Source organism: Candidatus Eisenbacteria bacterium, assembly GCA_016867715.1.
Taxonomy (GTDB): domain Bacteria; phylum Orphanbacterota; class Orphanbacteria; order Orphanbacterales; family Orphanbacteraceae; genus VGIW01.
On the sequence record VGIW01000017.1, the window covers coordinates 1 to 50,034 of the forward strand.

The 50,034-nt window shown below is 67.1% G+C and carries 33 protein-coding genes; 23 read left to right on the top strand and 10 right to left on the bottom strand.

The window, feature by feature from the left end; all coding sequences use genetic code 11:
- From FJY73_05090 to FJY73_05150, 13 genes are all read left to right on the top strand, one after another.
- A partial coding sequence (locus FJY73_05090) for an SUMF1/EgtB/PvdO family nonheme iron enzyme (protein ID MBM3320033.1) occupies positions 1-2,925 on the top strand: 2,925 nt, incomplete at its 5' end.
- Positions 2,926-3,112: 187 nt separating this feature from the next.
- Positions 3,113-3,994 (top strand): RNA-directed DNA polymerase, encoded by an 882-nt coding sequence (locus FJY73_05095; protein MBM3320034.1) that lies wholly within the window; start codon positions 3,113-3,115, stop codon positions 3,992-3,994.
- Between the two features lie 95 nt (positions 3,995-4,089).
- A complete protein-coding gene (locus FJY73_05100) occupies positions 4,090-4,740 on the top strand; it encodes a hypothetical protein (GenBank protein MBM3320035.1) in 651 nt (216 codons plus the stop codon).
- Positions 4,737-8,471 carry a T9SS type A sorting domain-containing protein gene (locus tag FJY73_05105; GenBank protein ID MBM3320036.1) on the top strand — a complete coding sequence of 1,245 codons (3,735 nt, stop codon included), beginning with the start codon at positions 4,737-4,739 and terminating at the stop codon, positions 8,469-8,471. The genes FJY73_05100 and FJY73_05105 overlap by 4 nt, the downstream gene beginning before the upstream one ends.
- 93 nt (positions 8,472-8,564) lie before the next feature.
- Positions 8,565-9,551 (top strand): hypothetical protein, encoded by a 987-nt coding sequence (locus FJY73_05110; GenBank protein MBM3320037.1) that lies wholly within the window; start codon positions 8,565-8,567, stop codon positions 9,549-9,551.
- Positions 9,552-9,865: 314 nt separating this feature from the next.
- A complete protein-coding gene (locus FJY73_05115) occupies positions 9,866-10,417 on the top strand; it encodes a hypothetical protein (protein ID MBM3320038.1) in 552 nt (183 codons plus the stop codon).
- Between the two features lie 441 nt (positions 10,418-10,858).
- Entirely contained in the window at positions 10,859-12,799 is a 1,941-nt protein-coding gene (pepF, locus tag FJY73_05120; GenBank protein ID MBM3320039.1) for an oligoendopeptidase F, read from the top strand.
- A gap of 72 nt (positions 12,800-12,871) precedes the next feature.
- A complete protein-coding gene (locus FJY73_05125; GenBank protein ID MBM3320040.1) occupies positions 12,872-15,043 on the top strand; it encodes an ATP-dependent RecD-like DNA helicase in 2,172 nt (723 codons plus the stop codon).
- The gene (locus FJY73_05130; GenBank protein MBM3320041.1) at positions 15,040-16,686 is read left to right on the top strand and encodes a glycosyltransferase family 39 protein; all 1,647 of its coding nucleotides are present in this window, start codon (positions 15,040-15,042) and stop codon (positions 16,684-16,686) included. The genes FJY73_05125 and FJY73_05130 overlap by 4 nt, the downstream gene beginning before the upstream one ends.
- Entirely contained in the window at positions 16,683-17,681 is a 999-nt protein-coding gene (locus tag FJY73_05135; GenBank protein ID MBM3320042.1) for a phosphatase PAP2 family protein, read from the top strand. The genes FJY73_05130 and FJY73_05135 overlap by 4 nt, the downstream gene beginning before the upstream one ends.
- A 104-nt stretch (positions 17,682-17,785) precedes the next feature.
- The gene (gene trxA / locus FJY73_05140; protein ID MBM3320043.1) at positions 17,786-18,118 is read left to right on the top strand and encodes a thioredoxin; all 333 of its coding nucleotides are present in this window, start codon (positions 17,786-17,788) and stop codon (positions 18,116-18,118) included.
- A gap of 154 nt (positions 18,119-18,272) precedes the next feature.
- Positions 18,273-18,863, top strand: coding sequence for a uracil-DNA glycosylase (locus FJY73_05145; protein ID MBM3320044.1), 591 nt, complete (start codon positions 18,273-18,275; stop codon positions 18,861-18,863).
- A gap of 1 nt (position 18,864) precedes the next feature.
- Positions 18,865-19,632 carry a prepilin peptidase gene (locus tag FJY73_05150; GenBank protein MBM3320045.1) on the top strand — a complete coding sequence of 256 codons (768 nt, stop codon included), beginning with the start codon at positions 18,865-18,867 and terminating at the stop codon, positions 19,630-19,632.
- 87 nt (positions 19,633-19,719) lie between these two features.
- Here FJY73_05150 and FJY73_05155 read toward each other — a convergent pair whose 3' ends face one another.
- Positions 19,720-20,223: an RlmE family RNA methyltransferase gene (locus tag FJY73_05155; GenBank protein ID MBM3320046.1), complete on the bottom strand. Its 504-nt coding sequence runs from the start codon at positions 20,221-20,223 to the stop codon at positions 19,720-19,722.
- Positions 20,224-20,305: 82 nt separating this feature from the next.
- Positions 20,306-20,761 (bottom strand): PTS sugar transporter subunit IIA, encoded by a 456-nt coding sequence (locus FJY73_05160; GenBank protein ID MBM3320047.1) that lies wholly within the window; start codon positions 20,759-20,761, stop codon positions 20,306-20,308.
- Positions 20,762-20,888: 127 nt separating this feature from the next.
- Here FJY73_05160 and FJY73_05165 point away from each other — a divergent pair, with 127 nt between their 5' ends.
- Positions 20,889-24,071: a hypothetical protein gene (locus FJY73_05165; protein ID MBM3320048.1), complete on the top strand. Its 3,183-nt coding sequence runs from the start codon at positions 20,889-20,891 to the stop codon at positions 24,069-24,071.
- Here FJY73_05165 and FJY73_05170 read toward each other — a convergent pair.
- Positions 24,063-24,791, bottom strand: a complete 729-nt coding sequence (locus FJY73_05170) for a PIG-L family deacetylase (GenBank protein ID MBM3320049.1) — start codon at positions 24,789-24,791, stop codon at positions 24,063-24,065. The genes FJY73_05165 and FJY73_05170 overlap by 9 nt on opposite strands.
- A gap of 125 nt (positions 24,792-24,916) precedes the next feature.
- Between FJY73_05170 and FJY73_05175 the strand changes: the two genes are divergently transcribed.
- The 4 genes from FJY73_05175 to FJY73_05190 all read left to right on the top strand — a co-directional run bounded on the left by FJY73_05175 (position 24,917) and on the right by FJY73_05190 (position 33,026).
- The gene (locus tag FJY73_05175; protein ID MBM3320050.1) at positions 24,917-25,948 is read left to right on the top strand and encodes an HD domain-containing protein; all 1,032 of its coding nucleotides are present in this window, start codon (positions 24,917-24,919) and stop codon (positions 25,946-25,948) included.
- A complete protein-coding gene (locus FJY73_05180) occupies positions 25,932-28,922 on the top strand; it encodes a PD-(D/E)XK nuclease family protein (GenBank protein ID MBM3320051.1) in 2,991 nt (996 codons plus the stop codon). Before FJY73_05175 ends, FJY73_05180 begins: the two co-directional genes overlap by 17 nt.
- Positions 28,919-32,227 (top strand): UvrD-helicase domain-containing protein, encoded by a 3,309-nt coding sequence (locus tag FJY73_05185; protein MBM3320052.1) that lies wholly within the window; start codon positions 28,919-28,921, stop codon positions 32,225-32,227. Before FJY73_05180 ends, FJY73_05185 begins: the two co-directional genes overlap by 4 nt.
- Positions 32,228-32,408: 181 nt before the next feature.
- A complete protein-coding gene (locus tag FJY73_05190) occupies positions 32,409-33,026 on the top strand; it encodes a hypothetical protein (protein ID MBM3320053.1) in 618 nt (205 codons plus the stop codon).
- A 739-nt stretch (positions 33,027-33,765) separates the two neighbouring features.
- Here the strand turns inward: FJY73_05190 and FJY73_05195 are convergent.
- From FJY73_05195 to FJY73_05225, 7 genes are all read right to left on the bottom strand, one after another.
- The gene (locus FJY73_05195; GenBank protein ID MBM3320054.1) at positions 33,766-35,706 is read right to left on the bottom strand and encodes a tetratricopeptide repeat protein; all 1,941 of its coding nucleotides are present in this window, start codon (positions 35,704-35,706) and stop codon (positions 33,766-33,768) included.
- Between the two features lie 114 nt (positions 35,707-35,820).
- Positions 35,821-37,266 (bottom strand): hypothetical protein, encoded by a 1,446-nt coding sequence (locus FJY73_05200; protein ID MBM3320055.1) that lies wholly within the window; start codon positions 37,264-37,266, stop codon positions 35,821-35,823.
- 14 nt (positions 37,267-37,280) lie between these two features.
- On the bottom strand, positions 37,281-38,930 hold the full coding sequence (locus tag FJY73_05205; GenBank protein ID MBM3320056.1) for a T9SS type A sorting domain-containing protein: 1,650 nt from the start codon (positions 38,928-38,930) through the stop codon (positions 37,281-37,283).
- Positions 38,931-39,056: 126 nt separating this feature from the next.
- Positions 39,057-42,101: an Ig-like domain-containing protein gene (locus FJY73_05210; GenBank protein ID MBM3320057.1), complete on the bottom strand. Its 3,045-nt coding sequence runs from the start codon at positions 42,099-42,101 to the stop codon at positions 39,057-39,059.
- A 297-nt stretch (positions 42,102-42,398) separates the two neighbouring features.
- Positions 42,399-43,883 carry an oligosaccharide flippase family protein gene (locus tag FJY73_05215; protein ID MBM3320058.1) on the bottom strand — a complete coding sequence of 495 codons (1,485 nt, stop codon included), beginning with the start codon at positions 43,881-43,883 and terminating at the stop codon, positions 42,399-42,401.
- Positions 43,880-44,104: a 4Fe-4S binding protein gene (locus tag FJY73_05220; protein ID MBM3320059.1), complete on the bottom strand. Its 225-nt coding sequence runs from the start codon at positions 44,102-44,104 to the stop codon at positions 43,880-43,882. Before FJY73_05220 ends, FJY73_05215 begins: the two co-directional genes overlap by 4 nt.
- Entirely contained in the window at positions 44,101-45,318 is a 1,218-nt protein-coding gene (locus tag FJY73_05225) for an NAD(P)/FAD-dependent oxidoreductase (GenBank protein ID MBM3320060.1), read from the bottom strand. Before FJY73_05225 ends, FJY73_05220 begins: the two co-directional genes overlap by 4 nt.
- Positions 45,319-45,595: 277 nt before the next feature.
- On the opposite strand from FJY73_05225, the gene FJY73_05230 reads away from it, so the two are divergent.
- The 5 genes from FJY73_05230 to FJY73_05250 form a co-directional block, all read left to right on the top strand.
- Positions 45,596-46,540, top strand: coding sequence for an ATP-binding cassette domain-containing protein (locus tag FJY73_05230; protein MBM3320061.1), 945 nt, complete (start codon positions 45,596-45,598; stop codon positions 46,538-46,540).
- Complete coding sequence (locus FJY73_05235) at positions 46,537-47,253, top strand: ABC transporter permease subunit (protein MBM3320062.1); 717 nt, start codon at positions 46,537-46,539, stop codon at positions 47,251-47,253. Before FJY73_05230 ends, FJY73_05235 begins: the two co-directional genes overlap by 4 nt.
- Before the next feature lie 3 nt (positions 47,254-47,256).
- Positions 47,257-48,870, top strand: coding sequence for a GldG family protein (locus FJY73_05240; GenBank protein MBM3320063.1), 1,614 nt, complete (start codon positions 47,257-47,259; stop codon positions 48,868-48,870).
- Entirely contained in the window at positions 48,867-49,874 is a 1,008-nt protein-coding gene (locus FJY73_05245; protein MBM3320064.1) for a DUF4340 domain-containing protein, read from the top strand. The genes FJY73_05240 and FJY73_05245 overlap by 4 nt, the downstream gene beginning before the upstream one ends.
- Positions 49,867-50,034 (top strand): hypothetical protein (locus tag FJY73_05250; GenBank protein ID MBM3320065.1); only part of this gene is annotated, 168 nt, incomplete at its 3' end. The genes FJY73_05245 and FJY73_05250, both read left to right, overlap by 8 nt.

Consider the following 50,034-nt stretch of genomic DNA (forward strand, 5'->3'; position numbering starts at 1 on the left):
GAGGAGGCCGCAACGCTCCAGCAGGACTTCGTCCGCTCCATCCGTCAGAGCGGTGAGGATCGCAGTTCCTTCGGGTCGCGTCACGAGCTGCGCGCCCTGGTGCTTCGCGATGGGTTCCGGCTGCCGGAGACGCCCGAGGTTCCGGTGCCTCGCCTCAGCGATCGGAGGGCCGAGCGGCGATACCGCGAGCGCGTCATCGCCGAACACGCCGCGATCAGCATCCTGGGGCGCAGCAAGCCGCTCGACCTCGAGAGCATCTATATCGCGCTCCGGGTCGGCAAGTACGTACCTCCGGAGTTGTTGCCCGACCCCTCCTCGCCGCGCCCAAGCGGGGGTTCACCAGAGGCCTCAGGGGTCATCGACGCCGTCGAGGCCGTCCGTCGAAAACCCCATCGCCTCGTCGTCCTAGGCGATCCGGGCAGCGGCAAGACGACCCTCCTCAAGTACCTGGCCCTGCGCATCGCCCGGCGCGCAACGGCGTTCGGTGACTGGGCACGCGAGATCATCAACTCCGGCCCTGCCCTGGCCGCAGACGCGATGCAGCGCCGGATGGTCCGGCTGGGCGAGCAGTCACAACTCATCGGGTTCCTCGTTGGCGTGCTGGCTCTGCTCCTCTGGATCGCCGGCGGGCTTCTGTCTTCGCCCAAGTGGACCGTATCGTGGACTCTGGGACTCTTTGGGTCCTGGGTGGTGTTGGGCATTGCGCTGCTGCTAATCCTTGTCCGCTATTCGGGCGCGGTGAGGGGGTCGGCGATCGTAGGCATCGCCGTGCTGGCGGTCTCGGCCCACTTCGCCCTCGTGCCGTGGTACGCCGGCGCTCCAATGGGGATCGCGTTCCTGGTATTGCTCTACCCCTATTGGATCGTGCCGCCGGTGTCCTGGCTGAGACATCTGCGGGATCGGCTGACGCGCTTTCCACTGCCCTTGTACCTCACGCTGAACGATGTTGGCCGAAGCGGCGAGCCGCTGGAGGTTCATCTCGCCCGGACGCTGAGCGAGGCCGGGTTCGCGGACGCGGAAGGGTTCCTTCAGCGGAAGTTGTACGAGGGGCGCTGCCTGGTGTTGCTCGACGCCCTCGATGAGGTGATGGAGGAATCCGCCTACGATCATGTGGAGAAGGAGATCAGCGCCTTTGCCCGCCGTTACGAGCATGTGCCCGTGGTGGTGACCTGCCGCAGCGCCGGCTTTCGCGATCCCCGCGACTCGCTCCCCGGGTTTCTGAGGGTCGAGGTGCAGGAGTTCGCCGAGAAGGAGGTGGAGCGGTTCATCCGTAGCTGGTTCGACGAGCCGTCGAGCGCGCCCGCCGATCGTGTCGAGGGGTTGCGGCAAAGCCTGGGCCGCAACGCGCGGATGCGCCAACTAGCCACGAACCCGCTCCTCCTCTCGCTCATGTGCTTGAACTACGAGCTCGATCTGCGCCTCCCCGACAGACGAGTGGAGCTCTATCAGCGCTGTGCGGAGGAGCTGCTCGGGAAGCTCGCTAGGGAGGCGGAGTTCCCGCCGCGCGAGAAGCGGCGGGCGCTGCAGGCGATTGCCCGGACGTTCCACGCCAAAGGGGTTCGGGTGTTCGACGAAGAGCCCCTTCTCGACGTCATCGGGCAAGCGCTGAAGGACCTTGGGCGCCAGGACGACTGCCGTAATCGGTTTCTCCAAGAGCTGATGGCGCGGAGCGGGCTGATCCGCCGGCAGTCGCGCTCTTCGTACGGCCTGGCGCATTTGACGTGGCAGGAGTTCTTCACCGCCGAGGATTACCACGAGCGCCGGCAGACCGCGGACCTCTTCGCCCACGTCGGAGACCCGTGGTGGCGCGAGGTCGTTCTTCTGGCCGCCGGGTTGCAGCGCGATGCAACCGAGGTCGTGCGGCGTTTGCTTCAACACGATCTCCTGCTCGGCGCTGCGGCCCTCGCGGATGTCAACGATCCGGGCACACCGGCGTTCCACGCGCTCAGAGACGAGATTCTCGCCGGGCTGAAGACGCTTGTGGAGAACGAGAGTGATCGGCGCCAGGACGCGGCCGACGCGATGGCCGCTCTCGGACGATGGGGCGGGACCGAGTACCTTGTCGAGCGGGCACAGACCGAGGGGCACCCGGAGGCGTCGCTGGCGGCGGTGCTCGCCCTAAACCAAGCGGGAGACCGCGGCGCGCTCGCGCGCCTGTGCGAGCCGCTGGGACCCGTGCTGAAGCTTCTCACCGGGTTTCTCGGAAAGGTGAATGGGTCTGTGGACGCGCGCATCCTTTCCCTGCTCGACCGTCTCGGCTTCCCCCTGGTCCACGTCCCAAAGGGTGAGTTCGAGATGGGGGATGATGCCGGCGCGGGTGACGAGCGTCCGCAGCATCGGCTGGCGCTCGAGGCGTTCTGGATTGGCAAGTACCCGGTGACCCAAGCGCTCTATCGGCGATTCCGCGAGGAGACCGGATCGCCGGCGGCGGGGAGCTTGAAGACCGGTAGGGACGATCATCCCGTGGTTAATGTGAGCTGGCAGGATGCGGTGGCGCTCTGCCAATGGGCGGGGGTGCAGTTGCCGAGCGAGGCGGAGTGGGAAAAGGCGGCACGGGGAACCGACGGCCGCCGGTATCCCTGGGGCAACCAATGGGAATCGGGACGGTGCAACGTGGGGACCGCGGGAACCAGCCCGGTGGGGAACTACCCAGGCGATAAGAGCCCCTATGGCTGCTTCGACATGGCCGGCAATGTGAGCGAATGGACGAGGAGCCTGTATCGATCGTACCCCTATGTCGCGGCCGACGGCCGCGAGTCAGTGCGGGAAACGGCCCTCCGGGTGGTTCGCGGCGCCGCGTTCAACGACTACGAGAGGCTCGCGCGTTGTGCTTCCCGCTTCAGGGACAACCCCGTCTCCCGCATCGACGGCTTCGGTTTTCGGGTGGTGGTGTCCCCATCTTCTTCTCCGAACTCTGGTCTCTGATCTCTCTGGACTCTGGTATCCTCATCTCCGATCTTTCGATCACGTTTTTACGAAAGGGAGGTGCGGGGCCCATGCCTCAAGCGGAAATGCCGATCTTCACGCGCACGTTCGACTTCATCACCTCCTGTCCGAAACGTACCGGCCCGGGCCTTACACCCATTTCTGGATTCACGAGCCGAAGCGGCGCTTGATTTCCGCTGCGCCGTTCCGCGATCGCGTCGTGCACCATGCGTTGTGCAACGTCATCGAGCCGATCTTCGAGCGCACGTTCGTGTCCGACTCCTTCGCGAACCAGGTCGGAAAGGGAACCCACCGGGCGCTGACACGCGCGCAGCGCCTGGCTCGCCGTCACCGGTTCGTTCTGCAGTGCGACATCCGGCAGTTCTTCCCCAGCGTCGACCACGTCATCCTGCAGGCGCGACTCGCCGAGATGATCAGCGATCGCCGCGTCCTCCGTTTGACGGAAGTCATCCTCGCGAGCGGTTGCGGCGTCCTCGACGAGAGGTACGACATGGTGTACTTCCCTGGCGACGACCTGTTCGCCGTCCTGCGGCCGCGGGGGCTCCCGATCGGCAACCTGACGAGTCAGTTCTGGGCGAACGTGTATTTGAGTCCCTTCGATCATTTCGTGAAGCGGGAGCTGCGGTGCCGGGGATACGTGCGATACGTCGACGACATTCTGCTGTTCGGTGACGACAAGACAACACTGTCGACGTGGCACCAGACGGTTGTGCGACGGCTCGAACGGTTGCGGCTCAGCATCCATCCGGGAGCCCACCCGCGGCCGGTAACCGAGGGCATCCCGTTCCTCGGGTTCACGGTGTTCCCGGAGCGCCGCCGGCTCAAGCGCCGCAAGGGCGTGTCGTTCCAGCGGAAACTGAAGCGAATGGTCGAGGCATGCCGCGCCGGCAGACTCCCGATCGCCGCCGTCAGCGCCTCAGTCGGCGGGTGGGTGAACCACGCTCGCTTCGGAAACACGGTGGGCCTCCGCAGGGCGGTCCTACGGCGGGCGGCAATCGCAGGCTGCCGAGACCCATTGAACTCGATCACCCGGGCGAGGGTGGGGTAAGCCCTTCCAGAGGACGGCGCGATTCCCGGGGGCTTCCCTTCGACCGCGGATGTGCTAGACTTGTACGGTGTCTTCCCTTTGAGGAGGCGCGGACCGTGAAAAGTCCCTCTCTCGCGTGGGTTGCGCTCGCCGCGCTGCTCGCCGCCGGCTGTTCCGAGCGCGCCCCCGATGAGCCGAACGGAAATGGGAATGGGGGCGGAACGCGCGACGCCGCGTTCTGGACCGCCGAGGGGTGGAAGCGTTACGGGGATCGGAACTTCTCGGGCGCCGCCGCCGCCTTCTACAACGCGCTCACCAAGGACTCGGTCTACGTCCCCGCGATCGCGGGAAGGGCTTGGTCGAACCTCGAGCTCGGCTACATCGGTCTCTCCCTCTCGGAGTTCGAGAGCGCGCTCGCCCTCGACAGCTCTGCGGTCGACTGCTACTACGGCGCCGCGTACATGGCGCACGCGCAGGGTCTTCTCTTTCCGAATCAAGCGCGCACGCGGTTCGAGCAGGCGATCGGCTTCGCGCAGAAGGGTTTCCAGAGGGGAGGCGGTTCCTTCGTGTTCGCGCGGAACTCCTCCGTCAATTCGGTCAGCCTCCGCGTGCTCCTCGCGCGTTGCTACTACGGGATCGGCCAGTACCAGGAGGCGAGGGACATCGTGGATCTTCTCGATCCGAACAACGGTCTCTCCTCGTCGAGCCCGACGTATCTCCGGGATCTCCTTCTCGCGATCGAGGGGCTGGGGGATCTGGTCTCATGAGGCGGCGCGTCCTTTTCGCTTGGGGAGCAGTGCTCGCCGCGGCGCTCGCGGCGGCCGGGCCGGCGTTCGCCCGTTCGGCCGCGCCGGTCGGCGCGGATCTCTTCTCGAACCCGTACGAGATCGCGGAAAAGGAGGATGTCGCGTACGTTCTCTACCCTTCGGGCCTCGCGGTCCTCGACATCCGTTCGGCCCTGCGGCCGAGCCTCATCTCAAGCGTGTTTCTTCCCGGGGAGGCGGGCGGCCTTCTTTTACGCGAGAACTATCTCTACGTAAGCCGCGGAACGGGCGGGCTCTTCACGATGAGCCTCGACGACCCGTTCCGCCCGGCGGTCGTGGACACGCTTCCGGCCCCCTCGAGCTTCGGGCGGCTGGATCACGGGTGGAATCGGCTTCAGGTCGCGGACCGGGACAGCGGGCTCATCGTCATCGACATCCAGAACCCGGGGGCCCCGCAGCGTCTCTACAAGTATCCGATCGGCGAGCCGATCCAGGATATCCGGGTCCGCCGCGCGGTCGCCTCTCTCGCGTTGGAGCGGGGGGGTCTCCGCACGTTCGACATCTCCCACTACATTCCGGTTCCGCTCGCCCATCGGCCGGAGCTCGCGGGCGCGGCGCATCTCGACTTCTCGTTCGCGACCCTCTATGTCTCCCGCGGCGGCGACGGCATCTCCGCGGTCGATGTCTCCGACTCAACGAACCCGGTGATCCTCCCCGACGCCTATCGTCCGTCCGGCGCGACCGGCGACGTGGCGGCGGTCGACTCATTCCTCGTGGCGGTTCACGACGCGCGGGAGCTTCATCTCCTTCGGCGCGGGGGGCTCTCCGCGGGGGCGCTGGCCGTGAGCGCGGTGGACACGACGCTCGGGCGTGTTCTGGCGAAGGAAGGGCGGGTCTATTCGACCGGGCTCGACCGGGGGCTCCGTCTCGTGGAGCTCGTCATCCCCCAGAACGCGACCTATGTCGCCGGCTTCGCCGTCCCCGGCGCGGTCGTCTCCGACGTCGCCGTGGAGGGGGACACCGCCTTTCTCGCCGCCGGCGCGAAGGGCGTGGGCCTCGTCTCGCTCACGGACGAGCTGAACCCCGCCCTTCTGGGTTTTCTCCCCACGGTGGGGAGCGTCAATGCTTTGGAAGTGAATGATCGATACATCTATGCTGCGGAGACCGGCCAGGGTCTCCGCGTGTACGACGCCGCCTCGGGGGCCGCGGTCGGGTTCGCTTCGACCCCGGGGACGCAGGGGCTTCTGGTCGACGAGTCCCTCGCCTACATGTGCGGGGGATCGGCCGGGCTCTCCATCCTCGACGTCTCCAACCCGGCGGGGCCCGTCCCCGTCGGCTCGATCGGGACGGGAGGGGCGGCCGGACGCTCGACGCGTGCGGTCGCGGTCTTCGGAAACCTCGTCGCGCTCGCCGAGGGGGACGCCGGCATCCGTCTCGCGGACGCCGCGAACCCCGCGGCCCCCGCGGTTCTCGGTGCGTACGATCCGGCCGACTACGTGATCGACGTCGCCTTTTCGGAGACCGGGGTGCTCTACGCGCTTCTCCGATCGACCGGGCTTCTTGTTCTCGACGTCGCCGATCCCGCCCGCCCCGACTCGGTCGGTCTCGTGACGATCTCCGGTTCCCTTCTTCGAAACGTGAAGAAACTGGGGAGCGTTCTCTACGTGACCGAATCGCTCGGGGTTATCGATCCCGGCTTCGTCCACGTGATCTCGGTCGCCGACCCGCGCGTTCCAAGGGTTCTCCTCCGGATTCAATCGCAGGGGTTCCCGGGGAACCTCGCGACCGGAAGGGAGCGCGCGTACGTCGCCGCCGGGTCGGGCGGGTTCGAGATCTTCGGCACGTTCGAGGACTACGGGTTCCTCCCGATCGGTTCGTACGATCCCCACGCGCCGATCGACATCGCCTCCGCGTCCGAGACGCGTGTCCTCGCGACCGATCGCGAGGGGAAGATCTGGCCGTTCTACTTGCAGGAAGGGGAGGCGCTGAGCCGCGGCGAGCCGTACGACCTCGGCCGGGCCGCGGCGGACGTCGTGTTGCACGGCACGCGGGCGTTCGCCTCGATCGCCGGCGAAAGCCTTCTCGTGGAGCTGACCCTCCCGACGCCGGACATCGCCCTGCTCGCGCGGACCATCGAGCTTCCGGGAGAGGCATCGGGGCTCGCGATCCGGGATACGCTCCTCTGCGTCGCGATGAAGAACCACGGTTTCGGCGTCTACAGCATCGCGCGCCCGGAGGCGGTGGTCCCGCTCGGCTTCTTCCGGAGCGGCGGGACGGAGAACTCGGATCTCGCGGGGGCGGGGGCGGAGCGGATCGCCCTGGGGGGGAACCTCGCGTTCGTCGGGACGGCGGACAGGAGCCGCGGGCTCTTCATCCTCGATCTCGTGGACCCGTCTGCTCCCGTATTTCGGAGCATGTTTCCGACGACCCACCGCGTGCTCGACGTCGCCGCCTACGCGGGGCACGTCTATCTCGGGCAGCGCCAGATCGGGACGACCATCGTCAACGCCGAGAATCCGGACAACCCGACGCAATCCATCCTCCGGCCGGACCTCTCCTTCGTCCGGCGTATGCGCGTCGTGAACGACCATCTCTTCTGCGCGAGACGGACCGAGGGGATCGACGTCTACGATCTCGCGAACCCGGCGAACCCGGTGCGCGTCTGGCGGGGGAGAACACCGGAGACGGCGTTCGACCTCGCGGTGTTCGGCACGTATCTCGCCGAGGCGGACGGGAGCGCCTTCCGCATGTACCGCCAGGATTTCGTGAACGCGGATCAGACCGCGCCGAGCTACACGATCGGGATCCTCTCGAACCCCTTCGCGAACGCGTTTCTCGATTTCGTGATCGTCTCCTCCGAGGCCCTGATCGAAAAGCCGGAGGTCCGCTTCACGATGGGCGAGGTCGATACATCGCTCGCGGTCTTCCGCATCGACGTCGCCCGGAACGTCTACCGGGCCGTGTACCGGCTCGCCGAGACCGGCATCGGAACCGTGAGCGTCTCGGGCGAGGATCTCGCCGGAAACAAGTCGGACACGAGCAAGGAGTTCTCGGTCTCCTACGTCCGCGGATCAAAGGGGGGATCGATCTACTCCCCGTCCGGCAAGGTCGAAGTTCGGATTCCTCCGCGCGAGTCGGCGGGGGATTCCTACGTTCTCCTCACGAAGGTTGAGCGATCGGAGATTGAAAGCGAAACATCCTGCCCGCTTCCCGCTCCGGCCCTCGGTCCGTTCCGGCTCTCGCTCGGTGAGGCGGACGGGCCGGTCGCGGTGTTCGTCCGGGATGTCCCTCTCGATCCGGAGGGAAACGCGCCTTCCCTCTTCCGGATGGAGGGGGACGCGTGGATCCTCTCGGCGTCCGAGCACGACGCGGCGCGCGGCAGCCTGAGAGGCGCGCTCCCCGGCTCGTCGGTCTTTCTTCTCTCGCACGAGGCGTCCGCGCCGGCTCCGGCACTTCCCGCGCTTCGCCTCGAGCCGAACCGCCCGAACCCGTTCAACCCGAACACAACCCTCGTGTTCTTCCTCTCGAAAGAGGTCCGCGCGCGCCTCTCCATCTACGATCTCTCGGGGCGACTCGTGAGACACCTCGCGGACGGCGTCTTCCCGGCGGGGAGTCACGCGGTCGCGTGGAACGGCACCGACTCGTCCGGGCGCCGCGCGGCGAGCGGCGTCTACTTCGCGCGCGTCGAGGCGGCCGGCCTCTCCGAGACCCGCAAGATCGTGCTCTTGAAATAGAGTCCGCCGCCCTCCGAGCGGATGTGCGGGATGGAAGAGGAATGGATGGGGAGCGTTCCGACCCCCTCCATCCGTTCCGAAGGAAGATCTTCGATGGCGGTTCGCATGATCGTTCATGTTGCGATCTTCGCTGTGTCGGCTTCCTTCCTTCCGTTGCCGGTTCGCGCGAACATCTCCCTTGTCGCGAACCGAGACTCCAACGTGACCAACGCCCCGGACACCCTGCCGATCGGTTCGACGGATACGGTCGTCACCGGCGGGGAATATGAGAGTGCGCCGCCCAGCGGACCCACGAGCTTCTCGCGCGCGCTCGTGGTTCCCGACGAGGACGTTCTGTTCATTCATGGGGAGCGGAAAACAGGGGAGCTGGAGTGCACGTGGTCCATCGGGGGCCCCCTCGTCATCGATGGGCATCAGATACTCCCGGGCGAACCGGTGATCCTACCTGGATTCGAGGACTCCACTCTCGCACAGGAGTATGGGGGGGTCCCCTTCATCCGGGTCGAAAGGCAAGAGGGTGCGACCTGGCGCGAAGCCATCCTCGGCTGGATTCTCCGTACGGACCCTATTGTTGGACGGGTTGCGGAGGCCTACAGAATGACCTGGCACACCACCCGGTCGGAGAGTCTGTCGATGCGGGCGGCTCAGGACACGCTGGACGCGCTGAACGATACACTGATGGTGGAACCGGCCGGAAGGCTGGTATGGAGGAACGGGGACCTCTATTTTCCCTGGCGCGGACATCCGCCGGAGAGTGAAGGCCCCTTCGCCGAGTGGAGCCTGAAAGAGCCCCCGAAGGGTTTCCGTCCTGCCGAGTACAACCCGCCACCGTCGTACTCTCGCGCGGTCGGATATGTACGCACGCTCGCTGAGATCCTGGATCGATTCGGGCCCTCCCTCGTGATCGTGCCGCGCAACGCGGACCTCCAGGCCTTTGTGAGGCCCGGGATGACTGTGGAGGAATTCCGGGCGGCCTGCCTACAACAAATTCTCGACTCACGACCGGGCGATCTCCGAGAAGGTCGTATTCACGAGATTCCGCTCGCGGAAATCGTGGAGAAAGGAGGCATGGATCAATGACGACCGGCATGTTCCCCCTCCTTGTGGCCGCCATCCCGTGAGAAGCGGTGGCAAGCGCTCTCGGCCGCATCAACTCGCGGGTGAAGAGAGGAGACCCGCCGCGCGTGCCGGATCTCCACGAGACGGCTCTCCGCCCGAAAGACCTTGACGGAGAAGAGGTGGGCGCCTAAAATAAGCCTGCAGCTTGCCGCGCTCCGGGATCTCGACGGCGAACGATTCAACGCGCGTACGACAAGCGGCGGCGGGAATCGCGATCGCGTCCGCGGGCCTGCCTCGGTCTCCTTCATGGGTCCGCTCGCGCGGGAGGGATCGATATGTGGCTGGCGAAATGGATCGGCGTCTTGGCGATCGGGTCCTGGCTCTTCGTTCCGTGCGTCCACGGTGAGACCTATGTGGAGCTGGACGTGGACGGGATTCTCGGAAACGGACCGGATACGGTGGCCGCCGGCGTGGGCGACACGGTGCGGGTCGAGGTCTATGTGCATCACAACGTGCCGCAGGGTCGTCTCTGCCACGTGTGGGTGCCGCTGTGTGCAGAACAGGTCGTCCCGGATTCCATCGAGTTCTGGACGGAGCCGTGGGTGAACTACACAGCTCCCGCGGACACATGCCTGGGCTTGTACGGAAGCGATGTACCCAACTTCTGTGACAACCAGATCGATTCGCCCGTGCACCTTGCTTCCGCATGGTACGTGGTGGGGGGATGTCCGGGTACGGTACGGGTCGACGATCTCGATTCGTATTGGATCGATTCCGATTTCAACGCGGGGGCGTTCTCCGGTTCGATCCCCGTCTGGCTGTGCGCGGGGACTCCGACCGGGACTTCCGAGAGCTCCTGGGGGAGCATCAAAGTTCTCTTTCGGTAGACACTCGGTCTCGAACGCGAGTGCGTGGCAATCGGTGCCAGGCTCCGCAGTTCCGGCAGAATCGAGGAGATCCGTTGCACTGGATCGGTGCCATGGATCGGTGCCAGGCTACGCGAGTGGATCGGTGCCAGGCTACGGAACCCGAGTGAGATCCGTAGCCTGGCACCGAACCCGAGTGAGATCCGTAGCCTGGCACCGAAACCCAGGAGATCCGTAGCCTGGCACCGAAACCCTCTAAACCCTTGGCACCGAAACCCTGAGTGAGATCCGTAGCCTGGCACCGAAACCCTCCTGGCACCGAACCCCTCCTCACCGAAACCCTCCCGCTTGTCCTCTCCCGTGAGCCTCTGGTATGTTGATCCGGTCCGGCCGGCCGAGGTGCGGCCTGTTCCTTCCATCCATTCGGCGAGGGTTCCCGGCCCGACGCCGGTCGAGGGGGTCATGAATCGTCTTCGTTCGATCGTCCGAGTCGCTCCGCTCGTTCTTCTTGCGCTCGTGGCTCTTCTCGACGGTCCCTCCGGTCACGCGGCGGGAACGCTTCCGTCCTACGCTCCCGACGCGAACACGGAGAGGAGCGCGATCCCGGAAGCGTATCAATGGGATCTCCGCCTGCTTCTTCCGAGCGACGGAGCGTTCGACGCCGCGCTCGAGGAGGTGAACGCCGAGAGGGAGAAGCTCGGGCGCTTTCGCGGCCGGCTCGCCGATCCGCCCGCTCTTCGCGAGTGCCTCGACCTCTACTTCCGCGTGCGTCTCGCGACGAACAAGCTGACCCTCTACGCGAACCTCCGCTTCAACACGAGCCGCGGCTCGACCGAGGTTCAGGCGATGAACGACCGCGCGCTCCGAGCGATGAACGACCTGATGGCCGAGGCCTCGTTCATCCGGGGCGAGGTTCTCGCGCTGGACGACGGCGCGATCGCGCGCGCCTACACGAGGGAGCCGGGTCTCGGCGCGTACCGGACCTATCTCGAGGAGATCCGGAGGCGCCGCGCGCGCGTCCTCGGGCCGGAGGGGGAGCGCCTCCTCGCGCTCGCCGGCGACAACCTATGGGCGGAAATCGACCTGAACGAGCTTCCGTCGGATCACGAGAAGGCGTTCGACGCGATGCTCACCGACCTCCGGCTCCCCGCGATCCTCGACGAATCGGGGAAGGAGGTCCCGCTCACCTTCTCCAACTACCCGCTCTACCGGCGCTCGCCCGACCGCCGCGTGCGCCGCGACGCGGTCGAGGGGGTTTTCGGCGCCCTTCGTTCGTACGAGCACGTGCTCGCCGCCCTCCTCGCGGGGCAGGCGAACACCACGGTCTTCTTCGCCCGCGCCAGGGGCTACGAGCGCGCGCTCGACGCGTATCTTGACATGGAAAACATCGATCCCGCGGTCTACCACAACCTGATCGCGGCGGTTCGCGCGAACATCGGCCCGCTCCGCCGCTACGTCGAGCTCCGCAAGAAGGTGCTCGGCCTGGACGAGCTCCGCATCTACGATCTCTACACGCCGCTCGTCCCGGGGAAGGAGAGGGAGGTCCCCTACGAGGAGGCGATGCGCGTTCTTCCCGAGGCGCTCGCTCCTCTCGGCGAGGAGTACGGGAAGATCCTCGCCGCCGGCCTCGACCCCGCGAACGGTTGGCTCGATCTCTACCCGCACAAGGGGAAGGAGAGCGGCGCCTTCTCCGCGAGCGTCTACGGCGTGCACCCGTACGTGAAGATGAACTACCTGAACGGCTCGGACGATCTTTCCACGCTCGCGCACGAGTACGGCCACGCGCTTCACACGCATCTCTCGATGACGCACCAGCCCTATCCGACCGCGGACTACGCGAACTTCATCGCAGAGATCGCCTCGACGTGCAACGAGAAGCTCCTCTCCGACTACCTGCTCCGGAACACAACCGATAAAGAGGTAAAGCTCTCGATCCTGAACGATCTTCTCGAGAGCATTCGCACGACGATCTACCGGCAGACCCTCTTCGCGGAGTTCGAGCTCGCGGTGCACACGGCCGCCGAGAGCGGGATCCCGGTGACCGCGAGCCTGCTCGACGAGACCTACGCGCGGCTCGTCCGGGACTACTACGGGGAGGGCTTCACGCTCGGCGAGAACGACGGATTGGAGTGGGCCTACATCGGGCACTTCTACTATAAGTTTTATGTGTATACCTACGCGACCGGTCTCTCCTCCGGGATCGCGCTCGCCGAGAAGGTCCAGTCCGGCGATCCCGCGGCCCGCGAGGCCTACCTCGGCATGCTGAAGGCGGGGTCCTCGAAGCCCCCGCTCATGCTGCTGAAGGAGGCGGGCGTCGATCTCACGAAGCCGGAGGCGATCGAGGCGGCGGCCCGCCTGATGGACCGCACGATCACCGAGATGGAGAAGCTCCTCGGCCTCTGACGCGGCTCCGCTTCGCGAGGGGGGCGGCGCGGGGAGAACGCCTGGAACGTCCGGCGGAACGGCGGGATCCACATGGGAAAGCCGACGGAGATCGAGGGGACCCTCGAGCGGATCGTCTTCCAGAACCCCGAGAACGCGTGGACCGTGGGCCGGGTGCAGGACGAGGCGGACGGCCGCCTCGTCAGCGTCGTCGGGCGGCTCCCCGGCGTCTCGGTCGGCGAGTCGCTTCGACTCAAGGGGAAGTGGGTCTTCAACCCGCGGTTCGGCGAACAATTTGAGATTGAAACCTTCGAGGTTCGTCCGCCTGCGACGGCGGGAGGGATCGAGCGCTATCTCTCCTCGGGCCTCGTCAAGGGGATCGGCCCTGAGATGGCGAAGCGGATCGTCGAGCGCTTCGGGGCGGAGGCGCTCGGCGTCATCGACGAGGAACCGGAGCGCCTTCTCGAGGTGGATGGGATCGGTTCGAAGCGCCTCGCGATGATCCGCGAGGGGTGGGGAGAGCAGAAGAGCGTCCGCGAGGCGCTCGTCTTTCTCCATCAGCTTCCGATCGGCCCCGCGCTCGCCGCCCGCATCTACGAAACCTACCGGGAGCACACGGTGCGCCGCGTACGAAGCGATCCCTACGCGCTCGCGGACGAGGTGTGGGGCGTCGGCTTCCAGACGGCGGATCGGATCGCCGAGGCGCTCGGCATCGACAAGAACTCCCCGCGACGGGCGGAGGCCGGCGTTCTCTACACGCTCGGACAGCTCTCGCAGGCTGGGCACGTCTGCTATCCGAGGGAGGAGCTCGCGCGCGCCGCGGCCGGCTTTCTCGGTCAGGAGGAGGAGGTCGCCGAGGCGGCGATCCAGAGGCTTCTCGAGGCCGGCTCGGTCGTCTCCGAGGAGATCGACGACGGGCCCTCTCTCGTCTACCGAACGGAGATGCTCGACGCCGAGGAGGGGGTCGCGGCGGCGATCCGCGCGCTTCTCTCGGTTCCGGCCGTCCGGCGGATCGACTCGCGCGCGGCGCTCGCTTGGCTCGAGAAGGCGTTCGATTTTCCTCTCGGCGAGGAGCAGAAGGTCGCGGTCGAGGCGGGGGTCGAGGAACGGGTCGTCGTCGTCACCGGAGGACCCGGCACCGGAAAGACGACGCTCGTCCGTTCGCTTCTCTCGATCCTCGAGCGGGCGGGGGAGGAGGTCTCCCTCGCGGCGCCGACAGGACGCGCCGCGAAGAAGCTCGAGGAGGCGACCGCGCGCCCCGCCCGCACGATCCACCGTTTGCTCGAGTTCGATCCGCGCACCGGCCTCTTCGGGCGGAACGAGGAGAACTCCCTCACCTCGTCAACTGCGATCATCGATGAGGTCTCAATGGTCGATATCCTTCTCATGCGGCATCTCCTCGCGGCGCTCGCCCCCGGCTCGCGTCTCGTTCTCGTCGGCGACGTCGACCAGCTCCCCTCGGTCGGCCCGGGGAACGTCCTCCGCGATCTGATCGACTCGGGGCGCGTGCGCACCGTCCGCCTCACCGAGATCTACCGCCAAGCGCGCGAGAGCCGGATCGTCGTGAACGCCCACCGCGTGAACGAGGGGCGGATGCCCCTCTTCGAGGAGGACGCGTCCGATTTCCGCCTCGTCGAGATCGAGAGCGGCAAGGATGCGCTCGCGTGGATCAAGCGGTTCCTCGCCGAGGAGATCCGGGAGCGGCACGGCCTCGATCCGGTTCGCGACGTGCAGGTGATCGCCCCGATGCACAAGGGGATCGCCGGCGTGACGAACCTGAACCGCGAGCTTCAGGCGCTCCTGAACCCGCGGGGGGAGGAGATCCGGCGGGACGAGAGAATCCTCCGGATGGGGGACAAGGTGATTCAGCTTCGAAACAACTACGAGCTCGACGTGTTCAACGGAGACGTCGGGCGGATCACGGCGATCGATTCGGAGGAGGAGGAGCTCGAGGTCTTCTTCGGCAACCGGCGCGTTCGTTATCCGTTCAACCATCTCGACGAGCTGACGCTCGCCTACGCGGTCTCGGTTCACAAGTCGCAAGGGAGCGAGTACCGGGCGGTCGTGGCCCCCCTTCTCGGCGAACACTTCCCGATGCTCCAGAGGAACCTCCTCTACACGGCGATCACGCGTGGGCGGGAACTCGTCGTGCTCCTCGGATCGCAGCGGACGATCGGCGCGGCGGTCCGGAACAACCGGATCCGCCACCGCTACTCGTTCCTCGCGCATCGCCTCCGCGGCGCCGCGGGCCGGGGGGAGACGTGAGAGAAGCGGCGGGGAATGAGCGGGCGCGGCTTCGCGGTGGGGGGGACCGCGCGCTTCTCCTCCTCGTCTCGTGTTTCCTCCTTCTTCGCCTCGCGACGCTCGGCGTTCTCCCTCTCTTCGACGCGACCGAGAGCCGCTACGCGGAGATCGGGAGGGAGATGGCGGTCTCGGGGAACTGGGTCACGCCGACCCTTCACGGAGGCGAGCCGTTCTGGGCGAAGCCCCCGCTCCACTTCTGGATGACCGCGCTCGCGATGCGGATCTTCGGCGCGACCGAATGGGCGGCCCGCCTCCCGAGCTTCCTCGCGGCGCTCGGGACGCTACTTCTCACGGCTGCCCTCGGCCGCTCGCTCTTCGGCCGGAGCGCGTCGCTCCGTGCAGCCGTCCTTCTCGGATCGAGCGGCCTCTTCTTCCTTCTCGCCGGGACGGTCCTCCTGGACGTCACCTTCGCCTTCGCGACCACGGGAGCGCTCGGTGCGTACCTTTTGCACGTGAAGGAACCGGGCCGGAGGCGCTTCGGGCTTCTCGTCTTCTTCTTCCTCGCCCTCGGGCTTCTCGCGAAGGGACCGGTCGCGGCGGCGCTCGTTCTTCTCGCGATCGGAGCGGACGCGGCCTTCCGGCGGAGCGCACGCGCTCTCCGCGCGCTCCCTTGGCTCCCCGGGATCGGGATCCTGCTTCTCGTCGCCGGGCCGTGGTATCTTCTCGCCGAACGGGCGACCCCCGGCTTCTTGCGCTATTTCTTCATCCATGAACATTGGCTTCGTTATCTCCACAAGGAGTACGGGGATCTCTACGGCCACGGGCATGTCTCCCCTTACGGTCTCGTGTGGGGCCTCGCTTTTCTCGCGTTCCTGCCTTGGACGCCTGCGCTCTTCGGCGCGGCGCGCGGGGCGCTCCGCCGCCGGGGGAGCGGCGCGGGCGATCCTGCGGGCACGTGCCTTTGGATCGCGGCGCTCGCGCCTCTCGTCTTCTTCACCTTCTCGCGCTCCCTCTCGCTTCCGTACGTTCTCCCCTCGCTCCCCTTCCTCGCGCTCCTTCTCGCGAGGGAGGAGGCGGAGGGGAGGGGAGCGGTCCCGAGGAGGTCGCTCCTTCTCGCGCCCGTTCTCTTCCTCGGCGGGGTGATCTTCACGTTTCAAGAGTTTGGTGTCTCCGCGGGCGCGGGAGCGGCGCTCGTCGCGGCGGCGGCGGGGGTCTTTCTCCTCGCGCTCGGGGCCACGCGCTCGAAGAGGCCGATGGCGCGGCTCGCGGCCGGCGTCTCTCTCGTTCCGCTCTTTCTTCTCGCGGCCTCTCTCGGGCTTCCTGGGTCGATCGCGGAGACGAAGTCGACGCGGCACCTCGCGGAAACGATCGCGGGTCTCGGCGCGGACACGGGGGAAACGGTTCTCTTCCACGGGGGGATCCCGCTCTCGGCGGAGTTCTATCTTCGCGGAAGGGTCGCGCGGTTCGATCCGAGCGCGGACGGGACGGGAGGGGATGTCGGCCCGGCCCGCGACCGGATCCTCGTTCTCCGAGAGGGGAGGGAGAGAGACTTGCCTCTCGAGCTTCTCGAGAGGCTCCGGCCGGCCGGCGCGAGCGGCCGCCACCGGGTCTATCGGCTTCCCGCGCGATCCGCGCCGGAAGGCGGGGGGGAGGAGGCGCCGTGAGCACGATGAGCCGAGAGCGCGCGAGGGGAACCGCCCGAGCGCGCGGGTTTCTCGAACGACAGGCGAAGAGACTTCGTCTTGAGGAGGCGCTCTTCCTCTTTCTCTTCGTTCCCTCGACGATCGTGACCGTCTGGGCGAACGTCTCGCTCGCCCGCTCCGGGATGTCGTCGAGGCGCGTAGAAGGGGGGCTTCTTCGCCTCGCGATCGTGATCGCGGTAGGGTTCGCGCTCCTTCTTCTCGAGAAGGCGCGGCGGTCCGACGCGCGGCCCCGCTTCCTCGTCGGGATCGCCTCGTTCCTTCGCACGATGCTCCCCTTCGCTCTCTGCTCGGCGGTCTACACGAACCTCCACGACACGGTCCGCTTCATCAACCCGAACGACATTCATGACGTTCTCGTCGCGATCGAAGAGCGGATCTTCGGTCTTCAGCCGGTCGTGTGGGCGGAGCAGTTCATCACGCCGCTCCGGACCGAGTTCTTCAGCGCGTTCTACACGAACTTCTTTCTCGTCGCACCGTCGGTCGCGATCGTCCTCTGGTTCTCCCGGAAGAGGAGGGAGGCGCGCGAGTCGCTTCTCGGGGTCACGCTCTGCTTCTACACCGGCTATGTCCTCTACGTGATCTTCCCCGCGGCGCCGCCGAGGCTCTACCTCGAGTCGCTCGGCGCGTTCACGGTGACGCTCGAGGGGGGCGCGATCACCGACTTTCAGCGAGCGCTTCTCGACATGCTCCCGAACCACGCCTCGCGCGCGGCGTTTCCGAGCCTCCACACGGCGGTGAGCCTCGTGAGTCTCTATTACGCGTGGCGCCACGCGCGGCGGTTCTTCCCGATCCTCCTCTTCTTCGTCATCAGGCTTTTCGCCTCGACCGTCTATCTCCGGCACCACTACGTGGTCGATCTGATCGCGGGGGCGTTCCTTCTTCCGTGGACCGCGTGGGCGACGCCGCGGCTCGACCGGTGGTGGTCCCGCTGGACGGGGAGAGTTCCGGAGTTGTAGGAGCGTTGACATCGCGCGCCGGGCATTCTAGATTCATGGAGACGAGATCGCATCCTACCGGACGGATCCTCGGATCGCGAAACCAACGAAAGGAGACCGAGCGGATGGCTTCGGAGCACGTGATGGAGGTATCGGACAGCGAGTTCCAGGAGAAGGTCGTTTCTTCTGCGACGCCGGTGATCGTCGACTTCTGGGCGCCCTGGTGCGGGCCGTGCAAGAAGGTCGGTCCGGTCCTCGACGAGGTCGCCTCCGACTATCAGGGGAAGGTGAAGATCGCGAAGGTGAACGTGGACATGAACCCGAAGGTCGCGGGGAGCTTCGGCATTCGGAGCATCCCGACGATCCTCTTCTTCAAGGACGGCGAGGTCGTCGACCAGCTGATCGGCGCGTACCCGAAGAAGGACATCGTCGCGCGCGTCGACCGGATCCTCGGGTAGGACGGGTCTCGAAGGCTCGGCTTCCTTCGCGCCGCTTCGCGATCTCCGCGGGCTCGGCCGCTTCCGCCGGCCGGGCTTTTTTTGTCTGGACTTCGCCCGCCGGCCGTTCCTATCCTGGCGCGGAAGCCGCTTCGATCGGGAGGGAGGTTCGCTCGTGCGCACGCTCGCGGAGCTCGAACGGATCGCGTCCGCGTGCGTTCTCTGCCCTCTCGCGGAGACGCGGTCGCATGTCGTCTTCGGAACGGGGAACCCCGAGGCGGATCTGATGCTCATCGGGGAGGCGCCCGGGCAGAAGGAGGACGCGACCGGAATCCCCTTCGTCGGGCAGGCGGGGATGCTCCTCGACAAGACGCTCGAGAAGGTCGGGCTCCGGCGCGAGGAGATCTACATCGCGAACGTCCTCAAATGTCGCCCGCCGGAGAACCGCGACCCTCTCAAGGAGGAGATCGACCTCTGCCGGCCGTATCTCGACGAGCAGATCGCGATCCTCGCTCCCCGCGTGCTCGCCCCGATGGGGAACCACGCGGCGAATCTCTTCTCCTCGAAACGGCTCTCGATCACGAAGGCGCACGGCAAGATGTTTGCGTATAAAGGAATCGCGGTGATCCCGATCTACCATCCGGCGGCGATCCTCTACAACCGGACGCTGGAACCGGCTCTCGTCGAGGACTTCCAAGAGATCGTCCGGTTCCTCCGGAGCGGCGCGCGGGCCGCCCGGGAAGCGGACCAGCTCTCCCTCTTCTGAGATGGAAGGCCTTCCCGCACTCTTCGTCTTCTCCGCGGGGCTGATCGTCGGGAGCTTCCTCAACGTCTGTATCTCTCGGCTTCCAAGAAACCGCTCGATCATCCGTCCGCCCTCCGCGTGCCCCGCCTGCGGGGCGAGGATCCGGGCGCGCGACAACATCCCCGTCCTCGGGTGGCTCCTTCTCCGCGGGCGCTGCCGCGACTGCGGCGCTCGGATCTCGCCGCGCTATCCGATCGTCGAGCTCGGGACCGGGCTTCTCTTCCTCGTCGTGTGGAACCGCTTCCCGCACGACGCGACGATCGTCTTCCCGCTCTTCTACGCGTGCGCGCTCCTCGTGATCCTCTTCACCGATCTCGATCTCCAGATCATCCCGGATTCGATCTCGCTTCCGGGAATCCCGCTCGGCCTCCTCTACCGCGGTTGGATCGGGGGAGCGTGGCTCGACTCGCTGATCGGGCTCGCCGTCGGCGGAGGGAGCCTCTGGCTTCTCGGCGAGGGGTACTATCGGCTTCGAAAGCGCGAGGGGATGGGCGGGGGGGACGTCAAGCTCGCCGCGATGATGGGCGCGTTCCTCGGATGGAAGCTCGTCCTCGCGGTTCTCTTCCTCTCGTCGCTCGTCGGCGGCCTCTTCGGGATCGCTCTCATCGTTCTCCGCAAAGGGAAGGGGACGACGCCGATCCCCTTCGGCGTCTTCCTCGCTCCAGTCGGTTTCCTCGCGCTCCTCTGGGGCGAGGCTTGGATCGCTTGGTATCTCGGGCTGGGCTCCTGACCATCCACCCGTAGCGTCCTTCTTGCGCGCGCCCCGTCCGAGAAGACATAGGCGGGTCTCCGTCCGATGGAAACGAACCGTCGGCCCCTACGCGCGGAGCCCGATCCCGACGAAGAAGATCTCGACGCTTCTCTCGCGCGAGCTCTTCGGCTTCGACTCGACGAGGCGGTCGAACGAAGGGCGGGCTTCCGCGCGAAACGACTCGATCTCCTCCCCCTGGAAGACCTTGCAGACCCAGGAGCCGCTGGGCCGGACGGTCGCAAGAGCGAGCGCAAGCGACCGCCGGGCGAGCGCGACCGAGCGGGCGTGGTCGGCGAAGGGGACGCCGGTCGTCTTGGGCGCCGCGTCGGAAAGAAGAACATCGAACGAGGGAGCGATCGCGAGAAGCTCCTCGGGCCGGAGGGAGAGGATGTCCGCGCGGAGGACGCGCACGTGATCGGGGAGCGCGACCCGCACCTCGTCCCGATCGACGCCGACGACGAGCCCCCCCGGGCCGACCCGCTCCGCCGCGTACTGAAGCCAGGATCCCGGCGCGCATCCAAGATCGATGACGCGGAAGCCCGGACGGATCAGACGGTGCTTCCGGTCGATCTCCTCGAGCTTATAGAGGGAACGGGCGGCGTAACCTTCCCGCTTCGCGCGACGAAAAAAAAATCCTTTGGTTCGAAACGGTTCACACCTTAACCTCCGCGAGCGCCTTCGCCGCCTCCTCGGGCGTTTTCGCGCGGAGGAGGGCCGCCTGGACCTCGGGCTGTTTCAGGATGCGGACCATCGTCGCAAGCGCCTGGACATGAGCGGTCGTGGCGTTCTTCGGGGAGACCAACAGGAACACGAAACGGCTCGGGCGGCCGTCGAGCGCTCCGAAATCAATCCCGTCCTGCGCGAGGGCAAAGGCGGCGGCCGGCTTCTCGGTCCCCTCGCTCCGGCAATGGGGAACGGCCACTCCCTGCTCGAGCCCGGTCCCCTTCTCCTTCTCGCGGTCGATCACGTCGGCAAGGACCTTTTTCGGCGAGCGGAGGAGGTCCCTATCGGACAAGAGGGAGACCATCTCCCGGATCAGGTCGAACTTCTTCTTCGCCTTCGGGTTCAATAGGATCGTATGGGAATCGAGCAGCTCGTTGATCTTCAATCGGTTATTCTCGGGTTCCAGCGGTTGAGCGCGGGCCGACCGCCTGATACACTCCCCTGTCGGACACTCGGGTGATGGTAAGCGTCTCTTGCCCGGATGGCAAGGCGGATCTCTGAAGAGGAGCGCGGTGGGAAGGCGAACGGCAAGCGTTCTCTCGGCGGTTCTCTCCCCGCTTTCCCCGTTTCTCGCCGGAGCCGGCTGGGCGCTTCTTCTCCTCGCGGCGGTCCGGCTGAACCGCCCTCTCTACGGACCGTCGCTCTCCACCGCTCTCCTTCCGGCGGGGCTCTTCGCGGCCGGCGTTCTCGCCGGGCTTCTCCTCGGGCGCGGGAGCCTGCGAGGGGCCGGGCTCCGCCTCGCCCCCGCGGCGCTCGCCCTCCTTCTCGCGCTCTTCCCGTTCGTTTCCGGGCTCGCGGAGCCGTCCGGGCTCGCGGCGCGCGTTCTCTTCGCCGTTCTCGTCCTCGCTGCGGGGTTCTTCATCGGCCGGGAAGCCGCCCCTGGGGCGCCTCGAGCCGTCTCGATCGCGCTCTTCGGCGGCTCCATCGGCGTGTTCGCCGGGAGCGCGGCTCTCGTCCCCAGGTTCGGAGAGGGCGCCGCCGCGGTCGGGGCTCTTCTTGCGTTCGCCTTCGCGCGGGCTTGCGGGGAAGGATCCTCGCTCATCCGGTCGGCTTCGGAAGACGAGGAAGACGCGGAGCGTCCCGGCCTCACCGGCCTGGCGGTCGCGTGTCTCGTCGGCCTCTCGCTCCCCCTCGTCTTCGTCGGGTGGGGACGAACGCTCGATCTCCTGATCGGACCGACCTTCCGCGCGACCGGGTTGCTCGCGGCGGTCGCGCTCCTCGGGATCTCGCTCGGGAGCCTCGCCGCGCGCGCGCGCGCTGGCGGGGGCATCCCGCGCTCCCCGGCAGCCTTCGCGGCGGGGCTCGTCGCCCTTCTTCTCCTTCTTTTCACGGCGATCTCGGCGCGCCTTCCGTATCTCTTTCTTCGGGTCATCGAGGGGGACCCGGGGGACCCGGGGCGGATCCTCCTCGGGCGTCTTCTTCTCGTGGGGATCGCGGTCTTCCCTTGCGCCGCGGCGGTGGGGTGGCTCGGAGGGCTCCTGTTGAAGCCGTGGGGGGAGGGGGCGTCCGAGCGGGAGGCTCTCCGCCGGCTTCTGATCGCGGGCGCGGCGGGCGCGGCGGCGTCCTTGCTTCTTTCCCCGTCGCTTCTCCCGGCCGTCGGGATCCGAGGGCTTCTCCTCGCGGGCGCGGCGTTCCAGACGACGGCCGGCCTCGCCCTCCTCGCCGGGAGCCGCTCCCGTCTTCGCGTGCGGATTCCGCTCGCCGCCGCGCTTCTTCTCCTCCTCGTCGTGGTCCTCGCGAACCCTCCCCGCTGGAGACCGAGCCTTCTCAACACCGCGGTTTTCCGCTACGCCCGTCTCTACGAGGAGATCGATGAGGAGGGGTTCCTGAGGACGTATTCGGTCCTCCCCTCGTTCTACAAGGAGGGGGCGCACGTGACCGTTCTGGTCACCGGCGCGCCCGGGAGCCGCTTTCTCGCCTCGAACGGGGTCGTCGAGGTCTCCGACCGCGATCACCTGTCGGTTCCGCTCTTGTCCGGCCGGCTCCCGCTTCTCCTACGCCCGGCGACGCGGAGCGTCTTCCTTGCGGGCGCGGAGGCGGGGATCGCCGCGGGCGTCCTCCTCTCCGGAAGCGTGGAGGAGGTCCTCTCTCTGGACGCCGAACCGGCGCACCTCGAGGCGATGCGCTCTTTCACGCGGGCGAACCGGCAACCCTGGAACGATCCTCGCTTCCGCTTCCGGAAGGGGGATCCGCGGGCGGCGCTCGCGGGCGGCTCGGCGCGCTACGACCTCATCGTATCCGAACCTTCCATCGTGTGGGACCGGAACGCGGCGCACCGAACCACCGAGGAGTTCTACCGGCTCGCGGCCGCGCGCCTCCGCCCGGGCGGAGTCTTCGCCGGATCGATCCCGCTCGTCGGTCTTCGCGAAGAGCACCTCCGCTCGCTCCTCGCGGCGTTCCGCTCCGCGTTCCCGCACGCGCTCGGGGTCGAGGCGCCGCGTCCCGGCGCGCTCATTCTTCTCGGGAGCAACGAGCCGCTCGTCTTCCGCGCGGCGGACCTACTCGCTTCCTGGGGAGAGATCGCGACGCGCACCGACCTCCTCGGGGCGAAGGTCCGATCGGTTCACGAGCTCGTCGCCGCTCTCCGGGTGGACGGGGAGGCGATCGATTCATACATCAACAATGCCCGGCCCAATCGGGACGCCCGCGCCTACGTCGAGACGGACGCCGAGGACCTCGCCGCGGCCCTCGACGGAGGGCGCCTCGCGGCGAGCCTCCGGGCGCTTCACTTCGACGCGGAGCGCGTTCTCGACTACGACGGGCTTTCCCGGGAAGTGACGGGGTTCTTTCGGCTCGAGGTCGCGCGGGCGTTCCGGAGAAGCCGCCACGGAGCGGGAGGTCTCCTGTGGGCGAGGCGGGCGTACGAATCGGACCCGTCCGGCCCCGCGGCGGAGTCCTACGCGCATTTCCTCAAGGAGGAAGCGGGGGATCTCGACTCGGCGATCGCGGTTCTTCGGGCCGCTCGCGAGTCCCGCCCCGACGACCTCGTGGTGATCCGCGCGCTCGCGGACGATCTCTTCACCGCCCGGCGGTTCGAGGAGTGCGACCGCCTTCTCACGGAGGCGATCGACGAAGGGAAGGAAGACGCGTGGTTCTATGTCGTGCGAGGGAAAGCCAGGCTAGGTCTCAAGCAGCACGAGCGCGGGCTCCAAGATCTTCTCGCCGGCAAGGAGCTCGATCGTTTACAGGACAACAGTGGCGATATTAATTATTTTCTCGCGATGGCGCACAAGAACCTCGGGAATCTCGAGGAGGCGCAGAACCACCTCTCCCGCACGATCGCCAGGAACCCGAGGCATCTCTACGCGAAGCTGGAAATCGGGGAGAACAAGCTTCTCCTTGGAACGATCGACCGCGCGGCGTTCGAGTCGGAGTACCTGGTCCCCTTCAACCGCGCGCGCGCCGAGACCCTCGTCGCGGAGGCGGAGGAGCGGCTGTACGAGCCGCAACACGCCAAGACCGTTGAGAAGAACCTGAACGCGGTGGTGAACACGACGCCGCGCCACTACGGCGCCTACCTCCTGCTCGCCGAGTTCTACCACCGGACGGGGATGCCCGCGAAGGAGCGCGAGGCGCTCGAGCGGATGATCGCCGAGTTCGGCCCGAGGCCGGAGGTGGTCGGCCCGATCAAGGAGTATCTTCGCCGGACGGGGGGAGAAGGACGCGTGCGCGCCTACGGGAAGCTCCTACGGTAATTCCGCGATCCCCGCGAAGAGATCGTTCTCCCTCTCCGCGGGACGCGGGAGGCGCGTGTCGGAAAGAACGAAGAACTCCTCCCGGGTGGCCTCGCGGAAGTCGCCGAAGATCCGGACAAGCTCTTCGTAGAACTCGATCTGCGTCTCGTGGCGCCGAATCGCCTCCAGCTTCCTCTCCATCGCCGCGGGCGGGATCGCGAGGACCGCTCCGATCTCCTCGTCCGCGACCGGGACGAGCCGTCGTCCTCGGTAGAGGGGAACCTTCGATCGCGGGATCGCCCACTCGTAGAGCTTGAGAGGCCCTTCCGCGCCTGCCCGGCGAAATGCTTCCTGCGTGAAGCAAGCGACCGCGACGTGGTCGGGATGACCCGAGACCCCGAGCCGGTGGAAGGTGAGAACGACCTGGGGGCGGTGGGCGCGGATCTCCTCGAGCACCGCCCGAACCCCCTCCTCCTCCGGAACCTCGGATAGGCGGCGGTCCGGAAGCCCGAGGATCCGGTGGCCGGCCGCTCCGAGCGCCTCGGAGGCGCGCGCCGCTTCGACGCGCCTCCGCCGGCAGAGCTCCTCCCGCGGAAGGTCCTTCGAGATCCCGATCGTCCCCGCTTCTCCGCACGTGAAGAAGAGAAGACGGACCTCGGCTCCATCCAGCGCGGCGCTGGCGAGCGCGCCCCCCGGACCGTACGATTCGTCGTCCGGGTGCGCGAAGACCCCGAGAAGCACGCGCCGTGTTCGCCGTTCGCGGTTCATGACAGGCGGAGAGCGTAGGAGAGACGATCCCGAGCGTCAAGGCCGCGAGTCTTGACCGCGGCCGGCGTCCGGCTTATACTCCGCATCCGAGGAGAGCGATGGCGGAAGAAGCGATCCCGCACCGCGGCCAATTCATTGATACATTAAAAGAAGGGGACCGGGTCACGGAGCACTACCGCGTCCTCCGGAAGAGCGTGAAGATCTCGAGGACCGGGGAGCCGTATCTCGACATCGATCTCGGGGACCGGACCGGCAGCCTCACCGCACGCCTCTTCCAGCCGCGCCACTCGGCCGGGGACACCGTGCAGGCGTTCGCCGATCTCTTCCAGGTGGGCGACGTCATCCGCGTGTCCGGGCGCGTGGATCTCTTCCAAGGAAAGCCGCAGATGATCCTCGACAAGCTTCGCCTCTCGCGCGAGGACGAGGTCGCCCCCGCGCTCTTCGAACGGGCGAGCGAGCGGCCGCTCGACGAGATGGAGAAGGAGCTCCGCGCGGCGTTCGAGGCGATCGAGGATCCGATGCTCCGCGCGGTGGTCGTCCGCGTCTTCGAGGATCCCGCCTTCTACCGGCGCTTCCTCGACGCGCCCGCCGCGACTCGGCTCCACCACGCCTACCGGCACGGTCTTCTCGAGCACACGCTCTCGTTGCTCCGCGCGGCGGAGAGCCTCCGCGCATGTTACCCCGACCTCGACTGGGATCTCGTCCGCGCGGGGGTGCTCCTTCACGACATCGGAAAGACCGAAGAGCTCGGCGAGCGCGCGGGAGAGGAGTACACGATCGACGGAACGCTCGAGGGGCACGTCTACCTCGGCGCGCGGCGCCTCGAGCGCGCGATCGATTCGATCGAGGGCTTCCCGGAGGAGACGAGGAGGCTCTTGCTCCACCTCGTCCTCAGCCATCACGGGGAGAGGGAGTTCGGCGCGCCGATCGAGCCGGCGACGCGCGAGGCGGTCTTTCTTCACCAGCTCGACAACCTCGACGCCAAGCTCGCCAACGCCCGCGAGACCCTCGCCGCCGATCGAAACGGCGGCTCCGCGTTCACCGATCGCTGGGCCTCCGGCGCCGTCGGGCGCCGCTACTACAAGGGAGCGCCCAAACCCGCCGCGGAGAAGGATGCGCCGGGAGAGTAGCCGCGTCGTCCTCCTCACCGGGAGGACCGGCTCGGGGAAGACGCGCCGGATCGCGGATCTCTTTCGCTCGAGGGGAGGAGAGACTCCCGGGCGGGGCGCCCTCGTTCTTCTTCCGGACCGCGGGGCGGCGCGCGAGCTTCGCCTGCAATTACTTCATCAATCAACTATCGACGGCTTCTTCGATTCGGGGATCACGACGTTCGAGGACTTCGCCGCGAGCCTTCTCGGCGTCGGCCGCGAGGAAACGGCCGCCCCCGAGGAGGAGTCGCTTCTTCTTCTCGCGCTCGCTCCGGAATGGCCGGGGCCCCTCGCCGCGCGCGCGTCGTCCCCCCGTTTCCGCGGGGCGTTCCTCCGCTGGGCCTCCGAGCTTCGCGCGCTCGGCCTGGGGGGGGAGGAGATCCGCGCGCTCGCGGGCGCCCTCCCCGGTCCGGAAGGACGCCTCGGTCTTCTCGCGGAGGCGGCCGATCGGCTCCGCCGCGCGGAGGAAGAGAGAGGGCTCCTCTTTCGAGAGGACCTTCCGCGCCGAGCGGCGCGGGCGATCGAGAACGGCTCTCTCCGCTTTTCCCCGCCCGATGTCTTGCTCGTCGACGGGTTCCACCATCTCACCCCGGTTCGTCTCGATCTCCTCGCGGCGATCGCGCGGCGAACGCCCGAGGTCTTCCTCACGCTTCCGGCGGCGGATCCGCGGGATCCGTGGGCGGGGAGGATGATCGAGAGAACGCACTCGGCCCTGATGGAAACCCTCGCGCCGATCGAGGAGGAGATCCCCGGCGGCGACGATCCGCCTCCGCCCGTCTTTCTCGGAGGGGCCGACCGGCGCGAGGAGATCGAGCGGATCGCGCGGGAGATCCTCCGTCTCGCACGGGAGGAGGAGAAGAAGCCTGGCGACGCGCTTCTCCTCTTCCGGGACGTCGCGCCGTACCGGAGCGTCGTCGAGGATGTCTTCGATCACTATCGGATCCCGTTTCGAGGGCGCTTCCAAACGGGAGCCGCCTCCACCCCGCCGGGGAGATCCCTTCTCGATTGCGTCCGACTTGCGCGGGAAGGGGCGACGCGGGCATCGGTCGATTCATGGCTCAAGAATCGGATGTTCGATGTCGATCCGGACCTCGCCGATCGCGCGGTCGCCGGTTGGCGCGCGACCCCCGAGCCCCGGGACGAGGAGGCGCTTCTTGTCGAGGTCGCCGCGTTCGATCGGGGGTTCGCGACCGAGCGGGTGGAGCCGCTCGTCCGCTTCGCGCGCGAGATGCGGGAGGCGCGGGGGGGCGAGGCGATCCGCGCGCTTCGCGAAGCGTGGCTCGAGTGGATCGACCCCTCGCTCCGGGAGTCCGCCTTCCCCGTGAGGGACCGTCCGCTCGTCGGGGCGTCGGTCGTCCGCCTCGTCGATCTTCTCGACCGGCTCGAACGCTCGTTCGGTCGGGAAGCGCGTTTTCGAGAAGCGCCGGCGGCCGAGATCCTCGAACGCGCGCGGGAGGAGATCGCGCGGGCGCGCGTTTCGTACGCCGCCGGGAACGGAGCGGGCGTTCGCGTGGACGATTTCCGGCACGGCCAGAACCTCCGCGCGCCGGTCGTGTTCGTCGCGGGGCTCGAGGCGTCCCTCTGCCCGCGCCCGTACGATCCCGGTGCGTTCTGGAACGAGGGGGATAGGGAGCGGCTGAACGCGAGCGGGCAGCACCGCGTTCCGGACCGCGCGTTCCACGCCGACGAGGAGCGGTTTCTCTTCCGGCGCGCGTGCGAGCGGGGGACGGAGCTTCTCTATCTCACCGCTCCCGGATTTCAACCGGGAGGAAAGGCGTGCGCGGAGTCCCTCTTCCGTCAGGAGATGAGGAGCGAGTGGGCGGAGCGCGCCCGCGAGGATCTCGGCGGCACCGAGCGCTTCGCGTCGGAGCGCGCGATCGTCGCGGCGCGGGATCTCTTCCCATTCCTCGCCTCGCGCGCCGATCCGGCGGAACGGGACCTCAAGGGGATCGCGCTCGCGGCGGCGCTCCTCGCCCGATCGGGAAACGAGCCGCCCGATCCTCCCCGTTCCTTTCTCGAACCGGTGTCGATGTCCGCCGTGCGCCCGTTCCGCGCGTGGCTTCGCCGGCGCGCCGAATGGTCGGTGACCGAGCTCGAGGACTTTCAGGCATGCCCCTTCCGCTATCTCGCGAAGCACGTCTTTCGTCTTCGCGAGACGGAGGAGAGCGCGGAGTACGCCCTTCCCGTCGTCTCCGAAGGGGAGGCGATCCACCGCGCCCTCGAGGCGGCCGTCCCGAACGATTGCGATGTCAAGGAAATCCTCCCGCGGTGCTTCGAGGAGGCGCGCGGCGCGTTCCCGGAGAGGATCGGGCATCGTCTCGCGGAGGAAGAACTTCGGGAGAACTTGATCGCGCTTCTCGATGAGGATGCCGCCTTTCGGCGGGAGCACGGTTGGATGCCGGACGCGTTCGAGTTCCGCTTCGGACGCGCGGAGAAGCGTCCGGTCGAGATCGCGGGAGGGCTTCGCATCCGGGGGAGGATCGACCGGCTCGATCGGTCGCTCGGCGGGCGTGTCCTCGTCGTCGACTACAAAAGGAGCGGGCGCGGGGGCCGCGCGGAGCTCGAGCGCGGGCTTCGCGAGGAGCGGAATCTCGCGCTCCCTCTCTACGTGCTCGCCGCGGCGGAGCGGACCGGCATGCGCCCGGCCGGAGCGTTTCTTCTCTCCGTGCGCGAGGGACGGCGCGTCGGCTTCTACGACCTCTCGCTCGCGGGCGAGGGGATCGTTCCCGATCCGAAGAAAGCGCGTGCCTCGGCGGCGCTCGAGGAAGAGGATTTCGCGGAGAGACTTCGCCGCGCGGCCGCCGTCGCGCGCGAGGCGGCGGAGAGCGTGCGGAAGGGGAGCTTCCCGGTCGAGCCGGCGGACGAGAAGGTGTGCGACTCGCTCGGGTGCCCGTATGGGGATCTCTGCCGCGTCGTGCTCGCCGCGCGCGAGGAGGAGGGAGGGGAAGAGGAATGACCGCGGGAGAGGACCGCCCCTGGCTCGACGGTCTCACCGATGCGCAGAAGGAAGCCGCCGGAGCGCCGGAGGTGAACCTCTGGGTGACGGCGGGAGCCGGCACGGGGAAGACGAAGGTCCTCGCCGCGCGCTACCTTCATCTGCACCTCTGCGAGAACGTCCCGATCGCGAAGCTCCTCGCGATCACGTTCACCGAGAAAGCGGCGGACGAGATGCGCGCGAGAATCGCCGAACGGCTCCGCGCCCACGGCCGGCTCGATTCCCTCCGCGAGATCTCGCACGCGCCGATCCACACGATCGATTCGCTCTGCTACCGGATCGTCCGCGAGCACGGCGAGGCGGCCGGTCTGGAACCGGCGGCCGAGGTTCTCGATCCGGTCGACGCGGAGGAGTGGCAGGAGAAAGTCTGGATCCGCGTTCTCGATTGCTGGTGGGAGTCGCGGCGCGAGGACGCGCTTCGTCTCTTCCGCGCGCTCCCGTGGAGGGTCGGCGCCGCGCACGCGGGGGGGATCGACCCGTGGCCTCTCTTCTCTCTCCTTCGCGCGATCCGGACGGCCGGGCGCCGGCTCGAGGAGGTTCCATTCGTTCCCGAACTCGAGCCGGAGCGCCGCGCGGTCGTCCGGTCGCTCGAGGAGCTCTTTCCGGAGATCGAGACGCTTCATGCATCCACCGTTCCGGTCGCGACGAAGGAGAAGCTGGCGGCCCTTCTCGCGCTCCGGGGCGTCCCCCCCGACCGGCGGAGCGCCGCGTTCGCGGAAGCGAGGGCCGCCGTGAGCCGCGTCGTGGCGAAGGCGGCGAAGGAGGCGGTCGGGGGCGCGATCGATCGTCTCGATCGCTGGGCGTCGATCGAGGAGGAGGCGCGCCTCGAGGGCCCGCGGCGCCTCCTCGGCGAGCTCGTCGCCGACTTCCATCGTTCCTTCGCCGAGGAGAAGAGGAAGGCGGGAGTGATGGACTTTCTCGACCTCGAGGAGGGGGCGCTTCGCATCCTCGAGAATGAAACCGCCGCGCGGGAGATCCGCTCGCGCTACGCGTACCTCCTTCTCGACGAGTGTCAGGACACGAACGAGCTCCAGCTCCGCATCGTGCGGCGTCTCCAAAACCAAAGGCGCCTCCTCGCCGTCGGCGACGCGAAGCAATCGATCTACGCCTTCCGCGACGCGGACGTCACCGCCTTTCTCGCGATGAACGAGGAGCTCGGCGATTCGGCCCGGCGGGTCGAGCTCGACTCGAACTTCCGAAGCCGCCCCGAGATTCTTCGATGGGTCAATCTTCTCTTTCCGAAGATCTGGGGCGCGAACGACGCGATGCGAGTTCCCTACCTGCCCCTCGAGCCGTCGGAGACCAAGACCTATCCTCCGAAAGAGCGCCCGTCGGTCGAGATCCTCTTTGTCGAGGGAACCGACATCCGGGAAGCGCGCGAGCGCGAGGCCGGGCTTCTCGCCGACCGCCTCCGGGAGATCCATCGCGAGCGGCTCGACGACCTCGCCTACAAGGACATGGTGCTCCTCCTCCGGAGCACGTCCGATCTCCAGGTCTACGAGCGCGCGCTCCGCTCGCGCGGGATCCCGACGGCGGTGGCGGTCGGGCGCGGGTTCTTCCAGACGCGCGAGGTGACCGATCTCCTCGCCGGGCTCGCGCTCGTCGACGATCCGTCCGACGATCTCGCGCTCGCGGCCGCCCTTCGCTCCCCTCTCGCCGGCCTCGCGGACGAGGATCTCGGGCTTCTGCTCATCGGACGGAAGGAACACGGGCCTTCCCTGTGGGACGAGATCCGCGGAGGGGAGAGGCTCTCCTCGCTTTCGCCGCGCGGTCGGGAGAAGGCGGCTCGATTCGCGGAGCTCCTTCAGGATCTCCGATCGCTTCGAGGGCGGGTCCCGCCCTTTCGTCTTCTCGAGCGGCTCGTCGAGGAAACCCGGTACATCGACGCGCACCTTCTTCTCGCCGACGGGCTTCGCTTCCGCGCGAACGTGAGGAAACTCCTCGAGCTTGCGCGCGGCCTCGAGGAACGGGAGGAGCTTTCGCTCCCCGAAGCGATCCGCACGCTCGAGCGTTTTCGCTACACGAGATTGCGAGAGCCGGAGTCTGCGGTCGACGTCGAGCGGGACGCGGTCCGGCTCTTCACGATCCACGGGGCGAAAGGGATGGAGTTTCCGCTCGTCGCGGTCGTCGATCTCGGGCGGAAGCCGCGCGTTGACCGCCCCGCGTTTCTCTATCGGAAGGAGCTTGGGGTCGGCGTCCGCGAACGGCCGAAGAGAGGCGCGAAAGAAATCCGGCCGTTTCTTTATGCGGAAATCGATCGGCGCGCGAGGAGCTTCGCCGAGGCGGAGGAGATTCGTCTTCTCTATGTCGCTCTCACGAGGGCCGAGCGGCATCTCATCCTCTCCGGATGCCGGACTGAACGCGCGGAGGGATGGCTCGCGCGCGTGGAGGACGCGATCCCGGTCCCGAGGGAACCCGGAGTCCACGCGATCGAGGGGGTGCCGGTCGAGGTGCTCGGACGGGCGCCGGCCGGCGCGCGCGAAGGGCCTCCTCTTCTCCCCTCGGCGGTCGCCGCGGATCCCGGGCGTTACGGGAAGGGAGCGGATGCGGCGAGGGTCGAGCGCGCCGCGTCCAGGCTCGCGGCTCCGCCGCTCGAGGCGGGAGCGGACGAGGACGGGCGCACGGTGACCGCGGTTCAGGCGTTCGTCTCGTGCCCGCGGCGCCATCGGCTTTCGAGGCGGTTCCCCCTGCCGCGGCGCGCATCGGGCGGCGAGGAAGGGAGCGCGCGCGTCGGGACGGCGTTCCACCGGCTGATGGAAGCGCACTGGAACGGCCGCGCGGCGGAAGAGCCGGTAATCGAACCCGAGCTTCTCGCGTGGAAGGAGCGCTTTCTCTCGTTTCCCGAGATCGCGCGGCTCGACCGCGCATCGGGCCCGGAGGGGGAGGTCTCGTTCGCGGCGAAGGTCAGCGGGCGCCCGCTCCGCGGCGTTCTCGATTTCTTGGCGCGCACCGAGCGCGGCTTCTTCCTCGTCGATTACAAGACCGACCGCGCGTCTCCCGCGGAGATCCTCGTGCGGTATCGAGTATCTTTAGGTCTTTATCGTTGGGCCGTGCGGGTTCTCGTGCGGGAGGCGAGTCCGGTCGAGGCGGCGATCTACGCCGCGAGGAGCGGCGTCCTCCTTCCGGTCGCGGACGGCGAGGCGGAAGCGGCCGAGGCTCTCGCCCGCTACGACCGCGCGGAAGCGGAAGGGGACTTCCCGGCGACCCGCAACGACGCCTGCCCCTTCTGTCCCCACCGCCGAGGCTGCCCCGCCTTCGACGCGTAGCGCGCTTCTTTCGCGATCCGTTCGAAAACGGAAAAAACGTCGCGAGGAAGCCCCCGTCTTTCGAAAACAGCGTATACTTAAAGGTGACGCGGGCGTTGCGCGCCGCGTCGCCCGCGGCGAGAACGAGTCCCGACGCGGCGGGCGAGCGAGAGGAGCGTCTCCCCAGGGGGAGGGAGTTCCGATGTTGTCGGACGCGCTGAACCTCAAGACGGAGCAGATCCCGAAGAACCACCTCTGGCGGCATTCGATCACCGTCGACCCGACCGAGAAGCCGGAGGAGATCGCCGAGCTTCTCGAGGCCCTGATCGACGGGCTGACGGACGGCGAGGAGGGGTTTCTCCATCCGTACATGGTCGTCCCCGAACGGTCGGTCGACCGGCGTTTCTTCGAGGCGATTGAGAACGCCGAGTGCCCGCGCTTCCCTCTCGCGGGAACGTTCGGGATCTCGGAAGGAGCGCGTTGGGCGAACCGGCCCTTCGTCTTTCGGATCGCGGATCCGTCGTTGATCGGATCCTACGTCGCCCGCTTCTGGGGGAGGGGGATCTTCGCGATCTTCTTCTCGTCGCTAAAGCCGATCGAGTTCTTCTCGATGATCCGATCGTTCGGCATCGTCCGGCGCGAGGGGGGGAGCCTTCTCTGGGCGCCCTTCTGGAATCCGCGGAGCTTCGAGCGGTTCCTCACGGATTCGGACGCGAAGAGGACGGACACGGTCTTCCGCCGCATCGCCTACTACCTCGCCGAGGGGGAGGGGGGCGCGATCGTTCGCGTCTACTGCCGCGGCGAGGAAGGTCCCTGCTAGCCTGGACTATGCACGCGTTTTCTACTGCGGCCGCGGATCGCGGCCTCAAGAGGCCTCCCTTCCGTCGCCGCTTCCTCAACAGGGACCCGTGGCGCGCTTGGATCTTGTCGCGACGGTTACGAGCGACAAGTCCTAGCGCGCCGGGGGGGGCCGAGACTACGTTTCCGGGAGCGGCTCGTCCAGGTCGGCCTCTCGGCACGCGCTCCACGTCCTCGCGGCGAAAACGCGTGCATCACCCAGGGTTTGGCGGACACGGAATCGTGGATCAGGTCCCGAAGCCAACCACGAGGCAGGATCTCAAGTTCCCAAAATAAGAAGGGTGAGAGAGAGGAAGACGAATCGGCTCGCCTCGAGTCCTGCAGTTCCGGGCCGAACCTACGCCGCGTAGCCCGAAAGAACTCTCGAAGTGCGTCGTCGCCTCCCAGGCGATCTCTCACCCATGAAGCGCTATCAGTATAGATGCGCCTTCGAGAGGGTGGCAAGACCTTTTCTCGGTTTTTTTTGTGAAATGCGGACGGCGTGCCTCGTACGGGGTCTTCGCACCTCCGTTCGGCGATTGGCCGCGAGTAGGCACGCCGTCTCGAACGACCGATGTCTTCCGTGAGTCAGTATATCCGCGGTTTTCGCGACTGCCGAGCCCGCCGGCCCGCTTTTCCGTTCGGGAGGGACCGACTTGAAGCTTCTTGTCAAAGGGGCCTTGTAACGCGCTGATTTCTGGAAGGGTGGGGCGCGCGTCCGATTAGGGGACCGAGTCCGTGAGGGCCAGCTCCTCGAGGAGGGCCCGCGCCTCCTGATAGTTCGGGTCGAGCTCGAGGGTCGTCCGGAGGGCTTCTTCCGCCCCGGCCCGCTCCCCGGCGGCGGCGAAGAGAAGGCCGACGTTGAAGTGGATCTTTGGGTCCTGGGGGGCGAGCCGGAGGGCGTTCCGGTAGAAGCGGAGCGCTTCCTCAAGGCGCCCTTGCCGCGCGAGGAGCGATCCGAGGTTGAGGTGCGCGTCCTTTCGGGCGGGATTCCTCTCGAGGAGGGTGCGGTAGACGTGCTCCGCTTGCGAGGGGGCATTCAAGGCCTCGAACTCCAAGGCCAGGTTATATCGCGCGTCGTCGCGCGCCGGGTCGGCCTCCAGAATGACCTCGTACTGATGGACGGCCTCCTCGTGCCGGCCGAGCGCGGAGGCCACGAGCGCGATCCCGAAGCGCGCCTCGAGCATCCTCGGGCGGAGGCGAAGCGCTTCACAGAAGGCCGCTTCGGCGTTCTCGAACTCGCTCAGCTTGTAGAGGGCGAGCCCGAGATCGGCGTGGACGTCCGGGACTGGAAGGTACGCGGCCCATCCGGGGTCGAGCGCGAGCGACGCGCGGATCAGATGCGCCGCCTCGCGGTAGGCCCCGCCGCGGTAGGCGTCCAGCCCGAGCCGGTAGGTCGCCTCGGGCGCGTACCGGTTCTTCGCGAGCGTGTCGGTGTAGAGCGTCGTGTCGTCTTTCCACGTCCGATTCCGAGCGACCGTGCCGAAGGCGAGGACGAGAACGAGCGCCGCGGTGACCGCCTCCCCCGGTTCGAGCCCCAGCTTCTTCCCGCGCCCCACGATGCGGCCTCCCCAGCGATCGAGGAGCGCCGCCGCCGCGACGAGAAACCCCGCCGAGGGGAGATAAAGGAACCTCTCTGCGCGGAACTGAAGAATCGGCAGGACGTTAAGAAAAGGAAGTAAGGTGATTCCGAGCCAGAGGAGGCCGAAGGGGACCTCGATCCGCTGCCGCCCCAGCCGAAGGAACCCGACCACGACCGCGGCGAGAAAGAGAAGGGAGAAAAAGACCCCCGGCTCGAGAGCCGAGACGGAAAGGCGAACCGCGTCGTTCGTGTGGAGCGGGTGGGGGAGGAAGAGGAGCCGGACGTACCCGGCGATCACACGGAGCATGGTCGGCGCGAGAACCGCGGTGCCCGCGTCCTGCGCCGCGCCGGTCCCGACCGTTCCGAGCGCCGACAAGCGGAGCGCGGCGTACGCGAGCGCGAGAAGGAAGAAGGATCCCTCGCGCCTCCACGAGAAAAACGGCTCGTCTTCTTTGCGGAGACGCGCGCGGACGAGAAGAACGAGAAGAGGGAGGACGATCGCGCACTCCTTCGAGCCGAGAGCGAGGGCGCCGGCCGCGAGGCTCCCGACGGCGTAGGCGCGGTGCTCCCCCCATCGCGTGTAGAGAAGGAGCGCGGCGATCACGCCGAGCGCGGAGAGAAGCCCGCCTCGTCCCGAAATCCACGCGACCGCCTCGGTGTGGATCGGGTGGACGGCGAAGAGGAGCGCGGCGAGAAGGGGAACGCGGCTCCGCGCGAAGAGGCGGCGGAGAAGAAGAAAGAGGAGGAGCGAGGCTGCCGCGTGGAGAACGGCGTTCGTCGCGTGATATCCCGCGGGGCGCTTTCCGTAGAAAGCGTGGTCGATCGTGTACGAGATCGAAGAGACCGGGCGGAAGTAGCCCCCCTTCCCCGTGGAGGACGCTTCCCGGAATGTCCAGGCCGGCTTCGCGAACGCCCGCGCGAGCTCGGTTCCCGAGCGAAGGAGCGCCTTCCCCTCGACGATCGCCGCCCGATCGGTCCCGACGAACCCGTTCGAGAGAGTGTTCGCAAAGGCGAGGAGCGCGAGGAGCACGACGAGAACCGCCTGGACCAGGATCTCGCGGCGCTCGACGGATGGGAGCACGGGGCGGCTCTCCTTCTCCCGCTAGGGGCGAGGGACGAGGAGAGTGTACGCTGAGGCGTGATCGTCTTCAAGGAAGGGGATCGCGTGGTTCGGGAGAAGCTCGTGCGGGCCGCGCTACCGGAACAGGCTCTTGATCCCTCCCCACGTCGTGTGCTCGACGGAGATCTCGCCGCACGCGTCGCATCCGATCCCGAACGCGCCGACGAGGCCGCATCCGGCGGCCGCCGCGCACGGAGAGTCCGCGCAGAGCGTGAAATCTCCATTCTCGGGATCGCAGAAGAGAGGATCGGCGGAGAAGTTCCCGTTCTGGCCGTGCTGATCCGCGATGCAGCCGACCCAATCGCCGCCGGCGTTGCCGTAGACGTTCGCGCACTGAAGCGTCGCGGTGGACTGATTCACGCAGGAAACCGCCTCACCCTCCGCACTCAACGCGAGAATCGTGTTCTCGATCTGGGGGTCAGACCCCCGGTAGGAGTAAAGGCCTCCCCCCTCTACTGTCCCTGCATTCCCATAGATCGTGCAGTTCCGAATCACGGGATCCGAAATCAGCTCCGCGACCACCCCCCCACCAACCGGCGCGCGGTTCCCGAAAACGAGGCATCCTTCCATCTGCGTGTCGGCGTCCTCGTAGAAATGGATCCCCCCACCAATCTGCTGCGCCTCATTCCTCGATATCTCGCAGTTCTGCACCAACGTCGTCGATCGGTCGACACGCACACCGCCGCTTTTCGCCGCTCGGTTCTCCGTCACGATACAGTCAATGAGACGGGACCGCGGGCCGTTGCATTGGAGGAAGAGAATCCCTCCCCCCTGACCTTGAGTCGAATTCCCCCGAAACGTACACTCGATGAAGCCGGTTGAGTTGTCGAACGCGCGAACGCCTCCGCCATTCCCCTGGGCGGAATTGTTCAGGAATACACACCGGCGGAAACTCCCAAAGCTATCCTCACCAGCGAGAGCACCGCCGCCCCAGTTGTCTGCCTGGTTCTCTTCGAAGACACAGTCCACGAACTGCGGCGATGAGTTGTAGATACCCGCCCCGGCACCCCGATAGGCTCTGTTGGAACGAAAGACACACGCCTCCACACGGGAGGACGCAGACAAGTAGCAGACAATGCCTCCCCCCAACCAATCGGCTCGATTCTCCGTCAGGACGCAGTTCCGGATGAGAGGAGAGGAACCTTGGAGGAAGACGCCGCCCCCATGATGGTCCGGATGGCTTCCCTCCGCGTGCCCCCCCGTGAGCGTCAATCCCTCGATCGTCGCTTGGTTGTCGACGACCTCGCCAATCAGCACCCTGCCGACGCCCCGCGCGTCGATCGTCGCGCAGGTCGGGTCGCCGGTCGCGCTCCGCAGACAGACTCCCGACTTCATGTGGATGTTCCGCTCGACGTACACCCCACAGGATAGCGAGACCGTATCCCCCGCCGCCGCCGAGTCGATCCCCGCTTGAATCGTCGGCGCGTCGCCGGAACCGTCGGGGAGGATGTGCCAGGTGCGGGCGAGAGGGGAATCGGCTGTGAGAAGGACGGCGGCGAAGAGGACGAGCGAGCGGCGCATGCCATGCCTCCTTCTCAGCGAACGAGGATCACGCGCTTCGTTTCGGCGGGATCGCGATCCGCCGCGCGGACGAAGTACACCCCCGCGGCAACGTCGCGCCCCGCTCCGTCCTTGCCGTCCCAGAGGATGCTTCCCTCCGCGCCCGGGGCGGCGAGCGCGCGCACGAGCCGGCCCGCGAGATCGAACACCTCGATCGTCGAGGAAGCGTTTCCGGGGAGCGAGTACCAAAGGACCGCGCGCCCATTCGCCGGGTTCGGCGACACGAACACGCCGAACGCGCGGCGCGGAAGCGGTCCGGACTCCGCCACCGCGGTCAGCACGCACCCCTCTCCGAACGCACCGATCGGCCCGCAGCCGGGCGCGTTCAGGCAGGGGGAAGCGGCGTCGAGCGTGAAGTCGCCGTTCTCGGCGTCGCAGGAGAGCGGATCGGCGGAGAAGTTGCCGGCCACCCCGTGCTGGTTCGCGACCCACCCGATCCAATCTCCTCCTTCGTTGCCGAAGAGGTCGCAGCACTCCAGCACGGGCCCGAACGGATCCGAGAAACTAGAGATCGCCTCTCCTCCGAGGCCGAACGCCAGAATGCTCGAGGTGATGGTCGGTGGATCGCAAGACCCATACTCCTCGCCGTACCCATTGGCGTAGATGCAGCTCCCCTCGTCAGTCGAGGCGTTCCCGAAGAACGTGCATTCCTCCACCTGAAGCGGGTTGGGGAGACAAGGGAGGTCGTCGGCGAAGGAGTAGGTGAGATACAACCCGCCGCCTGTCCATGCGTCGTTCCCGACGAACACGCATCGTCTCGCCACGATCGGCTCTTCCGTAATCGCGTAGCAGGAGTAGACCCAATACACCCCACCCCCCATCCAGCTCGCGTGGTTCCCCTCGAAGAGGCAATCCTCGAACGTCGCATCGCCCCACTCGAAACACGCGGCGCCGCCGCCCGTTTGCGCCCGGTTGTTCCGGAAGACGCAATCCTGAATCACGCCTCTCGGCTGGCCGCAGAAGAGCCCTCCGCCGAAGCCCGTCGCGGTCCCCCCGTTCGAGTCGAAGAAGCAGCCGCGGAGGCCAAGCTCCGGCGCTTCGCTCCCCGCCTCGACGTACGCCCCCCCTCCATAGCCTCCCGATCGGGTCGTGTTCGAACGAAAGACGCAGTCGCGAATCTCGGGGCCGCTTCCATGCGAGTAAAGGCCGCCCCCGCGGGCCGCGTGGTTCCCCTCCAGAACGCAAGTCCGGATCGTCGGAGACGATGAGGACGCGCATCGGATCGCGCCGCCGTACCAACCGAGCGCTGCGTCCGCGTATCCCCCCGTGATCGTGATCCCCTCGAGAACCGAAGCGCGCCCTTCTCCGGAACCGAAGAAGAAGCCGCGGTGCTGATCTTCAGCCGACCCCTGGCAATCCAGCACGCAGAGAGAGGGATCTCCACTCGCCGAGCGGACGACGATCGCTTTACCCATGAACTGGATGTCCCGGTTCCCGTCGCCTGAGTAGGTTCCGTTCCCGAGCGAGACCGTGTCCCCCGCCGCCGCCGAGTCGATCCCCGCCTGAATCGTCGGGGCGTCGCCCGTGCCGTCGGGGAGAATGTGCCACGTTCGGGCGCATGCGGAAGGGGAAGAAAAGAGGAGAGTGAAGAGAGAGAGAAGCCCTGCGGAAAGGGAAGAGCGCATCGCAAACCTCCGATCCTCCGCATGAGCGAAGAAGAACCCGAATCCACGTTTGCGCTGGAGATCTTAGACGCGAGATTATTCTACCCTTTCGGGCGCTCCGAGCCAATCTTTTTTGGTTTCAAGCAGTTACCGGATGAGGACGAGGCGGCGGGTCTCCTCGAGGCGGTCGAACCGAAGGCGATAGAGATAGACGCCGGAGGCGGCCCGGCGTCCGCCCGCGTCGGTCCCATCCCAGACCGCCTCGCCGGGACCTTCCGCCGCGTCGTCGTCGAGAAGGACGCGGACGAGCGCGCCGGAGAGATCGTGCACGGCGAGATGGGCGCGGCCCGCGCGCGGAAGGGAGAACGAGATCCGCGTCACGCCATTGAATGGGTTCGGGGCGTTCCACCCGAGAAGGAAGCGCGGGGGAGGTCCCGCGTCCTCCGGGATCCCGGTCGATTCGGCGACCGCGGCGATCCGCACGAGGCGCGGACTCCCGCTTGTCCCCCCCTCGGCGGCGTAGAGGTTTCCGAAACCGTTGAACGCGAGACCGTCCGATCCTTCAAGGCTCGAAAATCCGCTCGCGAAGAGAGTCGCGGTTCCGTCCGGCCCGACCCGCACGATCTCCTGCCGGGCGGGGTTCGCGACGAAGAGGTCGCCGCCGAAGCCGCCCCGCTCGTCGAACGCGAGGGCGGTGGCGCCGGAGAGAAGGGCAGCGTTTTCGGCGAACACGCTCCCCGCCCCGGTCGAATCGATGCGGAAGATCTTGTGATCGCCTCCGGTCGCGTAGAGCGCACGCCCGAAGGAATCGCCGTTCGAGAAGGCGAGACCGCGGACTCCGGAGAAGGAACCGGCGAACGGGGTCTTCGTTCCGCTCGCGCCGACCGCCCAGATCGAGTCTCTCGACGAAGCGCCGGCGTACGCGAGCCCTCCGAACGCTCCGATCGTGTCGACGGCGAGCGCCCATCCGCTCGTCGCGCTCGGGAACGACGCCACGAGCCGCACGAGCCCGGCTTCCTCTCCGTCCGCCGCGAGACGAAAGATTCTCGATCGGTCGGAGACGAGAAGGTCGCCCCCGAAGGCGCCGCCCGGGCGGTCCCACGCGAGCGCATCCGGCCTTCCGATGAGCGAGTCGGCGAGGATCGTCTCGACGAAGCCCCGGTCGTTCCACAGAAAGACTCGATCCCGCGTCCGGTCTCCCACGAGGATCCTTCCGTTCTTTCCTCGGTCGAGAGAGACCGGGCGATCGAGATTCCGGTTCGGAAGCGTCTCCGCGTAGAACCCGGGCGGAACCGCGATCGGTCCCGTCCCCTCGTCGGTCCGGAAGAAGAACGAGAAGCGCGCGCCGAGCGAATCGCCGGAGAGATCGCGCGCGCTCGCCTCGATCGTCACCGTGTACGTCGTGTGGTCGGCGAGATCGGAGGCGGGCGTGAGATGAAGCGTCCTCTCCGTCCAGGAGGTCGCGTAGGCCGCGGCGGGGGAGATGTCGAGCGCGGCCTCGACCGACGCGCGGTCCATCGGTTCGGTGAAGGTGATCGCGATCCGCGGGCGGAGCGTGGGGATCGCCTGGTCGTGCGCCGGCCAGGTCGCCTCGATCCACGGCGCGAGGTCCGGGGGGGACGCCGCGAGAAGGGCCGCCGAGAGGCCCCTGATCACGATCGGAACGACGCCGCTCGAGGGGATCGCGAAGCTCCTTTCGCTGAGGAGGTCGTAGACGGTCCCGCCCGGAAGGTCCGGGTCGACGAGGAGCGTGTCCGCATCTCCCTTCGTGTTGAGGAGGACGAGGACGGTTGCTTCACCCGGCAACTTTCGATAGTAAGAATAAATCCCGGCCCGGTTCGCGCTCTGGATCTCCGTCTGCCCGCCGCGGCGAAGGGCCGGGAACTGCCCGCGAAGGCCGTTCAGTTTGCGAATCCATCGGTAGAGGGGAGCCGTCTGGTCGAAGTTGTCCCCCTCCGAGGGGCCGAAGTCCCACGATCCATCCCACATGTCCTCGCGGTTCCACGGGTCGCCCCCGCCGTCGAACTCCTGCTCGGTCCCGTAGTAGAGGCACGGGATGCCGATCGAGGTGTAGAGCCACGCGAGGGCGACGCGCGCCTTCGCCTCGTCCCGGGCGGCGGCGGAGCCGAAGCCCATGAACCGCGCGACATCGTGGTTGTCGAGGAAGAGGACGAGGCGGTTTCTCGCGCTCGGATCGTAGTGGACCGAGTCGGCGTACTGCCCGGAGAGCCACTCGGTCGCGCCGCCGTCGCGGAAGACGGCGTTCGTCGTGAAGTGCATCGGGAAACGGAGAACCGAGTCGAGCGCGAAGGGACCGCCCGCCTTCGTTCCGGTGTAGATTCCGTTCTTCGAGTTCGAGCCGTCGAAGACCTCGCCGAACTGGAAGAAGCGCTCCTTGCCGAGCGAATCGGCGGCGAAGGCGCGGACGGCGGGGGCGAACTCCTGCCAGAAGGAAAGCTCGACGTGCTTCACCGTGTCGATGCGGAAGCCGTCCGCGTCGGTTCTCTCGATGAGCCAACGGTGGGCGTCGATGAGCGCGCTCCGCACCGCCGGCTCTTCGGTGCGGAAGTCGTCCAAGCCGAAGAGCTCGCCGAGGATCTGCTCCGGATCGACCCAATTGGATATGTGTCCATTGTTGTGGTACCAAGAGAGATTGTCGAAGGGGGGCGCGGTCTTGTTCGACGCGTTCTTCCATCGAAGGACATAGGCGCCGGGATTGCGAAAACCCGGATAGTCCGGGTCGGCCGAGTCGATCAGGTCGCCGCCGTGGTTCGCGATCACATCGAGGATCACGTTGAGGCCGCGCGCGTGCGCCTCGTCGATCAGTGAACGGAGCGCCGTCTCGCCGCCGAGGTGCGGAGCGAACTGGTAGAAGTCCTGGATGTGATAGCCGTGGTAGGCGGCGTACGCGTTCTTCTGCACCGGCGAGATCCAGATCGATGTCGCGCCGAGGCCGCGGATGTAGTCGAGCTTCTCTTCGATCCCCGCCCAGTCGCCGCCGTGGATGCGCGCGCCGTCGGATGGGTCATAGGATCCCTCGATCGTGTTGTTCGAAGGGTCGCCGTCGAAGAAGCGGTCGGTCAGGATCTGGTAGATCGATTGGTCGCGCCAGTCGTCCGGCGACGGCGTCCCCGCTCCGACAAAGGGCGCGGCGGCGAAGAGCCCCGCCAGGAGCATTCCCGAAGCGCGCACGTGTTTCCTTTCCGCGGGGAGCGGGCATGGATCGACTCCCTTGGATTATAGCAGGCTCGCAGGGCCTCTGGACCGTTTCCGCCCCGGCGATCGCGTGACGGACCGCGTGAACCGTATGACTTCGGGAACGGAGAGCTCCGGAGCCGGGGGGCAGGGCTCGCTTGCTCAAACATGCCGCGCGCGGCGCGCGGCAACTCGCCGCTCTGCCTCCCCCCCGTCTCCGGAGCAAGACAAACCTGGGCGCCTGAGACCCGCCGTCCGACGGCCTGTCGAGCGGGGAATGCGCGATTCGATATCCTACGGTTCCTTGCGTCTCCTCAGAAGGTCCCAAGCGAGCGTGAAGACGCCGGTCTTTCGTTGGAGAAGGATCCAGAGAGGCACGGTGGCGGCGGCGAGGATCCCTCCGCGAACGAGCCCCATCCCGATGTCGCCGGCGAGCGTCGCTTCGGTCGGCGGGAGGAGCCGGAAGAGAACCGCGACTATCATTGCGACATAAAGCGTCGGCGCGTAGGTCTGGAAGACCGCTCCCGCCGCGCTCCGCCCCCCCTCCGGCACGAGGCGGAGCGCGTAGCCGAGGAGGATCGTGCCGTAGAGGAATTGGCAAACCGCCGCCCCTGCCGCGACCCCCTCGATTCCGTACCGCTTCGCGAGGAGCGAGGTGAGGACCGCCTCGACACCGACGATCGCGAGCCCCCCGGCGAGAAGGACGCGCGTCCGGTTCACCGCGATCAGGAAGTAGCTCGAGAGGGACGCGAGCGAATAGAAAACCGTCCCGCAGAGGAGGATCCGCATCGGCGCGATCCCCGGGAGGAACTTCGGGAGGAGATGCTCGATCGGGATGTGGATCCAGAGGTAGACGAGCCCGAGGAAGAACGGAATGAAGATCGAGAAGGCGAAGGTGGGCTCCTTCAGCGTGCGCGCGAGCGAGCCGATCTCCCCGGTCTTTCCGTACTCGGCGAGGAAACGCGGGAAGATCGTGAAGCTCGCCGCGGTCGTCACGTACATCAGCATCTGCGCGACCGTAAACGCGATCCCGTAATACCCGAGCATTTCACGGCTCAAGAACGCGATGATGACGAGCTTGTCCACCTGGCGGAGAAGCACCTCGACGAAGAGATAGACGAGAATCGGCGCGCCGCGCCGGAGGAGCCGCCACTTCTCGCCGAGGTTCCAGCGAAATCCGAAGCGCCAGTCGGAACGCGCGCGGAGCACGGCGAGCGTGACGAGATTGGACGCGATGAGCGCGACGAAGAGCCCGTACACGCGGAAGAGAAGCACGAACGGGATCGAGAGCGCGAGGTTGGAGATCCCTTGGACCGCCCAGCCCTCCGCGGGGGGGCCGATCCTCTGCTGCGCGCGAAAGAGATTGTAGTGAAGGAAAATCTGGTTCTCGATGAGAAGCGCGATCCCGGCCGCGGGGAGAGCGAAGCGCGTGAGGGGCGTGTAGCTCTTCCAGTTCAGGAGATCGACCGCGATAAGCGCAAGAAGAAAGAACGACGTGAAGCCGAGCACCGCCGTGAAGCCGCTGTCGCGATACCCCCATGCCTTCTCCCGCTCCCCTTTCCCGATATGAAACGGGATCTCGCGGTCCATCCCGTTCAGAATGCCGAAGTGGACGTACGCCCCGAGCTCGTAGATCAGGAGGAGCGCGATCCACTTCCCGTACTCGGTCGGCCCGAGGATGCGCGCGACGATGAACCCGCGCACGAGCGTACAGAGCCTGGCGACGTACTGACTCCCGGCGTAGCGCGCCCAATCGAGGAGGACCTGCCTGCGGCTCACGCGACCTCCCGATAGAAGCGCCCGCTCTCGGGGAGGAGGGCCGCGGTCGGACAGACGCGGAAGCACTCCGCGCAGCCGGTGCACGTCTCCTCCGCGAAGACGAGATCGAGGCCGGCGAGGAGGAGCGCCTCGAGCGGGCAGACCGCCACGCACGCCGCGCAGGAGAGGCACTTCTCCCGGTCGATGCGTAGAAACGGCTGCGCGCCGATCCTTTGCGTCAAAAGAAAATCCTCCGGTTCGAGAATCCGGCGAGGATGGGAAGCGCCGCCCGCACGAAGTCCCCCGGGAAGGAGAGGGCCGCGGCGAGAGAGGCGACCTTGCCGCCCCCGGCGCGGGCGCGGAAGAACTTCTCCATCCCCTCCCAAATCCTCTCGAGATCCTTGTCCCCGTATTTCCTGAAGAGCAGATCGGCGAGCGCGAGGAAGCGGTCGTTGCTCGTCCCGACCGTGCGCTTCCATTCGTCTTCGTAGCGGGAAAGGGCCTCGCGCGTGACCTCGCCGCGGGCGAGCGCCTCCGACGCGGCGCGCCCCGCGAGATCCCCCGCCTCGAGCGCGTTCATGATGCCGCCCCCGGTGAGCGGGTTCCCCTGATGCGCCGCGTCCCCGGCGAGCGCGATCCCGTCGCCGACGATCCGCTCGAGCGAGCGCGAGCGGCACGCCGCCCCCGCGATCGTCTCCGCGATCTCCGCTTCCGGATCGAAGCGCGCGAGGAAGCGCTTCAAGAAAACCGACGCGGGGACACGCTCCGCTCGCGAGGGGTCGACGCCGAGCCCGACGTTCCATTCGTTTCCGCCGCGCGGGAACGCCCACGCGTACCCGCCCGGCGCGACCGACGACCCGAAATGGAACTCGAGCGTGCGGTCGCATGCGCGCTGCGAGCGAAGCCGAACCTCGATGCAGCTGAAAAGCTCGTCCGATCGCCAGCCGGACTCGAGGCCGGCCCACCTTCCGACGAGCGACTCGATCCCGTCCGCGCCGATCACGACCCGCGCCTCCGCTTCCCAATCGTGTTCCTTCTCGCGGAAGCGGACGCCGCGCGCCGATCCGTTACGCTTCAAGAGGCCGATCGCTTGGCACGCGGTGCGCACCTCGGCCCCCGCGCGTTCCGCGCGGTCGGCGAGCCCTCGGTCGAAGCGCGCGCGGTCGAGCATGACGCCGATTCCGGGCGTCGCCTTTTCGAACACCGTTCCGCGCGGGCTCACGAAGCGCGCTCCCTCGATCGAAAGCGCGATCCACGATTCGTCCACCGGAACGAAACGCGCGATCTCGTCGCGGGGGCCGGTCGCCTCCGCGCAGCGCACCGGATGCCCGATTCGCGGGCGCTTCTCCGCGAGAAGCACGCGATGCCGCGCCTCGGCGAGACGAAGAGCCGCGATCGACCCGGCCGGCCCGGCCCCGATCACGATCGCGTCGTAGACATGTTCGCCGTTCGCCATCCGGTTCTCCCTGTCGGTCGCCTGCATTATAATAGAAGACCCTTCCCCGCAGGGGAACCGCCGAGGCCGCTCCGGGGTACGAACGGAGCGGAGGAGGGAAGCGTACCGGTTTCGGCGGGGGGAGAAGGGCCTCGCCCCGTCGAAACGGGCCCGTTTCCCCATTTCAAAAGGGGTTGACAGAAGCGGCCCGGTCGGCGAAACTTTCCGCCTACATGTTGTTCGTATTCAACGGCGGGGTCTCCGCCGGATCGAACCAAGAGAAGAGAAAGCCAAGGCCGTGATCGAGGTCCGACATCTGTCCAAGAACTTCGGCTCCACCGTGGCGGTGAAGGACGTCTCGTTCGACGTCTCCCGCGGAGAGGTGCTCGGCTTTCTCGGGCCGAACGGCGCGGGCAAGAGCACGACGATGCGCATCCTCACCGGCTACATCCCGCCGACGGAGGGGACCGCGCGCGTCGCCGGCCACGACATCCTCGAGGATTCCCTCTCCGTGCGACGCCGCATCGGCTACCTCCCCGAGTGGGCCCCCCTCTACGGCGACATGGAGGTCATCGACTTTCTCCGCTTCATCGCGGACATCCGCGGCATCCCGCCGGGCGAGACCCGCGAACGGATCGCGCGCATGGTGAAGGTGTGCGGCCTCGAGAAGGTCGTAGGGCGCGTGATCCACCATCTCTCGCGCGGATACCGCCAGAGGGTCGGGCTCGCGCAGGCGATGATCCACGACCCGGACATCCTCATCCTCGACGAGCCGACGAGCGGGCTCGATCCGAACCAGATCATCGAGATCCGCGAGCTGATCAAGGAGATCGGGCGCGACAAGACCGTGATCCTCTCCACGCACATTCTCCCCGAGGTCTCTCAGACGTGCGGGCGAGTCCTCATCATCAACGAGGGGAGCCTGATCGCATCGGGCGCCCCCGAGGAACTTGCCGGCCGGTTCGAGGGGAGAGGGGTCGTGCAGCTCGCGGTTCGCGGCGCCCCGCGCGAGACGATCGAGACGATGCTCGCCGCGGCGCCCTTCGTCGATAGGGTTCGCTCTCTCCACTCGACCGGAGACGGGCTTCATCATTTCACCATTCAAGGAAAAGAGGCGGGCGGCCTCGGGGAGAAGCTCTTCCGGCTCGCGGTGGAGAGCTCCTGGACGCTCGCCGAGCTTCACGTCGAGGCGGCCACGCTCGAGGACGTCTTCCGGCGCCTCACGCGGGGGGAGAACGGGTGAAGAACACCTGGACGATCACCAGGAAGGAGTTCCGGAGCTACTTCGACTCGCCGGTGGCGTACATCTACATCACGTTCTTCCTCATGCTCTCCTCGTGGCTCTTTCTCCGCGGTTTCTTCCTCGTCGGCCAGGCGTCGATGCGCGGCTTCTTCGGCATCCTTCCCTGGCTCCTTCTCTTCTTCGTTCCCGCGGCGACGATGCGCCTCTGGGCGGAAGAGAAGAAGCTCGGGACGATCGAGCTCCTCATGACCCTCCCGGTCAAGGATCACGAGGTCGTTCTCGGTAAGTTCCTTGCGAGCTTCTTCTTCCTCACGGTGACGCTCGCCCTCACCTTCTCGCTTCCGATCCTGATCTCCGTCCTCGGGGATCCGGACGGAGGGGCGATCTGGGGGGGATACATCGGCGCGGTCCTTCTCGGCGCGTCCTTCCTCGCGATCGGGCTCTTCGTCTCGAGCCTCACCGAGAACCAGATCGTCGCGTTCATCATCGGGATCACGCTCATCTTCGCCTTCTTCATCGTGAGCGAGGAGTTCGTCCTCTACAACGCGCCGCGCCCGCTCGTCCCGATCCTGAAGTTCCTCGGGCTCGGGGCGCACTACGATTCGATCGGGCGCGGGGTAATCGACTCGCGCGACGTGATCTACTATCTATCGGTCATCGGGTTCTTCCTGTTTCTCAACATCCGCTCCGTCGAGAGCCGGAAGTGGAAATAGGCCATGGCGGGTGATCGCACCAGGCTCGGAACGAGCTCGCTTCTTCTCGTCGGGATCGTTCTCGCGGTTCTCATCGTCGTCAACCTCCTCTCGGTGAACCGCTTCGCGCGGATCGATCTTACGGAGAACAAGGAGTACACGCTCTCGGAGTCGACGAAGCGGATGCTCCGCGGTCTCGACGATGTCGTGAGCATCAAGGTTTACTTCTCCAAGAACCTTCCCACCTATCTGGTCACGCTGAACCAGGCGGTACGGGATCTTCTGGACGAGTACCAGGCGTACGGGAAGGAGAACCTCCTTGTCGAGAGGGAGGATCCGGCGGACGATCCGGAACTCGAGCAGCGCTGCCGCGTCCTCGGCATTCCAGAGGTACAGCTTCAGATCTTCGAGAAGGACAAGGCCGAGGTGACGAACGCGTATCTCGGGATCGCGGTCCTTTACGAGGATCGAAGCGAGGTGATCCCGGTCGTGCAGGGGATGGAGAACCTCGAGTACGATCTCACGGCGGCGATCCTGAAGGTCTTCCGGAAGGAAGAGAAGGTGGTCGGCTTCCTCGTCGGAAGCGAAGGACCGACCCTCGAGAAAGGCCTCGCGGGCGTGAAGGGGGCTCTCGAGCGCCAGTATCGCGTGGTCCCGATCGATCTCGCGCGCGGCGGGCCGATCTCGACGGATGTGCACACGCTCATCGTCGCGAGCCCGAAGAACCTCTCCGACGCGGCTCTCTACGCGATCGATCAGTTCGTCATGCGCGGCGGAAAGCTCCTCGCCTTCCTCGATCCGATCGAGATCCCGGAGGGGAGCATCCAGGCGCTCGCGAAACGCTCGGGGCTCGAGAATCTGCTCGAGCGCTACGGCATCGAGGTCGGCGCGAACCTCGCGCTCGACGCCCGCTCGAACGCGAACGCGTCGTTCAGCCAGGGATTTCTCATGTTCTCGATGCCGTATCCGTTCTGGGTGAGGGTGCTTCCCGAGAATGCGGATCCGAACCATCCGATGGTGAACAAGCTGAGCGGGATCGTGCTCCCGTGGACATCGACCGTGTGCGCCGCGGCGGATGCCCCCGAGACGGTCTTAATCGACACGCTCCTCATGACGAGCGAGTTCGCGTGGATGAAGACGGGCGGCTACGACCTGAACCCGCAGCAGCGCTTCCAGGACGCGCCGCGCGAGCCGCAGGAGAAGCTACCGCTCGCCCTCGCGGCGTCGGGCATCTTCCCGAGCTTCTTCGAGGGGAAGCCGATCCCGACGATCGACGAGACGGACGGCGCGGCGGCCGGCGGCTCGGAGACGATTTCTCGGAGCGCGGAGACGCAGGTCGTCGCGGTCGGATCCGCGAACGGATTCCTCGACGACATGATCGGCCAGTTCCCGGCGAACCGTGTCTTCTTCCAGAACGCGGTCGACTGGCTCACGCTCGGCGACGATCTCATCGCGATCCGTTCGCGCGCCGCGGTCGACCGCCCACTCCGGGAGATCTCGGAGAAGGGGAAAGCGCTCGCGCGTTTCCTCGCCGTGTTCGGCGTTCCGATCCTCGTGGTCCTCTTCGGCCTCGTCCGCTTCCTGAGGCTCCGGAACCGGCGCGCCGCGGCGCTCGCCGCAGAAGAGAGGTCGGCATGAGAAGAAACCCGCTTCTCCTCGGGGGAATTCTTCTCGTTCTCCTCGGCATCATCGTTCTTCTTGCCCGCGGCGAGCGCAGCGGAACCCGGGTGAAGGGAGAATCGGGCGCGGATTTTCTCTATCCCGATCTCGACACGAGCCGCGTCGACCGGGTCGAGATCCGCACCGCGCGCGCCGCGGTCGATCTCTACCGCGAGGGCGGTCTCTGGAAGGCCGCCTCCGAGGACAGCTTCCCCGCCGATCCGGAAGTGGTCGGGAAAGCGCTCGCGGCGGCGAAGGACCTCTCGGCGCGCGAGATCGTCTCGCGAAATCCGGACAAGCACGAGATCTTCGAGGTGGACAGCGCGAGCGCCGTGGAGGTGATTCTCTCGGCCGGCGGAGCGCCTGCGGCTCGCTTCTTCGTCGGGAAGACGGGAGAGGATTTTCGGAGCACGTACGTCCGCGACGCCTCGCGGCCGATCGTGTTCCGGCAGATGGACCCGCTCCGGAGCATCTTCGACCGCGGAACGCGCACCTGGAAAGACAAGGCGGTCTTCCGTCTCGAAGAGGAGAAGATGGTCTCGCTCGAAATCGAAAAGGGAGGCGAGACGATTCGCTTGGAGAACCGCGGGGAGAGCGATTGGGCGGCGACGAAACCGGAAGGGCACCGTCCGATCGGAGCGCTTGGGGTGGCGCTCGCGCGCGGGCTCACGCGGCTCACTTGCATCGAAATCGTTCCCGCGTCCGATTTCCCGGAGACCGGCCTCGACGCGCCGGAGGCGATCGTGCGAATCGAGATGCAGGGCGAGCCCGACCGAACGCTCCTCATCGGGAGGGAGAAAGCGGAGGGCGGCGGGCGCTACGTGAAGCGCGCGGAGGACGATGTCCTCTTTCTCGTTCCCGAGGCGCGCGTCGCGAACTACTTGAGGCCGGCATCCGATCTCATTGAGCCGATTCCGCCCGACACGCTCGCCGCGCCCGAAGAGAAAGAGGAAGGGGCCGGCGAGGTTTCCGCGGATGAGTAAGGCGCGCCGCCCGAAGTCCCCCTCCGCGAAGAGACGCAGGGAGAGCAGGCATTCCTCCACGCGCCCGAGCTTCCCCGAAATCTACATGAAGATGGCCTTCCTGCTCGCGCGCCGGAGCACCTGCAAGCGCCTTCAGGTCGGCACGGTGATCGCCTCGGCC

Bases quoted from the DNA above. Each gene is read 5' to 3' on its own strand.
- FJY73_05245 (MBM3320064.1), top strand. From the start codon at position 48,867: ATGAGAAGAAACCCGCTTCTCCTCGGGGGAATTCTTCTCGTTCTCCTC.
- FJY73_05185 (MBM3320052.1), top strand. From the start codon at position 28,919: ATGACCGCGGGAGAGGACCGCCCCTGGCTCGACGGTCTCACCGATGCG.
- FJY73_05150 (MBM3320045.1), top strand. From the start codon at position 18,865: ATGGAAGGCCTTCCCGCACTCTTCGTCTTCTCCGCGGGGCTGATCGTC.
- trxA (MBM3320043.1), top strand. From the start codon at position 17,786: ATGGCTTCGGAGCACGTGATGGAGGTATCGGACAGCGAGTTCCAGGAG.
- FJY73_05190 (MBM3320053.1), top strand. From the start codon at position 32,409: ATGTTGTCGGACGCGCTGAACCTCAAGACGGAGCAGATCCCGAAGAAC.
- FJY73_05200 (MBM3320055.1), bottom strand. From the start codon at position 37,266: ATGCGCCGCTCGCTCGTCCTCTTCGCCGCCGTCCTTCTCACAGCCGAT.
- FJY73_05110 (MBM3320037.1), top strand. From the start codon at position 8,565: ATGGCGGTTCGCATGATCGTTCATGTTGCGATCTTCGCTGTGTCGGCT.
- pepF (MBM3320039.1), top strand. From the start codon at position 10,859: ATGAATCGTCTTCGTTCGATCGTCCGAGTCGCTCCGCTCGTTCTTCTT.
- FJY73_05175 (MBM3320050.1), top strand. From the start codon at position 24,917: ATGGCGGAAGAAGCGATCCCGCACCGCGGCCAATTCATTGATACATTA.
- FJY73_05240 (MBM3320063.1), top strand. From the start codon at position 47,257: ATGGCGGGTGATCGCACCAGGCTCGGAACGAGCTCGCTTCTTCTCGTC.
- FJY73_05205 (MBM3320056.1), bottom strand. From the start codon at position 38,930: ATGCGCTCTTCCCTTTCCGCAGGGCTTCTCTCTCTCTTCACTCTCCTC.
- FJY73_05225 (MBM3320060.1), bottom strand. From the start codon at position 45,318: ATGGCGAACGGCGAACATGTCTACGACGCGATCGTGATCGGGGCCGGG.
- FJY73_05125 (MBM3320040.1), top strand. From the start codon at position 12,872: ATGGGAAAGCCGACGGAGATCGAGGGGACCCTCGAGCGGATCGTCTTC.
- FJY73_05115 (MBM3320038.1), top strand. From the start codon at position 9,866: ATGTGGCTGGCGAAATGGATCGGCGTCTTGGCGATCGGGTCCTGGCTC.
- FJY73_05180 (MBM3320051.1), top strand. From the start codon at position 25,932: ATGCGCCGGGAGAGTAGCCGCGTCGTCCTCCTCACCGGGAGGACCGGC.
- FJY73_05105 (MBM3320036.1), top strand. From the start codon at position 4,737: ATGAGGCGGCGCGTCCTTTTCGCTTGGGGAGCAGTGCTCGCCGCGGCG.